The sequence below is a fragment of the Streptomyces tibetensis genome, from assembly GCF_007655005.1.
GTDB lineage: Bacteria > Actinomycetota > Actinomycetes > Streptomycetales > Streptomycetaceae > Streptomyces > Streptomyces tibetensis.
In genome coordinates this window covers 168,696-226,366 of sequence record NZ_SZVW01000008.1, presented here as the reverse complement: position 1 = coordinate 226,366, position 57,671 = coordinate 168,696, and the positions used below count along the sequence as shown (strand labels likewise).

Below are 57,671 nucleotides of genomic sequence, written 5' to 3'. Positions count from 1 at the left end.
GGTCGTTCTTGGCGTCGGACAGTTCGCCGTAGGTCAGGGAGCGGGTGGCGCCGTCCATGCCGCACTGGGTGACGGCGGTGGCCGCCGGGTCGCGGCGTGCCGCGGTGTCGAACAGTCCGCCCAGGGTGGTCGGGGTGATCGGGGCGGGGAGTCGTTCGGCTCCTGCCGCCACATCGTCCACGGGGGTGTCCGGGTGCGCGAGCAGACCGGTCAGGGTCCTGCTGAAGGTGCGCAGGATCGAACGGGCGGTCGTCTCGCGCAGCAGTTCACCGTCGTGGATGAGGTTGAAGCGCGGTCGGCCGTCGTGGGCGCGCTCGACCACGAGCGTGAGGGGGTAGTGCGGGGCGCCCTCGTTGACGAGGTCGGTGATGGTCAGCGTGTCGCCGGGGCGCCGGAGCGAGGTCAGGTCGGTGGCCACGTCGAACACCACGAGCGTGTCGAAGAGGGAGCCGGAGCCGGCCTGGCGGCCGATGCGTGCGAGGGAGACGTGCTGGTGCGGCAGGACCGTGCTCTGGTGGTCGCGTACGGCGGTGAGCAGGTCGGCCGCGGTGGTCGCGGGAGTCCAACGGGCGCGTACGGGAATGGTGTTGATGAACAGGCCCACCATCTCCCCGATGCCGGGCACATCGGCGTCGCGGCCGGAGACCGTGGAGCCGAACACGACGTCCCGGCCCTGGAGGATGCCGCCCAGGGTGACGGCCCAGGCGCTGTGCACGGCGACGCTCAAGGGCACGCCCGCCTCGCGGACGGCGGCGTCGAGGTCACCCTCGGGCTCCATGAGGGTGTCGGCGAACCGGTCGGAGGGCGTGTGCCCCTCGGCGACCAGTGAGGGGCCGGGCAGTTCGGCGAGTTCCTCGCACCAGACGCGGTCACTCTCGTCGGCGTCACGCCCGGCGAGCCGGCGCACGTATTCGGCGAAGCCGCCGAGCGGGTGGACGGTGCCCGGGGCGTGGTACTCGGCGAGCAGCGCGCGGAGCATGGGCGGCACCGACCAGCCGTCGGCGATGATGTGGTGCACGGTCTGCACCAGGACGTTGCGGCCGGAGCCGGTGCGAATGAGCGTGTATCGCATGAGGGGGCCGGCGGCCAGGTCGAAACCGGTGCGGCGGTCCCGTTCGGCGAGGTCGCGTATCTCCTCGGCGGTGATGCCGGGGCGGTCCAGCGTGGTGAAGGGGGCCTCGACGCCGCTGTCCAGGACGGACACCACGCGGCCGTCGGCGAGGGCCGTGAAGCGGGCGGCCAGGTTCGGGAACAGGGTGAGCAGCCGGGTGGCCGCCGTCGCGAGCCGGTCGGCGTCCACCTCGCCGTCCAGCGTGAGCAGTTGCTGCTCGACGTAGGCACCCGCGGAGTCGTCGTCGAAGACCGAGTGGAAGTAGAGGCCTTCCTGGAGCGGGGTCAGCGGCAGGATGTCCCGCAGGCCCGGGCCGTCCAGGGTGTCGACGTCGGCCTGGGTGAGCGGTACGAGGGGGAAGTCGCTGGGCGAGTGGCCGCCCTGGTCGAGTGCGGCGAGTCCGGTCAGGGTCGTGCGGAAGTGGTCGGCGAGTGTCGTGATGTCGGCGTCGGTGAACAGGCCGTCGGGCCAGGAGATGGTGGTGACCAGCTCGTATGCGCCGGACGCGGTGGGTTCGGCGATCGCGTTGAACTCCAGGGCGCGCGGCAGGCGCATCCGCGGGTCGCGCCTCTCGCCCAGCCGGCCGGTGGTGCCCGCGAGTTGCCAGTCGCCGGGGGCGCCGGCGGCGAAGCGGCCGAGGTAGTTGAAGAGCACCTGGGGTGCGGGGGCGTCGAACTCGCTGTGGGTGAGGTAGCGCAGGGCGCCGTAGGAGATGCCGTTGTCCGGCACCCGGGCGAGGTCCTCCTTGACCGCTTTGAGGGCGGCGGTCAGGTACGCGGGAGTGGTGAGGTCGGATGCCGCGCCGGGGTCCACGGTGACCGGGAAGAGGGTGGTGAACCAGCCCACGGTCCGGGACAGGTCCGGCTCGAAGCCGGCGGAGCCCGCCACGAACTGCCCTTCGCGGCCGTGGCCTTCGAGCTCGACGTGGGCGAAGGTCTGGTCCTGGCCGAGGTCGCGGCGGTACCGGGCGAGGGCGACGGCGAGCGCGGTGAGCAGGACGTCGTTGACACCGGCGTGGAACTTCGCGGGGATCTCGCCCAGCAGCGCGGCCGTGACGTCCGGGCCGACCGTGACGGTGCGCAGGCGTTCGCCGGCGACGGTGTCCGTGTCGGAGAGAGCGCGCCGGGCCAGCAGCTGGTCCTCGCCGGGCAGGGGGCGCCGGTAGGAGGAGCTGTCGGCGTCGAACGCGGCGCGTTCCAGCAGCTGGGTCCAGCGCCGGAACGACGCGCCCACCGGGGGGAGTTCGACCGGCTCACCCGAGCTGAACTGCCGCCAGGCGGTGGCCAGGTCCTCCATCAGGATGCGCCAGGAGACGCCGTCGACGACCACGTGGTGGGCGACGAGGACGAGTTGACGCGCCTCGGGGCGCCAGACGGCCCGGAGCATCACGCCGTTGGCCGGGTCCAGTCCGGCCGTGGCGAGGGCGATGCACTCGTCGAGCGGCCGGTCGCTGTGCTGCCGGCCGGGCTCGGCCCGGTCCGCCTCGGGGATGTCGAAGCTCCAGCGGCTGCCGCGCACCAGCTTGGCGCGGAGCATGTCGTGCCGGGCCACGAGCGCGGTGAGGATGGTGTCGAGGGCGTCGGCGGTCAGGCCCGCGGGGGTGTTCAGGACGACCGACTGGACGAAGCCGTCGACGGCGTCCGTGGTCTCGCCGAGCCACTGCACGATGGGCGAGCCGACGACGGTGCCGGTGGCGACGTCGGCGTGGTCCACGGTGGAGAGGTCCTCACGGCTCGCGACCGCGGCCAGCGCGCCCACCGTGCTGTGGGTGAAGATCTGCCGTGCCGTGACGTGCAGACCCTGCTCGCGCAGCGCACTCAGCAGGGAGATCGCGAGGATGCTGTCGCCGCCGAGCTGGAAGAAGTCCTGGTCGACGCCGACCTCTTGGAGCCGCAGCACCTCCGCGACCGCGGCACACACCGCCCGCTCGTCGTCGGTGGTGGGGCGGGCGAGTGCACTCCCCCCGATCGCGGGCTCGGGCAGCGCGTTGCGGTCGAGCTTGCCGTTGGCGGTGAGCGGGAACTCGTCCATGACCACGATGTGGGCGGGCACCATGTACTCGACCATGTGCGCCGCGGCCCACGCCCTGACCTCGTCCGCGCTCAGGTCGACGGCGCCGGCGGCGGGTATGGCGTAGCCGACGAGGTAGGTGCCGCCGGCCGTGTTCTTCTTCGCGACGACGCAGGTGTGCCGGACCCGGGGGTGCTCGGCGAGGCCTGCCTCGACGTCCTCGATCTCCAGTCGCATGCCGCGGATCTTGATCTGGTTGTCGGCGCGGCCGAGGAAGTCCAGCGATCCGTCGGGGGCGAAGCGGGCGAGGTCGCCGGTGCGGTAGAGGCGGGAGCCGTCGTTCGCGAAGGGGTTGGCGACGAAGCGGGAGGCGGTCAGGCCGGGCGCACCCACATAGCCGCGGCCCAGGAGGAAGCCGCCGACGTAGAGTTCACCGCCGACGCCGACCGGGACGGGGCGCAGTTCGTCGTCCAGGACGTAGAGCTGGGTGTTGGGGTTGGCCTTGCCGATGGACGTCGACAGGCGTTCCGCCGCGCCCCGGTAGATGACGTGGGAGACGCCGATGGTGGTCTCGGCGGGGCCGTAGCCGTGGTACATGGGGATGTTGTCGAGCTTGGTGCGGAAGCGCTCGTACAGCTCGGGGGTGAGGACCTCGCCGCCGCACCACACGTGCCGCAGGCTGTCCAGGCGGCCGGAGTCGCCGGCCATCTCCAGCAGCACGTCCAGCATGGACGACACCAGGTAGGTGAAGGTGACGCGCTGTTCGGCGATGACGCTCAGCAGGTGGTGCGGGTCGCGCTCGCCGCCGGGCCGCAGGACGACGAGGCGCCCGCCGGAGACCAGCGGCAGGAAGATCTCGTTGATGGAGATGTCGAAGGACAGTGGCGCCTTGAACAGCGAGGCGTCGTCGTGACCGAAGCCGAGGATCTCGTTCACCTGCCACAGCAGGCGCTCGCTGATCGCCTCGTGCCGGATCATCGCGCCCTTGGGCCGCCCGGTCGAACCGGACGTGAAGATCACGTAGGCCAGCGCGTCACCGAGGACGGTGACATCGGGCCCCTGCGCCGGGTACGAGCCGTACCGCCAGTCGCCGAGATCGACGGCCACGGCGTCCGGTTCGGCCGGGTCGTGCTCGCCGGAGGCGTTGAGCTGGACGACGACCCGGGCGTCCTCGATGACGACGGCCCGGCGCGCGGCGGGCCACTGCGGATCGAGCGGTACGAAGGCGCAGCCGGCCTGGAGCACGGCGAGCAGCCCGACGACCATGTCGGCGGAGCGGGTCAGGGAGATGCCGACGACCTGTTCGGAGCCGAGTCCGCGGGTGACCAGGTGGTTGGCCAACTGGGCCGCGTGTGCGGCTGTTTCACGGTAGGTCAGCGACCGGTGCTCGTCGACGACGGCCACGGCGTCCGGTCGTGCGCTCACCTGCCGGTGGAACATCTCCACGAGGGTGGGGCGGTCCCGGTCGGCCCGGTTGTCGTTCCACTCGGCCAGGACCCGGAGTCTGGCCGCCACGCCGGACGGGCCGATGGTGCCCAGCGGCCGGTCCGGGAAGTCGGCCAGATCGTCCAGCGCGAGCTGTGCGTCCTCGGGGGTGACGCCGTCGGGGACGGTGATGCCGCGGCCGTCCGGGGTGACGTCCCAACCGCCGGGCGTGGTCCCGCCGTTGTCGACCCAGCCGAGGACGTCGGCGAAGAGCGTGCCGGGCGTGAGGTCGATGCCGTCGGGGCTGCCGCCCGTCGCCCAGTACGACAGGCCGATGGCGCAGGCTTCGGTGATGGTCCGGTCCGGGTAGTCGCCGATCCGCCGGCGCACATCGGCCAGACGCGTGGGAGAAAGCAGTACGAGACGAGCGCGCGGTTCCATCATCGAAGACTCAGCGTCCCTTCCAGAATGTGAAGTGAGGCTAACCTAAATAAGGGTTGCCTAACTACCCTCTCGCCAGGCCCGCCACAGTCGTGCGTACCGGCCGCCCAGAGCCACCAGTTCCTCGTGCGTCCCCTGCTCCACGACCCGTCCGGCGTCGAGCACGGCGATCCGGTCCGCAGCCATCGCCTGGGTGAGCCGGTGTGCCACGAACAGCGTGGTACGGCCCGCGCAGGCGGCCATCACGGCTCGCTCCAGCTCGGCCGCGCCCTCGCTGCCGGCCTCCGCGGTCGACTCGTCGAGCACCACCACCGGCGCCCTCCCCAGCACCAGCCGGGCCAGGGCGATCTGGGCGACCTTGGTGACGTCCAGGCGCTCACCACCCTCACCGACCGGGGTGTTCAGCCCGTCGGGCAGCGCGGCGACCCAGCCCTCGGCGCCGACCGTGCGCAACGCCTCCCTCAGCTCCGCGTCGCTCGCCCCCGGCGCGGACAGCCGCAGGTCGTCGGCGAGCGGGCCGGAGAAGACGTGCGTCTCCTGCGTCAGGATGCTGACCAGGGCCCTCGCCCCGGCCTCGTCCAGGTCGGCCAGATCGGTCGTCCCGATGCGCACCGACCCGGCCTGCGGGGTGCCGATGCCGGCGATCAACGCGGCCAGCGTCGTCTTGCCCGCGCCCGTGGCGCCCACCAGGGCGAGCGACCCTCCGGCCGGGATCGACAGGTCCACGTCCCGCAACACCGGCTCCTCGGAGCCCGGGTAACGGAACGTCAGCCCCTCGACCGTCACCGGGTACGCCCCGGCCCGGGCCGCCGTGACGGACTCGTCGCCGACCAGCCGCGCCTCGGCGGACTCCCCCAGCACCCCGACCAGGCGGGTCAGGCTCGCGCCCGACTTCTGCGCCTCGTCGAAGGTGAACATGATGGCGCCCAGCGGGGTGAACAGCCGGTGGAACAGCAGCGGAGCCGCCGACACCTCACCCAGGGTGGCCGCGTCGGCCTCCAGCAGCGCGTACCCGACCAGCAGGATCAGGACCAGACCGATGAACTCGGCGCGGTTCTCCCGGCCGACGAACCGGCCGAAGAACCGGAACACCTCGATACCGAGCTCGCGCACCCGCCAGGACTCGGAGGTGACCTTCTCGCGGAAGGCGCCCTCCAGGCGGTAGGCCCGGACCGTGTCGATGCCGTTCAGGCCGCTGATGAACGCCTGGGCACGGTCGGCCTGGGCCACGCGCTGCTTCCGGTAGAGCGGGGCGGAGCGGGGCAGGTACCAGCGCAGCGCCAGCGCGTACGCGGGCAGCGCGCCCGCACCGGCCAGACCGAGCCGCCAGTCCAGCCCGAACATGCCGACGGTGGCGATGACGACCAGGACGCCCGCCGAGAACACCGTGGGGACGGCCGTGCGGATGCCCTTGGAGATGACGGCCACGTCGTCTCCGACCCGGGAGAGCACGTCCCCCCGGCCGACCTGCTCGATCCGTGCGCTCGGCATGCCGAGCACCGCGCGGACGGCGCCTTCGCGCAGCCGCGCGAGCAGATCCGCGCCCAGCCGTCCGATCAGGTACGTGGAGACCGCGGTGGCCGCCGCGCCGAGCAGCGCGGCGGCACCGATGAGCACCCCGATCGTGATCAGGACCGAACGGTCCTCACCCCCGACGACCCCGTCGACCACCTGGCCGAGCAGGAGCACGGGGAGCACCTGGAGCGCCGCCCCCGCGACCGTGGTGAGCACGGTCGCGGTCGTCAGCCCGGGCATCGCGCGGCAGTGGTCTGCGACCCAGCGGGCGGCCTCGCGTCCGTTCGTCGTGCGCAGGGCCGCCGGGGCGACGCGCGTGTCGGTGGTGCCCACTTCCCTACTCGACCGACTTGACGAGCTCGTCGATCGCGTACGGCATGGACAGCAGGGTGCCCTGGGAGATGGCCGCGCCGACCGCCGGTCCCTCGCTGTCGAGCAGGTAGGACACGTTGCCCTTCTTCACGGCGTCGAGGTTGGCGAACAGCTTGAACTTTTTGAGCGCCTCGGTGTCGGCCTTGTCGTTGATGACGAAGATGTGGTCGACGTCGACGAGGTCGATGCGCTCGGGCGAGAGCGTGGTGTAGAAGTCGCCGCCCGCGACCTTGTCGATCTCGGTCTGGTACGTGTAGCCGATGCCGGTGACGAGCCGGCCGCGCACGTCGGTCGAGGTGAAGGGCGCCACCGAGTCCTTGTACCAGGACAGTGCGACCGCGGTCTCCTTGCCGAGCTCGGGGTGATCCTTCTTGGCCGTGTCGAGCCGGCCCTGGATGTCGTCGACCATCTTCTGGCCCTCGTCGGCCTTGCCGAGGGCCTTGGCGATGTGCAGGGCGTTGTCCTGCCAGGGAGCGCTGAAGGGCTCCTTCTCCCCCTTGGTGCGGGCCACCGTCGGGGCGATCCTGGAGAGCTTGTCGTAGGCGGCCTGGTCGATCTCGGAGTACACCGCGACGATCAGGTCGGGGCGAAGGGCCGCGATCTTCTCGTAGTTGGGGCCGGAGTCGCCGTTCTTCATGACGACCTCGGGCTTGGTGTCGCCCCACTTGTCCTTCACCCAGGGCCACTGGGTGTTGATGTCGGGGCTCTTGCCGGGCGGGTTCGGGTACTGGTCGACCATGCCGACCGGCTTGATGCCGAAGGCCAGGACGGTCTGGTCGTCCGTGTAGCCGACGGTGACGACCCGCCGGGGCGCCTTTTCGACCGTCGTGGATCCGAACGCGTGCTCCACGGTGACCGGGAAGTCACCGGCGGCCGCGGCCTGAGTGCCCTTGTTCTCGCCGTCCGCCGAGTCCGCCGAGCCGGAACCGCATCCCGCGAGGAGACCGACGCCGAGGGCGGCGGCGGACAGTACCGCTGCCAGCCGCCGCCATGGCTTCCCGGGCGTCGTTCGATGGAGGAGCATCCACATCCCCTTGCTTTCGCGCCAGTTCCTGCACCCTCGCCTAAGGGCAGCCAAACCTTACCGCGCGGCAGTGAGGTTAGCCTAGCCTTACTAAGTGTCCTGCGCCGGAAGGTGCCCCGGCCGCACATGGGCCCGCCCGATCGGCACGATGAGCGGCCGGTCGCCGACCGGGTCGTCGATGACCCGGGCGCGCAACCCGAAGGCCTCGTGCAGCAGTTCGGCCGTGACGACGTCACGCGGATGCCCCTGCGCCAGGATCGACCCCTCCCGCATCACCACGAGGTGGTCGCTGTAGCGCGTCGCCAGGTTGAGGTCATGCAGCACCATGACGACGGTGCACCCGGACTCGTGCAGATCGTCGACCAGGTCGAGGACGTCGAGGGCGTGTGCCAGGTCCAGATAGGTCGTCGGCTCGTCCAGCAGCAGCAGATCGGTGCCCTGAGCCAGCGTCATCGAGATCCACACGCGCTGGCGCTGCCCGCCCGACAGCGCGTCGACCGGGCGGTCGGCGAGGTCGGACACCCCGGTCATGGCCAGGGCGCGCTCCACCACGTCGGCGTCGTCGGACGACCACTGCCGCAGCCAGCTCTGGTGCGGGTGACGGCCCCTGGCGACCAGGTCGGCCACCGTCAGCCCCTCCGGCGCGACCGGCGCCTGCGGCAGCAGTCCCAGCTTCTTCGCCACGTCCCGGGTCCGGAGCCTGCCGATGTCCTCGCCGTCCAGGACGACCGTCCCGCCGGCCGGCTTGAGCAGCCGCGACAGCGTGCGCAACAGGGTGGATTTCCCACAGCCGTTGGGGCCGATGATCGTCGTGATCACGCCCGGCGGTATCGCCACGTCGAGCTTGTCGATGACGACCCTGCCGCCATAGCCGACCGTGACACCTCGGGCTGCGAGCCGCGAAGCGCCGCCGACCGCGGCCTCGGTGACGGACTGTGCGACCACGGGTCCCCCCTTGCTCGGGTTCAGCTGACTCTTGTACATCTACCGCAGGTTCGCCCGCACCAGCAGATAGACGAGGAAGGGCCCGCCTATCGCGGCGGTGACCACGCCGACCGGGAGCGAGACCGGCAGCGCCGTGCGCGCGATGAGGTCCGAGCCGGTCAGCAGCAACGCGCCGGTCAGGCCCGAGGCCACCATCGGCGGTGTGGGCCGGCGCGCCAGACGCATCGCCACCTGCGGTGCCACCAGCGCGACGAACGGCACGGGGCCCGCCGCACTCACCGCCACACCGGCCAGCAGCACCGCGCACAGCAGCAGGACCGCCCGCACCCTCCCGTACCGGACGCCCAGACCCGCGGCGACCTCGTCGCCGAAGTGCATCGGCCTGAACTGGAAGGCGACGCAGGAGACCACGGCCAGGAGGACGAGCCCACACCACAGGGCCGTGCGGACCTCGCCCCAGGAGCGGTCCTCCAGCGAGCCGACCAGCCACGCCTGGGCCCGGGCCACGTCCCTGATGTCGGCCGTGACCAGCAGCCAGGTCGTGATCGCCTCCATCACGGCGCTCACCGAGATGCCGATGAGGATGAGCCGGAAACCGTCCACCCCGCGCCGCCAGGCCAGGAAGTACACCAGCAGGCCCGTGCCGAGCCCGCCCCCGAGCGCCGCGGCCGGGAGACCGGCGGAGTTGACGATCGCCGCGGCGGTCCCGCCGGAGACGGTCACCAGGAACACCGCGACGGCGCTGGCGCCCGAGGTGATCCCAAGGACGTCCGGGCTGGCCAGCGGATTGCGCGCGATGGACTGGGTGAGCGCCCCGGACACCCCGAGCGCGATGCCCACGACCAGTCCGGCCAGGGCACGCGGCATCCGCAGGTCCATGATGACGAACTCGTCGACCTGCTCACCCCGCCCGAAGAGCGTGGCGATCACCTGCGGGAGGCCTACGGGGAAGTCCCCGACGCCGATGGACACGCAGAACACCAGGAAGGTCGCCGCCGCGAGCAGCAGCGTGACGCACAGCAGCCAGGGCCGCCAGACGAACGACACCCGGCCGAGCCGTACGCCCGGCGGCAGGGACGGCTTCACCTCGGTCACGTTCATGCTTTCCTGAACTTTCCGCGCCATACGAGCACCGCGAAGAAGGGGGCGCCGAGCAGCGCCACGAGGACGCCGGCGTCCAACTCGCCCGGCCGCACGACCAGTCGGCCGACGATGTCGCACAGCAGCAGCACGACGGCCCCGAGCAGCCCGGCGTACGGCACGAGCCAGCGGTAGTCCGGGCCGGTCAGGTACCGGGCCACGTGGGCGACCATGAGGCCGAGGAAGGCGATGGGGCCGCACGCGGCCGTCGTGGCGCCCGCCAGCAGGGTGATGGCGGTGATGCCGACGGTCCGGCTCAGCGCGATGTTCACGCCCAGGCCCCTGGCCACGTCGTCGCCGAGGTTGAGCAGGTTGAGGGAGGGCAGCGTGGTCAGGGCCAGCACGAGCCCGGCGCCGATGAACGCGGTCACCGGCCAGATGACGTCGAACCCGGAACCGGCGAGGGAGCCGGCGTTCCAGAACCGCAGGGCGTTCAGCGCCGCCTGGTCCGACAGCGCGACGGCGGTGGTCATCGCCGCGAGGAACACCGTGACGCCCTGGCCGGCCAGGGCGAGGGTGAGCGGGTTGCCGGCCCCGCGCCCGATGCTCGCGAGACCGAACACCACGACACCGGCGACGGCAGCGCCGGCGAACGCGAACCAGACGTACTGGAAGGGGTTTCCCAGCCCGAAGACGGAGATCGCCACCACCACCGCGAACGAGGCGCCGGAATTCACGCCCAGCAGGCCGGTGTCGGCGATCGGGTTACGGGTGAACCCCTGGATCAGCGCCCCGCCGACGCCGAGGGCGATGCCCGCGACGACCCCGAGGACCGTGCGGGGCACCCGTACGGTCTCGACGATGAGCCTGATCTCCGTGAGCCGCCGGTCGGGGTCCGGGGCGCCGAACAGTCCGTGCCACACCTCGGCGGGACTCAACGCGCGAGCACCGACGGCCAGCGAGAGGACGGCGGCGATCACGAGGACCGCCAGAAGGGTGCCGAGACCCACGACCCGCCGGCGACGGGCCGCTGTCGGGCCCTTGACCGGGGGGCGCTCCACTGCAGCAGTCGTGCCCATGTCGACGTACGTTATCCCTTGCGCGGTGGGCGAGTTGACCGGACGGCGTCCGTCTAGCGGGCGGCGCTGCCCATACCGTCGGCGACCGTGTGCGTCCGGCCGGCGGTGGGCTCGGCCCTGCGGCCGAGGAGGGAGTCCAGGATCTCGCCCACCCTGATGGCGGTGTTGGAGAGCAGCGACGAGGTGATGCCGTGCGTGTGCTCCGTGCCGCCCTGCAGGTAGATGCCGCAGCGCAGGGCCGGGTCGGCCGCGATGCGCCAGTCGCGCTCGACGCGGACGCGGCCCTCGTCGTCGCGCAGGCAGCGGTCGGCGACCTCCCCGAGCAGGCTGGTGGGGTCGACGGGGCTGTAGCCGGTGGCGAAGACCACGACGTCCGCGTCCAGATCGGTCTCCTCGCCGGTGACCAGGGACGTCACCGTGGCGCGGACGCTCGACGGGGTCTCCTTGACGCCGGTGAGCCGGGAGACGTTGAGGAACCGCAGCCGCTCGGTGCCGAGCACCTTCTCCTGGTACGACTGCCGGTAGAGGTCGTCGATGAGGTCGATGTCCACCACGGAGTAGTTGGTGTTGCCGTGGTAGTCCATCAGCCGGCGCTTGACGTCCTCGGGCGCGGCGAAGTACTCGTCGACGGCCTGCGGGTCGAAGATCCGGTTGGCGAAGCTGCTGTCGTCGGCCGGGCTGTAGCCGTAGCGGGAGAAGACGGCGCAGACCTCGGCCTCGGGGAAGCGGCGGTGCAGGTAGGCGACGTTCTCGGCAGCGCTCTGGCCGGCTCCCACGACGACGAAGCGGGAGGGCGAGGCGCCCTCCAACTCATCGACCCTCGCCAGCAGTTCGGAGTTGTGCCAGACCCGCTCGCCGCGCTCCACGCCCTCGGGCACGAGGGGACGCAGGCCGGTACCGATGACGAGGTTGCGGGCCCGGTGGACCTCGAGGCCGCCGCCGGACCGGACGGTCACCTCCAGGTGGTCCACGACGCCGTCCCGGGTCACGGGCGCGACGCCGACGACCTCGTGGCCGTAGGAGACCATGTCCTCGACCTGGGCCGCGGCCCACTCGAAGTAGTCGTGGAACTCCACGCGCAGCGGGAACAGGTTCTTGTGGTTGATGAAGTCGATCAGCCGGCCCTTGCTCTGCAGGTAGCAGAGGAAGCTGTACTCGCTGGCCGGGTTCCGCAGCGTCACCAGGTCCTTGAGGAAGGAGACCTGCATGGTGGCGTCGTCGATGAGCATGCCGCGGTGCCAGCCGAAGCGGGGTTGCTGCTCGAAGAAGTGAGCGGTGATCGCCTCCTGCCCGCCGACGCGGGTGTTGTGCTCGCGGAGCGCGATCGCCATGGCCACGTTGGACGGCCCGAAGCCGATTCCGATCAGGTCGTGGACCGGTGATGAGTCACCGGGAAGAACCTGCGACATGTCACTCCCATCGTGCGGGGCAGCCGCGCGTGTCAGGTGTGGAGGGAACGGGAGACGGGCATGCCGACGACGCGGCACGCCAGCGAACTTAGGTGAGCCTAAGCTAAACCCGTTGACGTGTCGACAGGGCAAAACGGACGCCACCGGGAGGCATACCTCGACAACTGGCCTGCCTCACGCATCCGTTGCGCACTAAGGTAAGCCTTGCTTTACTTGCATCGGCCAACACCTTGCTCTGAGGAGGAACCCCATGCGGGTCGTCATGTTCGGTTACCAGACCTGGGGGCACCGCACCCTGCAAGCCCTCCTGGAGTCCGAGCACGACGTGGTGCTGGTCGTGACCCACCCCAAGAGCGAGCACGCCTACGAGAAGATCTGGAGCGACTCGGTCGCCGACCTCGCCGAGGAGCACGGCGTCCCGGTGCTGATCCGCAACCGCCCCGACGACGAGGAGCTGTTCGAGCGCCTCAAGGAGGCCGACCCGGACATCATCGTGGCCAACAACTGGCGCACCTGGATCCCCCCGCGCATCTTCGGCCTGCCCCGCCACGGCACGCTGAACGTGCACGACTCGCTGCTGCCGAAGTACGCCGGCTTCTCCCCGCTGATCTGGGCCCTCATCAACGGCGAACCCGAAGTGGGCGTCACGGCGCACATGATGAACGACGAACTCGACGCCGGCGACATCGTCCGGCAGGAGGCGGTGCCGGTCGGCCCGGCGGACACCGCGACCGACCTCTTCCACAAGACCGTCGACCTCATCGCCCCGGTCACCATCGGTGCGCTCGGCCTGATCGCATCCGGGCAGACCGAGTTCACCCGGCAGGACCGCTCCCAGGCGTCCTTCTTCCACAAGCGGGCCGACGAGGACAGCCGCATCGACTGGAGCTGGCCGGCGGAGGACCTGGAGCGCCTGGTGCGCGCCCAGTCGGAGCCGTACCCCAGCGCCTACACCTTCCACCGGGGCAAGCGGCTCGACGTCCTGGCCTCGTTCGTGTCCGAGGGGCGCTACGGCGGCACCCCCGGCCGGATCTTCTACCGCGAGGGCGACGGCGTGGTGATCGTCGCCGGTGCCGACGCCCGCACGGGACGCAACCACGGCCTGGCCATCACGCGCGTACGCACCGAGGACGGCCGGGAGTTGCCCGCGGCCGAGTACTTCACCTCCATGGGTGGCTACCTCACCACCCGCCCCTGACGCGCCGGCCCCGGTACGGTCCCGGGGGCCGGTCCGCAGCGCCGCCGCGCGGACCCGGTCCGCGCGGCGGCGATCGCCGGGAGTGCTGCCCCCGCCCGCCAAGTGCCCTATGTTTGAACCGTGTTCACAGACAAGGCACAGCCGGGCCGCCGTGCACGCATGACGCCGCCCAGCGTGCTGAACCTCAGCGCGTACCTGATGTACGCGACGGGAAAGGCGGCCCGCCGCACCCTGTCGGAGAAGCTCACGGCCAGAGGACTGCGGTTGTGGCACCTGACCGTCCTGACCCTGATCGCCGATCTCGGCCCGCAGCCCAAGGGCGTCCTGGCCTCCCGGCAGGACATGAACGCCAGCGACCTCGCGAGGATCGTGAAGGACCTGGCGGACGCGGGGCAGGTCGAGTGCGTCCGCAGCCCCACCGACCGCCGCCGCGTCGACGTCCGCATCACCCCGCGGGGCAGAGCGGCCCTCGACCACCTGAACGCCGACATCGCCTCCGCGGACGACGACCTGCTGACCCCGCTGAGCGATGCCGAGAGGGAGCAACTGGCCTCCCTGCTGCGGCGCGTGCACACCCACCACGAGGAACAGGGTCCCGCCGCCGGGTCCGGGTGACGGCTCAGGCCCGCCAGCCGTAGCGGCGTTGGGGCCGGCCGGCCGCGCCGTAGCGCAGGGACACCTCCGCACTGCCGGTGCCGTGGAAGTACTCCAGGTAGCGGCGTGCGCTCACCCGGGACACGCCGGTGACCGCGGCGCACTCGGTGGCGGACAGGGTGCCGTCCGCCTCGCGCAGGGCCCGCTCGACGAGTTCGGCGGTCTCCACGCTCATGCCCTTGGGCAGGGTGTGGGCCGGTGCCGGGCCGAACGCGCCGGCCAGGACACGGTCCACGTCCGCCTGGCCGCGGACCACCGTCGTGAGCAGCCTGCCCCGCTGGGCGGCGTAGCGCTCCAGACGCAGGCGCAGATCCTCGAAGTCGAAGGGTTTGAGGAGGTAGTCGACCACGCCGCGGCGGACGGCGCCGCGCACCGTCTCGGCCTCGGTGGCCGCGCTGATGACCATGACGTCGCAGTCGTGCCCGGCGGTCCGCAGCCGGGGGATGACGTCGAGCCCGAACAGGTCGGGGAGGTACAGGTCGAGCAGGATGAGGTCGGGGCGCAGACTCTCGACCGCCTCGATGGCCTGTCCGCCGGTATGGGCCGTGCCGACGACGCGGAACGGCTCGACGCGTTCGACGAACGCGCGGTGGACTCTGGCCACCATGAAGTCGTCGTCGACCACGAGGACGTCGATCGCGTCCGCCTTGTCGCTCGCCTCGGTCATGGGGCCGCTCCTTTTGCCACCGCGCCGGTGAGGTGGCTGACGGTCATGCGTGCGGTGAACACGGCCCCTTCGGGGGTGTTGGACACCGAGATCTCTCCCCCGTGCCGTTCACAGACCAGCTTGGTCAGGGCCAGTCCGATGCCGCGCTCGCCCTCCCGGGCGGCCTTGGTGGTGAAACCGTGGGAGAAGACCTCGCGGGCCAGTTCCGGAGCCACTCCCGGCCCCGAGTCGCGGACCACGATCTCCACGCTGGAGGCGTCCTGCCGCAGCGCCACCTCCACCCAGGCGTCGTCCCGGGCGGTGGCGGCGTCGACGGCGTTGTCCACGAGGTTGCCGACCACGGTCGCCACATCGGCGGCGTCCTCAGGGGCCAGGCGCTCCAGCGCGGTGTCGTCCGAGATCCGCAGGCTGACCTTCCGTTCCGCCGCGAGGGAGGCCTTCGCCATCAGCAGTGCGGCGACCGCGGTGTCCCGGACGCGGCGGCTGAGGGTGACGTCCAGGGACTGGCGGTGCCGGCTCAACGCGGGGATGTAGGCCACGACTTCGTCCTGCTCACCGATCTGGATCAGCCCGGAGATGGTGTGCAGCTGATTGGCGAACTCGTGCGCCTGCGCGCGCAGCAGCTCGGAGGAGCTGCGGAAGGAGCCGATCTCCCGTTCCAGCCGGGCCAGTTCGGTGCGGTCGCGCAGGGTGGTGACCGAGCCGAGCGGCCGGCCGTCCTTGGTGACGGTCATCCGGTTCATCACCAGGACCCGGCCGTGCCGGACGACGACCTCGTCGCGCTCGCCGGCGGCGGTGCCACACAGCACGTCGCGCAGCCGCCCGTCGATGCCGAGGCCCGTAAGGCTCTGGCCGACGCAGTCCTCGGGCAGGTCGAGCAGGCGGCGGCCCATGTCGTTGACGAGGGTGAGCCGGTGCTGCGGGTCCAGGGCGATCACACCCTCGGCGATCCCGTACAGCATCGCCTCCCGGTGCTCGGCGAGCCCGGCGATCTCGCCCGGCTCCAGCCCGAGGGTCTGCCGTTTCACCCGCCGCGCGAGCAGCCAGGAGCCGGCCACGCCCAGTGCGCTGGCGATGCCCAGGTAGGCGAGCAGATAGGAGGAGGCGCCGCTGAGCCGCTGCCACACCGTCGGGTCGGCCTCACCGATCATCACCGTGCCGAGGATCCGGCCCAGGTTCTCCTCACTCGCCCCGAGGACGGGCACCTGGGCGGCCAGCTCGCGGCTGCCGTCCAGGGTCACCTGCCCGGACCAGCCGCGCCCCCGGGCGGTGCCCGGCCCCAGCCGCATCCGCTCCCCGACGACGGTGGGGTTCGTGGAGCTGGCGATCCGACCGGCCGCGTCCGCCACCGTCACCGAGGTCACCCCCGACTGCGCCTGGGTGGCGAGCACCAGCGGGGCGAGCGCCTCCCCCGGCGCGGGACGCGTCAGCTGGCTGCGCACCAGGGGGTTGGCGGCCAGCTGTTCGGCGAGCGCTCCCACCCGGCGCCCTTCGACGCGGTTGAAGGTGGCCTGGGACTGGGCGAGGGAGACCGCGGCGACGGCCAGCAGCACCACCACGACGATGGCGAGCTGGAGCACCAGCATCTCGCCCGCGAGCGAGTGCCGACGAAAGGTGGCGACCACGACGAACTCAATCTGCGATGCCGCCGCGAGCGGGGCGGCTCATGTGCCGAGCCGCACCATCATGACGCCCACCAGCCGAAATCGAAAGAGAGCCGTCACCGCCCGCCCGGCCCTGGGCCGATGCCCCGCAGCTCCCTGATCGTGCCGCCGAGCTTCGCGCGGAAGGACTCCAGCAGCGCCGGCTTCACGCTGACCACCCAGCGCGTCCCGACGAGGTACTTGCCTCCGTAGACGCGCGCCTCCTCAAGCCAGGTCTCCTTGAACTTCTCCTCGGGGAAGGTGGTGATGAGGTAGTCGGCCTTCTTGGTACGGCACAGGCCCTGGCGCAGTTCGTCGGCGTCGATGCGGATCTTCGCCTTGCAGCCGGTCAGCCCGGCGATCACCTCCACCTTGGCCGGTGCGACGACTCCTGCGGCGGGAGCGGCGGTCACACTCGGCGCCGCCTTGCCGCCGCCCGCGCCCCCGGCGTCGTCCCCGCTGCCGCAGGCGGTGACGAGAGGAAGGACGACCAGGACACCGGCCGCAGTGACGGCACGCAGCCGGGGGGCGCGCGAGGGGCTTCGGCGGGTGGATCGTACGGGCGCTTGGCTCTGGTACACGTCGCCTCTCCGGGTGCGGGCTGTCGGCCTGTCTTCAGGAGCACTCGCTGTCCTCAGAAGTGCTCGGGGAGGAGTACGCACAGGTCCGGGCGGGCGTTCACGCCCTACGCCGCCTCCCCCACCGCCTCGCTCCGCGCTCCGTCGGCCGGTCCGCCGAACTGGGTGCGGTAGAGCTCCGCGTACCGCTGCCCCGCCGTCAGGAGTTCCTCGTGCGTGCCCCGTTCCACGATCCGGCCGGCCTCGACGACCAGGATCTGGTCGGCCGCGCGGACGGTGGACAGACGGTGGGCGATCACGACGGCCGTGCGGCCTTCGAGTGCTTCGGCGAGGGCTTCCTGGACGGCGGCCTCGGAGGTGTTGTCGAGGTGGGCGGTGGCCTCGTCGAGGATGACGACGCGCTGGCGGGCCAGCAGCAGCCGGGCGATGGTCATGCGCTGGCGTTCGCCGCCGGACAGGCGGTAGCCGCGCTCGCCGACGACGGTGTCGAGCCCGTCGGGCAGGGACCGTACGAGCTCGTCGAGGCGGGCCCGGCGCAGGGCGTCCCACAGGTCACTCTCAGCGGCCTCGGGCCGGGCGAGCAGCAGGTTGGCGCGGACGGTGTCGTGGAAGAGGTGGCCGTCCTGGGTGACCATGCCCAGGGTCTGCCGCAGCGAGCGCGCCGTGAGGTCGCGGACGTCGACGCCGCCGATGCGCACGGCCCCCTCGTCGGTGTCGTACAGGCGCGGCATCAGCTGCGCGATGGTCGACTTGCCCGCGCCGGAGGAGCCGACGAGCGCCACGGTCTGGCCGGGTTCGGCGCGGAAGGACAGGCCGTGCAGCACCTCGTCACCGCCTCGGCCGTCCAGGGAGGCGACCTCCTCCAGGGAGGCCAGGGAGACCTTGTCGGCGGCCGGGTAGCCGAAGCGGACCTGCTCGAACTCGACCGCCACGGGCCCGTCGGGCACCGGGCGCGCGTCCGGCTTCTCCTCGATGAGGGGCCGGAGGTCGAGCACCTCGAAGACCCGCTCGAAGCTGACCAGGGCGCTCATCACCTCGACGCGCGCCCCCGCGAGCGCCGTCAGCGGCGCGTAAAGCCGGGTCAGGAGCAGCGCGAGCGACACGACCGCGCCGGGTTCCAGGGCGCCGCGCAGGGCGAACCAGCCGCCGAGGCCGTAGACCAGGGCCAACGCGAGCGCCGAGACCAGGGTGAGCGCGGTGATGAAGGCCGCCTGGGCGGTCGCCGTGCGGATCCCGATGTCGGCGACCCGGCGGGCCCGTTCGGCGAACTCCCGCGACTCCTCCTCGGGACGTCCGAAGAGCTTGACCAGGGTGGCGCCGGGGGCGGAGAACCGCTCGGTCATGCGGGTTCCCATCGAGGCGTTCAGCGTCGCCGCCTCCCGCTGCATCCGGGCCATGCGGCTGCCCATGCGCCGGGCCGGGATCACGAACACCGGCAGCAGCACCAGCGCCAGCAGGGTGATCTGCCAGGACAGGGTGAGCATCACGGCGAGCGTGAGCAGCAGCGTGACGAGGTTGCTGACCACTCCGGACAGGGTGTTGCTGAACGCGCGCTGGGCGCCGATGACGTCGTTGTTGAGCCGCGAGACGAGGGCGCCCGTACGTGTGCGTGTGAAGAACGCGACCGGCATGCGCTGCACATGGTCGAAGACGGCCGTCCGCAGATCGAGGATGAGATGCTCCCCGAGCGTCGCGGACAGTCTCCGGCCGAGGATGCCCAGGGCCGCCTCCGCCACCGCGATCAGCGCGATGAGCAGGGCGAGGCGTACGACCCTGCCCTCGTCCCCGTCCGACACGATCGTGTCCACGACCCACCCGGCCAGGACGGGCGTCGCCACGGCCAGCAGGGCGGTACCCACGCCGAGCAGGACAAAGAGGGCAATTCGGCGCCGATGCGGGCGGGCGAACGCGCCGATACGGCGCAAGATGGCCAAGGCGAAGGGGCGGCGCTCCCGTTCGGCGTTCATGACGCTGTACAGCTGTGTCCACGCTGTGGTCTCCATACTCATGACGGAGACCGTAGAACCTCAAGCAATCTTGAGGTCAAGAACCTCGCACATTTCCCCGGCATCCCGCACAATCACCCCGATCCCCCTCTTCCCCGTCCCTTCGCGCAAAGGCCCCGATGACGCTCCCCACCCAGCCGCTTCCCGCGCGCAATCCCCAGTCCCCGCTCCCGCAACCCGCAGTTGGCACGGCCTGGACAGCCTCTACAGACGTGACAGCGGTACAACTCCCCGAACTCCGACCCGGACGACTCCCCCGTCGCGTCCCGGTCCGCCGTCTGCGGCAGATCCTGTGTCTGGTGCCGCTCCTGCTCGTCACCGTGGTCGCGGTGCAGCACCGGTCGGTGCTGGCGGCCGGTTTCGCGCACCTGGGCACCGCCGAGTGGCCCTGGCTGCTGGCCGCCGTCGGCGCGACCTGCCTGACCTGGGTCGCGGCCTCCTGCACCCGGCAGGGCGCGGTCGTCGAACGGCTGCCCCGACGACGGCTGCTGGCCACGCAGTTCGCGGCCGGTGCGGCCAACCACCTGCTGCCGACCGGGCTGGGCGCGAGCGCGGTCAACCTGCGGTTCATGACGGTCTGCGGACTGCCCCTCGCCCGCTCCTCGGCCGCCCTCGGCCTGTACCTGCTGGCCGAGAGCGCCGGCCGGGTCCTGCTGCTGGGCGCCCTGCTCGTCGCGTTCCCCGACGCGCTGCGGCTCGGCACGCTGGTGCCTCAGACGGCGTTCGGTCCGCTGCTGGCCGGCGTCGGGGTGGTGCTGGTGATCGCCGCGACCGTGCTCGTCCTCGTACGGCGGCTGCGCTCGGCCCTGGTGTCCTTCCTGCGGACGGCGCTCGGCGAGGCGCGCTCGGTGCACACCCGGCCCGCCCGGGCGCTCGCGCTGTGGGGCGGGTCCTTCGCCTTCCCGGCGCTGCAGGCGTCGGTCCTGGTGCTGGTGGGGCGGGCGTTGGGGCTGGATGTCCCGGCCGCGCACATGGCGGTGGCCTACCTGGCGGCCACGGTGGCCGTCGCGCTGGTGCCCACACCGGGCGGGATCGGCTCGGTGGAGGCGGCGCTGGTCGTGGCACTGGTCGCGGCGGGGGCCCCGGCCGCGGTGGCCACCGCCGTGGTCCTGGCCTTCCGGGTCATCACCGTCTGGCTGCCGCTGGTGCCGGGCGCGCTGACGCTGGCGGCGCTGGTGCGGCTGAAGGTGATCTGACCGGGGCGGAACCGAACGTGACGGCGCGTCATGTGCAGTAACTCACCCTTCGCTCACCCCCGTCTCCGGTACGGAACCCCGTACGGAATACGGCAGGATGAACGATCGTGCCGACCGCGGGTCAGGGTGGTCGGGCACCTTCGGACACTCCGGAAAACGAGCAGGTGACGACGTGACGAGACTTCACATCCGACCGCCGGTGGCAGGCTTCGCCGCGGTTCCCCGCCCCGGAGGTGACCGATGAACCGGGCGCTCACCGTGGACGACCTGCTGTTCGCCGGCATCGCCCTCGGCTCGGGCCTGCTGGCCGCGTTCGCGCTGCGCATCATGTTGCGCTGGCTGGGAGGACACGCCGACCGCACCCGCTGGAGCGGGGACGACGTCATCGTGCACGCGCTGCGGGCCGTGGTGCCCTGGGCCGCGGTCGTGGGCGGCGTCGCGGGCGCGGCGGCGGTGCTGCCGCTGACCCGGACGGTGCAGCACACCACCAACCAGGTGCTCACCGTCCTGCTGATCTTCGTCGCGACGGTGTCGGTGGCCCGGGTGGTGACCGGACTGGTGCGTACCGTCACCCAATCCCGCTCCGGGGTCGCCGGATCGGCCACGATCTTCGTCAACATCACCCGGATCCTGGTCCTGGCGATCGGCTTCCTGGTGGTGCTCCAGACGCTGGGCATCTCCATAGCCCCGCTGCTCACCGCCCTCGGTGTCGGCGGTCTGGCGGTCGCGCTGGCGCTGCAGGACACCCTCGCGAACCTCTTCGCGGGCATCCACATCCTCGCCTCCAAGACCGTCCAGCCCGGTGACTACATCCGGCTCAGCAGCGGTGAGGAGGGCTACGTCGAGGACATCAACTGGCGCCAGACGACGATCCGCAACCTGTCGAACAACCTCGTCGTGATCCCCAACGGCCAGCTCGCCAAGGCGAACATGACCAACTTCATGCGCCCGGAGGAACAGCTGACCGTCCTGGTCCAGGTCGGGGTGGCCTACGACAGCGATCTGGAGCACGTGGAGCGGGTGACCAACGAGATCATCGCGGAGACGATGGCCGAGGTCGAGGGCGCCGTGGCGGACCACGAGCCGATCATCCGGTTCCACACCTTCGGCGACTCCCGCATCGGCTTCACCGTCATCCTGGGCGTCGGCGAGTTCAGCGACCAGTACCGGATCAAGCACGAGTTCATCAAGCGCCTGCACAAGCGCTACCGCGCGGAGGGCATCCGCATCCCCGCCCCGGCGCGCACGGTGGCGCTCCAGCAGGGCGGGGTCGTCATCCCGCAGCAGCGGACCGTCGAGATCGAGCCGGGCGGACTGAGCACCGCCCGGCTCGACTAGGGGCGCGCGGGCTCGGCCGAGGCGCCCGGGCTCGGCCGAGGCGCCCGGGCTCGGCCGAGGCGCCCGGGTTCGTTACAGCGTCGCGGAGTTCTCGTGGTGGTGGCTGTCCCTCCGGTCGCGCGGCGCCGAGAGGGACGCCTTCACCGGCGTGACGGTCCAGTCCGGGTGCCCCGGCATCCGCGGCGTCTTGGTGCCGTACAGCCAGTCCCGCAGGAAGCCGCCGAGGTCCTGACCGGAGACCTCCGAGGCGACGGCGATGTAGTCCTCGGTGGAGGCGGTGGAGTCGCGGTACCGCTCGAGGAACGTGCGCTCCAGGGCCGTGAAGGCCGCCTCGCCGACCTGCTGCCGCAGCGCGTAGAGCACGAGCACGCCGCCCACGTAGCGCTGGCCGTCGAACAGGTTGGCCGCGTTGGGCGCCGCCACCGGCCCGGAGTCGCGACGCCACTGGTCGCCCAGGGCGTAGGTGTACTTCATGCGCGCTTCCAGCGTGGTCATGCCAAGCGAATCGGCCCAGCCGCGCTCGTAGCGGTAAAGCAGGCCGTAGAAGTCGGCGTGGCCCTCGTTCAGCCACAGGTCGGCCCAGGTGGCGGGGGTGACGCTGTTGCCGAAGTAGGAGTGGACCAGCTCGTGCATCATGTGCGAGCCGATCTTGCTCTCCTCCTGGAGGAGGTAGTTCGGCTTGTAGAGCGTGAGCGTCTGGGTCTCCAGGCCGGTGAAGTCAAAGGCGTCCGAGGCGTCGTTGTTGCAGGGCAGCAGGCCGTACGTCTCGAAGGGGTACGCGCCGAGCCGCTGCTCGACCCATGACACCAGGGCCGGTGTGAGCGCCAGGGCCGGTTCCAGGGCGGCGGCCCGGGCGACGGGGACGACGTCGCGCAGCGGCAGGCCGTGCGGGCCCTGCCGGTCCTTGATCACATAGTCGCCGACGGTGATCTGCACCACCTCGGTGGCGATCGGCGACCGGGAGCGGTAGGTATAGGCGGTCCGGTCGCCGGACAGCTGCTCGGTGCGCACCAGCCGGCCGCTGGCGACGCCCCGCAGCCCGGCGGGCACGGTGAGCCGGAAGGTGAAGTCGGCCTTGTCGGAGGGGTGGTCGTTGCAGGGGAAGACGGTGTGTGCCAGGTCCGGCTGGCCGCACACCGCGAACCCGTCCGGGGTGGCCACCCAGCCGCCGGCGGGCGGCGGGGTCCGGCGCGGGTCGGCGCCGTAGGCCACGCACACCGTGGCCCGGGCCTTCGCCGCGAGCGGACGGGCGGGGGTGATCCGCAGCTTCTCGGCCACCTGCTCGAAGGCGGCCGGGCGGCCGTCGACCCGCACGGAGCGTATGTCCAGGCCGCGCGCGTCCAGGGAGAAGCGGCTCAGGGCCTGGGTGGTGCAGAGGGTCAGAGTCGTGGTGGCCTCGACGAGCTTGGTCGTGGCGTCGTAGGCGAAGTCGAGGTGGTAGGCCGAGACGCGGTATCCGCCGTTGCCGAGGGCGGGGTAGACGGAGTCGCCGAGGGTCTCGGCGCCGGGGGTGGCGCCGGTGCCCGGGGCCGCCTGGGCCGGGATCCCCGTGGTCAGTGCCGCCGCCGTGCCGAGAAGGGCAACCGCCGGGGCCGTCACTCTGGTGCGATATCTCATGGTCCGCTTTCGCTCGGACGGCCGGGTGGTCAGATCCGGCCGTGGCTTGGAGTGAGTGATCTCTCTCCCAGACACGGGAACGGGGCGATCGGTTGCACGAAACTGGTCGTGGACCCCTGTCGAGCCGAGGCCGGTCACGAGATATCTTGATGTCGAGCAATGTTGCAGACGTGGAGCGGAGCACCCGGTGACTGACTCGACCATCATCTATACGCACACTGACGAGGCCCCCGCACTGGCGACGTATTCCTTCCTGCCGGTGGTCCGGGCGTACGCCTCGCAGGCGGGTGTCGCTGTGGAGACCCGCGACATCTCGCTGGCCGGGCGCATCATCGCCGTGTTCCCGGAGTACCTGACCGAGGACCAGCGCATCCCGGACGCCCTCGCGGAGCTCGGTGAGCTGGCCAAGACGCCCGCCGCCAACATCATCAAGCTGCCGAACATCTCGGCGTCCATCCCGCAGCTCAAGGCCGCCGTGGCCGAGCTGCAGGGCCAGGGCTACGCGCTGCCGGACTACCCGGACGACCCGAAGACCGACGAGGAGCGCGAGATCCGCGCCCGCTACGACAAGATCAAGGGTTCCGCCGTGAACCCGGTCCTGCGTGAGGGCAACTCCGACCGGCGCGCCCCCGCCTCGGTCAAGAACTACGCCAAGTCCCACCCGCACCGCATGGGCGCCTGGACCGCCGAGTCCAAGACCAACGTGGCGACCATGGGCCAGAACGACTTCCGCTCCACCGAGAAGTCCGTCGTGATCGCCGAGGACGGCGCGCTGCGCATCGAGCTGGTCGGCGACGACGGCACCACCACGGTGCTGCGCGAGTCGGTACCCGTACTCGCCGGCGAGGTCGTCGACGCCTCCGTGATGCGCGTCGCCGCGCTGCGCGAGTTCCTGACCGCGCAGGTCGCCGAGGCCAAGGCCCAGGGCGTGCTGTTCTCGGTGCACCTGAAGGCGACGATGATGAAGGTCTCCGACCCGATCGTCTTCGGCCACGTGGTGCGCGCCTTCTTCCCGAAGACGTTCGCCCAGTTCGGCGACAAGCTCGCCGCGGCCGGCCTCACCCCGAACGACGGCCTGGGCGGCATCTGGAAGGGCCTGGACGCCCTGCCGGAGGGCGCCGAGATCAAGGCCTCCTTCGACGCCGAGCTCGCCGAGGGTCCGGAGCTGGCGATGGTCGACTCCGACAAGGGGATCACCAACCTGCACGTGCCGTCGGACGTCATCATCGACGCCTCGATGCCGGCCATGATCCGCACCTCCGGCCACATGTGGGGCCCGGACGGGCAGGAGCACGACGCCCTCGCGGTCATCCCGGACTCCTCCTACGCGGGCGTCTACCAGGCCGTGATCGAGGACTGCCGGGCCAACGGCGCCTTCGACCCGTCCACCATGGGCACGGTGCCGAACGTCGGCCTCATGGCGCAGAAGGCCGAGGAGTACGGCAGCCACGACAAGACGTTCGAGATCGCCACCACGGGCACCGTCCGCCTGGTCGACGGCAACGGCACCGCGCTGATCGAGCAGGCCGTCTCGGCCGGTGACATCTTCCGCGCCTGCCAGACCAAGGACGCGCCGATCAAGGACTGGGTGAAGCTGGCCGTCACCCGCGCCCGCGCCACCGGCGACCCGGCGGTCTTCTGGCTGGACGAGACCCGCGCGCACGACGCCAACCTGATCGCGAAGGTCAACACCTACCTCGCCGAGCACGACACCGAGGGCCTGGACATCCGGATCCTCAACCCGGTCGAGGCGACGAAGCTGTCGGTGGAGCGCATCCGCCGCGGCGAGAACACGATCTCGGTCACCGGCAACGTCCTGCGCGACTACCTGACCGACCTGTTCCCGATCCTGGAGCTGGGCACCAGCGCCAAGATGCTGTCGGTCGTCCCGCTGATGGCGGGCGGCGGCCTGTTCGAGACGGGTGCGGGCGGCTCGGCGCCGAAGCACGTGCAGCAGCTGGTCAAGGAGAACTACCTGCGCTGGGACTCGCTGGGTGAGTTCTTCGCCCTGGTGCCGTCCTTCGAGCAGCTGGCGAAGGTGGCGGGCAACGCCCGTGCCCAGATCCTGGCCGACACGCTCGACCGCGCGACGGCGACCTTCCTCGAGGAGGACAAGTCCCCGACCCGCCGGGTCGGCGGCATCGACAACCGCGGCAGCCACTTCTACCTGTCCCTGTACTGGGCGCAGGAGCTGGCCCGGCAGAGTGACGACGCGGACCTGGCGAAGGCCTTCGCCCCGCTCGCCGAGACGCTCGCCGCGAACGAGCAGAAGATCGTCGACGAGCTGGTCGGCGCCCAGGGCAAGCCGGTCGACATCGGCGGCTACTACCAGCCCGACCCGGCGAAGGCCGCTCAGGCCATGCGGCCGTCCGCCACGTGGAACGAGGCCCTGGCGTCCCTGAGCTGACGCCCCGGGCCCGATGGGCCACCCCCTCCGCCCCGGCCGGCACGACGCCCGGCCGGGGCGGAGCCATGTGCGGTCCTCACCCCGGCCTCGTGTGGCACCTTGATCTCTTCGGACACCGCTGGAACAACGCCCCCTGGAGCCGCCTCGTGATCGACGCCTCGGACTCCTTCGAGCTGCTGCCGGGTGACGGGCCCTCGCCCGTGATCCTCCATGTGCCGCACTCCGCGCGGGAGATACCGGACGCCGTGCGTGCGGGGATCCTGCTCGGCGACGAGGAGACGGCGCGGGAGCTGGACCTCATCACGGACGCGCACACGGACCGGATCGCCGAGGTGGCGGCCGGGCTGGCGGGCGTCACACCGTGGCGGTTCGTCAATCGGCTGTCGCGGCTGGTCGTCGATCCGGAGCGGTTTCCGGACGAGCGGGAGGAGATGCTCGCCGTCGGGATGGGGGCGGTCTACACGCGGACCACGCACGGCGACGCGCTGCGGCCCGAGGGCGTCGATGCCGGGCCGCTCGTCGAACGGTACTTCCTGCCCTACGCGCGGGCGATGACCGAGGCCGTGGCGGACCGGCTGGAGTCCACCGGGCGGGCCGTGATCATCGACGTGCACTCCTACCCGAGCCGGAGGCTGCCGTACGAACTGCACGGGGAGGGTTCGCGCCCGCCGGTCTGCCTCGGCACCGACTCCTTCCACACGCCTCCCGCGCTGCTGGACGCGGCCCGGGAGGCGTTCGGGGAGACGCAGCTCGACACCCCGTTCGGCGGGGCCTACGTCCCGCTGGAGTTCTACGCGAAGCGGCCCGAGGTGAGCGCGCTCATGGTGGAGATCCGGCGGGACACGTACATGGCCGAGCCGGGCGGTCCCGCCGGACCCGGCCTGGAGCGGCTCGCCGCCGCACTGGCCGGGCTGGTCGACGCCGTGTCCCGCTGAACAGGCTCACACCGGGCGGCTACGCCCGCAGCCACTCCGTCACCACCACGTCCCCGCCGGTGCGCAGCCGCAGGGCGAACGGGCCGGACAGCGGCACGTCCGCGGTGAAGCGGCCCAGGTCGTCGGAGGTGAGCGGGGAGCCGGGCCGTGGCCCGCCGAGGATCTCGATCCGGGCCGACCGGGGCGGCAGCACCTGTCCAAGGAGTCCCTGCGCGGTCACCTCGACGTCGACGGTCACCTCGCCCGCCTGGAAGGTCAGCATCCGGGGTACGTCGGTGACACCCCGGACCGGCAGGGCATCGACGAGCGAGTCGAAGGTCAGCTCGGCCACACGCGCCTCCAGGTCGTGCAACGCGTAGGCGTCGAGGGCGATCTGCTGGAGCTCCGCCGGTACCGCGTCGAGGACGGCCGCGGCCCGCCGCAGCTCCTCCTCCAGGAGTTCGTCGTCGAACTCCCGGTCGTCGAAGTCCTCTTCACCGAAGAGGTCGTCGTCGTGTCGGTCGCTCACATCGCCCCCCGTGCCTCGAGTCGGGCCCGCAGACGCCGCAGACAGCGCTGGCGCAGCGGTCCGATGCTGCCCACCGCGATCCCCAGCGCGGCGGACACGTCGTGGTAGCTGGGCGGCGGCGTGGCCATCAGCACGCGCAGCAACTGCCTGCACCGCTCGCCCAGTTCCTCGAACTCCTGCCACAGCCGCCGCACGCGTTCGCTCTGCGCGGCGGCCTCCTCGGAGTCGAGCAGCGACTGTTCCGGCGTACCGTCCTCACTGGCCCGGTCCAGCAGCCGCGGATCGTCCGTCAGGGTCAGTCGCTGCGCACTGCGGATGACCTTCAGACACTCGTGGCGCGTGGTGCTCGCCAGCCACGCGCCCGCCTTGCCGGGCTCACGGATCCGCCCGAGGTGCTGAGCGAAGCGGAACCAGGCCGTCTGGTACACCTCGTGGGCGTCGGCGTCGGAGAGCCGGTGAGCCCGGACGACGGACCACACCAGGGGGCTCAGCCCCTCCACGAGCGCCTTCCAGGCCGCCGCGTCGCCGTCGGCGGCCGCCTGGACGAGCGCGCCGGCATCAGTACGGTCCACGGCAGCCCCACCCCTCGTGTACGGCAGGTCATCGTACGCCGTGGAGGGGGCGGCCCCGGCCGTCACAGCCCGGGGCCGAGGCGCACGACCGGGACCGCGCGCCAGGTGGGGGGGCGAAGCGCCGGGACGTGCGCGCCCCGTACTTCCGCGAACTCCACGTTCGAGGCGAGGAGTTGCTGCCGGGCCGCGCGTGGGTCGGTCTCCTTGTGCGCCGTCATGTGGGCGGCCACCAGGCCCGCGGTGACGGGGGTGGCGAAGGAGGTGCCGCTCCACTGCGCGTACCCCTCGAACATCACCTGGTCCGGCTTGGCGGCGTGAGTCTCGTCGCTCAGCGCACCGCTGTGACGGGGGTGCCGGCAGGTGCAGCCGTAGGAGAAGCCGTAGCGGCAGGCGTTGTACGTGGAGTGCTGGTACACGTACGGAACGGGCGCGTCGAAGCCGGTGAGGGCGCTGATGAGGCGCTCTCCGGGGGCGTAGACCTTCACCCAGGGTCCGTGGTTGGTGAAGCAGGCGCCGAACTCGCCGTCGCTGCGCAGGGCGCCGACCGACAGTACGGAGTCCTCCCACCCGGGCAGATCGGCGTAGGCGGCGGGCCAGAAGGGCGCGGCGCCGGCGTTGTTGCCGGCGGCGGCGACCAGCAGGGTGCGCTGCTCGCGCAGTTCCCGCATGAAGTTCTCGACGCCGAGCAGTCCGTCGGTGCGGCCGTTGGCGGTGCCGGCGGAGAGGCTGAGGACGTCGGGCCAGCCGCTCGCGTCGACGGCCTCGAAGAGCTTCTCGCCGAACTCGGACTCCAGGACGGCGCCTGCGTCGTTGAGGGTGCCGCGCACGGTGATGTCGGTGTTGGGCGCGACGGCCGCGACGAGGCCGGCGATGAACGTGCCGTGGCCGACGTACTGCCGCAGGATCCCCTGGTCGTCGCACTCCTGGAGCTGGGCGTCGCCGCCGGTGTGGGCGAGCAGGCCGCAGGAGCGGTAGTCGTGCACGAGGCCGGTGTCGACGACGAGGACACCGACGGCGGTGTCCGGGTCGTGGGGGGTGTCCGCGGCGGCCGGGTTCGGGGGCTCGCTGAGCGGGGCGGGGACGGGTTCGTCGCCGGGGCAGGCGTTGACCGCGATGTGCACCACGTGGTTGCGGGCGACCATCCGGTGCCCGGCCCGGGACTCGTGCTCCCGTACGGAGCGCAGGGCGTGGGCGACGGTGCGGTCGGCGTCCCGGCCGCCCTCGCCCGGGTCGCCGACGCGGATACGGGTGATGCCGCTGCGGTTGGTCCGCGAGCCCGCGCGGCGGACCTGCTCCTGGTCGAGGTCGGGTGCCGCCGTGAAGTGCGCCCGCACCGTGTCCTCGACGATCCGGGCCTCCTCGCCGTCGCGGACGAGGACCACGCCCTTCTCGTACATGAACTCCGCCGAGTCGTCCGGGCCCATCGCCAGGGGGACGTCCGGCATCGAGCGCTGGATATGGTCGAACTGCTCGTGGAATCGCTGAGGTGCCATGGCGGGTCCTCCCGTTGGTGCGACGGCATCGGCCGGTGCAGCTGAGCGGTCGTCAAAGAGAGCCGCCGGGCCGCCGCTTGATACAGCTCCACACCTGTGTGGGGCGCTGCCGGACCACTACCATCCGAGGAGTGACAGCGGGAAGCGACGCGGTGACGGAACTGCTGCCGATGGTGTTCGCCGACCCGGGCGAGGCTCTCGCGAGGGCCCGGGCCCTGCTCGACGCCGACGCCTCCCCGCTGGACGCCTCCGTGGCCCACCAGGTGATCGGCATCTGGCAGCGGGACTTCGGCGACCTGCGGCTCGCGCTGCACCATCTGCGGCGGGCCCGGGCGTACGCCGCGCGCGCCGACTCGGCCGACCGGGAGGCGGACGTGCTGGCCACACTGGGCGTGGCGCTGGTGCACGCGGGCCGCACCCGGGAGGGCCTGGCCGCGTTCGAGCGGGGCGCGGCGCGGGGCGGCGGGCACACCAGGGCGCGGGTGCTGTACCGGCGGGCGTATGTCTGGTGGGTGCTCGGCCACCATCGCGAGGCGCTGGAGGACGTCCGCCGGGCGGTGCCCGTGCTGCGGCAGGCGGACGACGTGATCTGGACGGCGCGGGCGCTGACCCTGCGGGCCACCGTGCACCTTGCGCTGGGGTCGGTGGAGCGGGCCGAGGCGGACTTCACCGCGGCGGAGGCGCTGTGGGACACCACCGGCCAGGAGCACGACAAGGCGGACGCGGTGGAGAGCCGGGGCCTGGCCGCGTTCCGGTCGGGGGACGTGCCGGCGGCACTGCGGCTGCTGGACGAGGCGGAGGAACGCTACGCGCGGCTCGGCACGCCGACGTTCATGCTGAACATCCGGCGCTGCGAGGTGCTGATGGCGGCCGGTCTCGCACCGGAGGCGCTGGCCGAGGCGGACGCGGCGACCGGGAGGCTGGAGGGGATCGGAGGGCAGTCCACCCGCAAGGCGGAGCTGCTGCTGGCCGCCGCGCGGGCCGCCCGGTCGGCGGGCGACCCACACACGGCGATCGCCCGCGCCGCCCTCGCGGTACGGCTGTTCGCGGGGCAGCGGCGCTCCTGGTGGGAGGCGCACGCCCGGCTGGTGCTGATCGAGGCGCGGTACGCGGCCGGGCGCGGCTCGGGGCGGCTGGTCGCCGACGCCGCCGCGGTGGCCGGGACGCTGGCGTCCTTCGGCGCCCCGGCCGCGCCGGAGGCATCGCTGCTCGCGGGCCGGATCGCGCTGGATCTGGGCTGGACCGCGGACGCTGAACGGCACTTGGCCGTGGCCGCGCGCAGCCGCCGCAGCGGTCCGCCGCTGGCGCGGGTGACGGGCTGGGCGGCGCAGGCGCTGCGGGCGCAGCTCGCCGGATCTGCCCGGGGCGTGCTGCAGGCCTGCCGTCGGGGCCTGGACGTGCTGGACGACCACCGGATGACGCTGGGCGCCTCGGAGCTGCGGGCCCGGGCCACCGAACAGGGCGCGGAACTGGCGGCGCTGGCGCAGCGGGCCAGTCTGGTCTCCGGCGGGCCGCGGCGGCTGCTGGTGTGGAGCGAGCGCTGGCGGGCCACCGTGCTGTCCACCCCGCCTACCCGGCCGCCCGCCGACCCGGAACTGCTCAGCGGCATGACCGCCTTCCGCGAGATCGCCTCGCGTGCGGAGGCCGCCCGGATGGAGGGCCGGCCGGTTGTGGCGCTGGAGCGCGAACAACGGCGCCTGGAGCGGGAGATCCGCTCCCGGACCCTGCACATGCGGGGCGAGGCCCCCGGCGGCGAAGACCGGTTCGACGTCCGCCGGCTGGTGGAGGAGCTGGGTGACGAGGCCCTGATGGTGGAGCTCGCCGTGCTGGACGGACGGGTGCAGGTGCTGCTGTGCGGACGGGGGCGGGTGCGCCGGTTCGAGGCCGGTCTGCTCGCCCACGCGGAGAGCGAGGCCGAGCATGTGCAGGCCGGGCTGCGGCGGCTGGCCCACCCCGGGGCGGAGGCCCGGCTCCCGGTGGTGGAGGCGGCGGGCCGGCGGCTGGAGGAGCTGCTTCTGGGGCCGGCCGTGGCACAGTTGGGCGGCGGCCCGGTGGTGATCGTGCCGCCGGGACGGCTGCACCGGGTGCCGTGGGCGCTGCTGCCGTCCCTGCGGGAGCGGGTGCTCAGCGTGTCGCCTTCGGCGGGCAGTTGGCTGCGGGCCCGGCAGACCGCGCCGCCGCCGGACGGCCGTCATGTGCTGGTGCGCGGCCCGGGTCTGGCGACGGGCGGTGCGGAGGTGCCCGAGCTGGCGGGCCGGTACGGCTGTGCGACGGTCCTGGAGGAGGGCGAGGCGCGGGTGCCGCGGGTGCTGGAGGAGCTGGACGGGGCCGCGCTGGCGCACATCGCGGCGCACGGCACGTTCCGTGCGGACAGTCCGCTGTTCTCGTCCCTGCGGATGGCCGACGGGCCGATCGTCGTGCACGACTTCGAGCGGCTGGACCGCAGCCCTTACCGGATCATCCTGTCCTGCTGCGACACCGCCCGCCTCGCCTCCGTCGGCGCGGACGAACTGCTGGGCCTGGTCACGGCGTTGCTGCCGCTCGGCACGGCCGGGGTGGTGGCGTGCAGCGCGCCCGTGAACGACGCCGCGGTGGTGCCGCTGATGCTCGCGCTGCACAAGGGCCTCGACGACGGTCTGTCCCTGGCGGAGGCGCTGCGCGACGCCCGGGCCACCCTGCCGGGTGACGCGCTGCACCAGGCCACGGGGTGGGCGTTCTCGGCGTTCGGGGCGGCCTGACCCGTCCCCTGTTCGGGTCAGGCCGCCGGTCCGGGTGCGGCATCAGGCCGGTTGGGCCTCCGGTGTCCGGGCCGGCCACGGCAGGGCGCCGCGGTCGCTCGTGCCGAGCCGGGCGTAGGCGCTGTACAGGTGGTTGCCGACGGTGCGGACGGACAGGGTGAGGCGTTCGGCGATCTGCCGGTTGGTCAGACCGGCCGCGGCGAGGGTGACGATCTGCCGCTGCCGGGCGGTGAGCTCGCCGAGGACCAGCCCGGACAGTGCGGAGGTGCGGGCGCCCTGGCACCGCCGGGCCAGCGCGACGGCCCGGGTGCGGGAGTGCCGGGCGGCGCGCGGATCGCGGTGGGCGCGCACGGCCTGGGCGTACGCCTCGGCGGCGAACAGCAGGAAGCCTCGCCGCTCCAGTTCCGCGGCCGCCTCGTCCAGATCCGGGCCGTCGGCGCGGGTGAGCGCGTCGGCGTGCCGGGCGAAGACGCCACCGAGCCGGTCGATGACCTTCTCGGGGGCGCCGAGGCGGACGGCGTCGTAGGGGTCGGTGAGGGCCTGTGGGTCCAGGTCCGGGCCGGCGGGACTTCCCGTCGTCGCCTCGGCTCGGTCGAGTTCCGCCCGGCAGGACGCGTCTCCGGGATGACCTCGCAGTCCTTCCCGCGCCCAGGCCGCCGCCTCCCTCACTTCCCCGCGCAGGCGTGCGAACCGGGCGCGCACCGCGGCGTACCCGCCCGGCAGCGGCCCGCCCTCGGCCACCAGCCACTCCCCCACCGGGGTGGCCGTCGCCCGTACGTCGGCCTGCTCGATCCGGTGGGCCAGGGCGGCCGCCTCGGCGTCGAGGGCCGCTGCGTACACGTCCGGCGTCCGGGCCAGCCGGCGTGCCCGCAGCCGGCCCGCCGCGGCCCGGAGCACCGGCCCGTACAGGGGATGGGCGAGACGGACGGCACCTTCGTCGTCGACCTCGATCAGGCCGTCGGACTCCAGCACTTCGAGGTCCCCGAGGTCCAGCCCGCCCAGCCCGCCCAGCTCGTCCAGGTCGGGCGGCAAGGGCTCGGCGAAGGCGAGGCGGTCGAGGATGTCGCGTTCGAGCGGGCCGGTCCTGCCGAGGACGGGGGCGGTGCGTTCACGGACGGCCGGGGTCAGCGGAACCGGGCCCCGCCACGCCCGTTCGCCGGTGTCCGGGACGGGGGTCAGCAGCCCGCGCACCGACCCCAGCAGGTCACGCAGCAGCCGCAGGTCGCCCTGGCACAGGCGGCGCAGCCGGTTCGCGGTGAGCGCGTCGAGGGGACCGGCACCGGCCGTGAGCAGGGCGGCGGTCTCCTCCTCCGGCAGCGGCTCCAGCGCGAGGCGCGGCAGGAGTTCCCCGGTCCACAGCCGGGAGATCGCGCCGGGTACCGGGAAGCCGTCCGTGGCCACGACCAGCAGCCGGGTGCGCCCGTGCACGGCGAGCTGATGGACCAGGGCGGCGGAGGCGTCGTCGAGGAGGTGTGCGTCGTCCACGAGCAGCGTGCGGACACCGGACAGCACCTGGACAGCGCGGTGCAGCGTGACCGAGTCGGGCAGCAGGTGGGCGAACGGCGCGAAGGGGATGCTCCGGCTCTCGGGCGTACCGGCCGCCCGGGCGCAGTCGGTGCCGCGGATCGCCTCGGTGACGAGGCGGGTCTTGCCGCCGCCCGCCGGGCCCGTCACCACGATGCCGTGCCGGAAGCTGGTCAAGGACCGGCGGACCAGCTCCAGTTCGTCCTCCCGCCCGGTGAACGCCCAGGGCAGCTCCAGCGTCGTCGCGTCCCTCTCGTAAGTCATCACACAGACATGAGCGCGGCTACTCACCTTTGATACAGGGCGACTTGAGTAGCCCCCGACTCAGGCGCCGGGGACGGGCCGCAGGGCAGGCTGTGGCCCATGACCGCACGCTACTGCTCGCCGGCTCAGGCGCCGGCGCCCGCCCTCGCACCGGGGCCGGCGGCCGAGCGCGCTCGCGAGCGGGCGGCGGATGTGGCTGAACGGCACCGTCCAGCACTACTGGTTCTTCGACGGTGACTCCGACGCGTCCGTCATCCCCGTGCCGGGGAGGGGGATGACGGACGGGGCGGTCATGCGGTCCGCGTACGCCTCCACTCCGCCCGGGGTTGCGGCGGGACGGCGGTGATGTGCTGGTGACGGCACGGATCCGCCGCGCGGGCACCTGAACCACAGTCCGGCGCCGGGGGAGCGGTCGAGGACGTCGCCCATGGGGGTGGGTGACGTCCTCGACCACGCCATGTGCCCGGGGGGGACCGGCTCGTGCGTGCCGGGGACGGCCGACCGGCGCGTGCGCCGCCATCCGCTCGTTCACGCCGATGTCCGGCCGGGGCCGGGGGCGCACGCTCCAGGAGAGTGACGCCGTTCCGGGTCCCGCCGAGGGCGGCGGGGCGGACGCGGGGCGCACCGGCCGAGGCGCCGTGGATCCACCCCAGGGGTGAAGAGCGTTCAGCGGCGGTCGTCACCGGGCATCGTGCAGGGGAACGGCCGGCAATGGTGTTACGCCGTCCGAGTGCTCACATCTACGCTTGGTTGCTCTCGCGGTTGCACGTCCGTATCGATAAGCGCACGAGGTGCCTACGGCCCGACTACGCTCGCGGCGTGACACCGGGGGATGGGGGGCAGGTGGAGAAGTCTCGACGCGACCGTGGCCGGCGGCGGAAGCTGCCGGCGGTTCCGGCCGTTCTGCTCGGAGCGCTGGGCGCACTGATTGTGGGGACGTCGATCGGTCTGGCGACGGACCCGACGCGCCTCGTCGGCACCACCGGGTACGTCGTCGCCACCGGGCTGCTGCTGGCCGTGGGGCTGTACGGCAGCACGTACGGCATCGATCTCGCGGATCTGCGTCGTGACCTGCGGGGCGTGGTGGCGGCCGTGACGCTGGGGGTCGTGCTCAAGGCGGCGATGATCTCGGGCGTGATGGTCTGGGCCTTCGACCGCCCCGAGTACCTGGTCCTCGGCATCGTCGTCGCGCAGATCGACCCGCTGTCGGTGACCGCGCTCAGCAAGGACGGGCACATGTCACAGCGCGCCCGCTCCCTGCTCACGGCATGGGCCTCCTTCGACGACCCGATGACGGTGCTGCTGACGCTGTACGTCGCCGGGTACGCCTACACGGCCGCCGGGCACAGTGGCGCCCCCTCGGTGGTGGGCGGCGGGGCCCAGGGTTACGCCCTCGGGCTGGCGCTCAACGCGCTGCTGCTGGGCGGTGCCCTGCTGGCGTGGTGGGCGGGCGGCAGGGTGTGGCCGGCCCGGGAGGCCGAGCGGCAGCTCGTGCGCCCCCGGCGCCCGGCGACTCCGCTCGCCGTCCTCCTCGTCATGGTCATGCTGGTGCTCGCCGCCGCGAACATGCTCATGCTGGCCGTGGCGGTGGCCGGACTGTTCCTGCGGACGCAGGCGTTCGCCCGCCCTCTCGCGCGGGCGGTGACCAGTGCCTTCCTGCTCGCCACCGCCCTGCTGGGCCTGTTCGTCGCCCAAGGGGTGTCGATCAGGCCCGGGCTGTTGCTGGGGAGTTCGGCGTTCCTCGCGCAGGCGGTGGTGGCCGTGCTGCTGATGCCGCTCTTCGTCCGCGGCCTGTCGGGAAGGGACCGGGTCCTGCTGGGAATCGGCCAGCAGAACGGGCTGACGGCCGTGCTGCTCGCCCTCACTCTGGAACGCGACTTCCCGAAGACGGTCGGCATCGTCGCCCCGGCCGTGGTGACGGTGAATCTGCTGCACTACGGGGCGCAGATCGCGTTCGGCTGCTGGTCGCGTCATCGGGCCGGAAAGAGCCGGCAACCCGCGGCCGGGCAGCAGCGTCTCCCCCGGCATCCGGCGCCCGGCGACGGCACGCCGGGCGGGGCACCGGCCACGGCCGACGGACTGCGGTCCTCCGCATAGCCGAAGGGTGTGCGGCGTCCCGAACGGGTCGCGGCCAGGGGAACGGGGAGGCCGGATGGGTGAGCGGGGAGTGAGCGGCGGGGGACGTCCCCGCCGCGGCGGACGCCTCCGCGGCTTCCCCAGTCGCTACGGCTTCCTGAGCCGCTACGGCTTCCCGACCCGCTACGGCTTCCTGAGCCGCTACGGCTTCCCGAGTCGCTACGGCGTCCTGCGCCCCCTCCGCGGCTTCCCGACCCGCTACGGCGTCCCGCGCCCCCTCCGCGGTCGCGCCCTCCACCGCGACCCGCACCTGTCCCCCGCCCCGAGCCGGAAGCCCGCTCCGCACTGGAAGCCTCCTCCGCACTGGAAGCCTGTCGTGCTCGGTGCCCTGCTGCTCCTGTCCGTCACCGCCGGGCAGGCCGTCGGGGACGACGGCAGGAGTGATGTCCGTCTGGTGTACTGCCTGGCCGACGAGCACCGGGACGAGCTCCGGGACGCCGCGCTACAACTGGATGTGGTGCGGCGCCCCTTGGGACCGGCCGGCGGTGCGGACGCCGTCCGGGTGCCCGGCCCCCAGGGCGGCGTGATGTCGCTCGACGACTGGGCCGACAAGCACCGGGGCGACTTCGAGCGGGTCTGCGACGCGGTCCTGGCCGCGGCGGGTGATCCGCCGGGGGCGTCCGCGGACAAGGGCGGCTCCGGCGGCCTGGGCGGTTTTCTCGACGGGGTGTACCTGCTGGCGGCCGGCGCGGCCCTGACGCTGGTCGGACAGATGACGGAACGGATCTCGGCTGAGCGGCGCACGCGCGACCGGCAACTGGCGGCGGCCGTGCAGGAATTCCGGAGGATCGCATGGCTGTATCTCACGGCGTACGAACAGGATCCCGAGACGGACCACGCCGAGGCGTTACGGGCCCGGGAGGCGCTCTCCCAACTCCTCGTCCAGGTGCCCGGCCCGGCCCCGCGCCGCGAGGCGGCCCGGCGGCTGGCCGATTCCCTTCCCCTGACGAACAGACTGCCGGGCAGCAGGGAAGGGCAACCCCTGCTGCCGCGCCAGAGAAAGAGCGAGGCGGACGCCGTGCGCACGACCCTGGACCTGCAGACCCGCGAGGTGGCGGATCTGCGACGCCCGGCGCCCCTGTGGTGGCTGCCCGGAGCACGCGGCAGCGACCGTCCCACCAGCGCCGGAGGACCGCACGCATGACCAGCTCCGACTGGGCCAACCCCTACGGAGTGCGCAAACCGTACGGAGCGAACGGCGCGGACCACGGTGACCACGGGGGCAAGGCCCGCGCGGCGCTCAGCGCCGACCATCCCCTCGTGCCGTGGAAGCAGCCGGACCACCTGCACCAGTGGGTGGACGTGGATCACTCACGCGAGGAGCTGGACCGCTTCGGCACCAGCTGGCCCCCTCTCGGCGAACTCCTCGACGGGAGCTCGGGACACGGCCGTGTGGTGATCGTCAGCGGACCTCCCGGCATGGGCAAGACCAGTCTCATCCACCGGTGCATCCACGAGGTGCGGCAGCGGGTGGCAGCGGCGGCGGCCTGGGCGGGCGACCCGCTCCCCGTCTGCGTGCCGACCGCGGGTCTGGCGAACGACGGCCGTCGCATCAGCGTCGACCCGGACGGGGCATTCGCCCCGACCAGTCTGATCAACGCCCGCATACGGCGGGAAATCGCGAAGAGTCTGCGACTGCACGACTTCCCCGAATCCCGCGTGCAGTCGATCGTCGCGGAAGAAGATCCGTTCCAGGCCTACAGCGACATGAGCGAACTGCTGGTGCAACACAACGCACTGCTCCTGGCGGTGATCCCGCACATACGGTGGAACGACGCCGCTCTCCGGGCGAGGTTTTTGAGTACCTGCCTGAGCAATGCGCACACCCGGATCGTACTGTTCGTCGAAGTGAGCCACGGTGCGGCGGAGACGGCGAGGGAAGTGGCCGCCACGCTGAGCGACTCCGCGGCGGTCACCCATCTCGCGCTGCGCGAACTGAACTCCGAGGACATCTGGCGGTTCAGCCACAGCGCCCGGGCGTCGGACGACGGCCCGAACGGCCTGGTCAAGCCGGACAGAAGCTCCCTGATGGCGGCACACTCCGAATGGCGACCGTCCGACGTCCGCGAACTGCGGACGGTGTTCCACTCGGCGGCGGACGCGCTGCGGAGCGCGCCGTACCCCTGGCCGATCGACGCCGACGCCCTCAGACCCCACTGGGAGCGGCGGCGTGCCGGCCGCGACGCCCTGCTCCGTGCTCCCATCCCGCCCCGCTCCGGCGGCTGACGCCCACCCCCGACCGCGCCCTCACAGGACCCGCAAGGAGTGCCATCGTGGCCGCAAGCAGCGCAGACACCTGGTACAGCAACCCCTTTCCCCTGGTGCCGGTCGTGCGGCTCGGCCCGTCGGCGGACCTCGGTGAGGCCCCGGTCGAGGCCGCGGACTCGGGCAACGCCCATGTCCCGACCCAGATCCTGGGGGAGCTCCAAGGCCTGGTGCGTGACTACCTCCGGGACCGGCCCCGGGGCGGCCGGCGCGGTCGGGCGATCGCCGTGGTGGGCGAGTTCGGCCTCGGCAAGTCCCATGCGGCCCGGGAGGTCTGCAACGCGCTGGCCCGCCCGGACGGCCCGGCCCTGTGGATCGTCGACGAGCCGGCGCAGGACTTCGGCCGGATGTACCGCGACCGGCTTCGGGGCCCCGCGGACAGCCCGGAGGGGCGTGCCGCGTTCGAGGAACTCGTCAGGGACTACTACGCCTATGTGACGGCGGTGCGGGTCGGCGAGCAGAGTTCCGATCCGCGCCCCGGCCGGCCGGACGACATCCCGCTGGGCGACATCGCCCTCGACGACATCGCCACCGGGCTGCGCGACCGGGTCCTCGACCCGGACAAGGTGGTCTCCGCCCTGCGCTACGACCCCGAGGTGATGCACGCCGATCTGCGCGTCACCCTCGGCGAGGTGACGGAGCACCGGCGGTTCGCCACCGCGCTCGCCCTGCTCCAGGACCCCCGGTTCACGTCGATGGTGTGGGCGTGGCTGAGCGGCGACGAGCCCGCGCAGCAGTTGCGGGAACGCGGCATCAGGGACGCGGTCTCGGGCATCGACCCGGTCTTCGACGCGCTGGCCGTCCAGGGCTTCCTGCACGGCCGGGTGGGCAAACCGTACGTCCTGCTGATCGACTCGCTGGAGAAGGTCCTGGACTGGCCGGAGCATTCCCGGCGTACGTTCGTGGACGCCTTCGAGCGGCTGGTCAATGTGTACGTGAGCCGGGGCGGTCTGCTGGTGTTCTGCACCTCGCCACGCGGGCTCAACGCGTTCCGGCCGAGCCTGCACGAGCGGGTCGTGCAGCTGTGGCCGACCCGGTTCGGCGCGGAGCTCACCGCGCGGCTGGTCGCCGAGTACGTCGGTTCGGGCACCCGGCCGGAGGTGACCGAGGGGCCGGACGCGATCGAGCGGTGGCCCGCGCCGTTCGGTTCCGAGTCGGTCGGGATCCTCCAGGAGCTCACCGGCGGGGTGCCCCGGGAGATCCTCAAGACCTGCCACCACGCCTGGCAGCTGAGCGAGGACGGCGGCGGCGCGGTCCGCGAGGTGAGTGCCGCGACGGTGCTGCGGGCCGTGCGGGAGCTGCACGACAACGTCTCCGAGGACCAGGTGGTGTCCACGATCCACGACGCGCTGGCCGAGGGCCAGTGGCGCATCGCGTCGCACGACCCGGTCCCGGCGCGGGGCTCCGACGCCGACGGGCCGTTGGCGGTGGCGTACTGGCTGGAGCCCGTCCCGAACGCCTACATCGCGATCGTCGTCACCCCGTCGGTGCTCGTCGCCGACGACGAGGAACGCATCACCGCCCGGGTCCGGGCACTGCGCGGCGCCCTGCACCCTGCGCAGGCCGAGGTGCTGCTCGTGGTCAACGGCCATGTGTCGCGGACCATGCGGGACCGGCTGGCGCGCTCGCTGGGCTCACAGCCCCTGGTGTACCGTCCGGGCGACTTCACGCAAGCCGTGAACCAGGCCCTGGACCGGCTGCGCGCCCGTCTCACCCAGCTGCGCCAGGAGGCCGATCTCGCCGAGCTGACCACCGAGTTGCGCAGCGCCCTCGGTGAGCACGGTGCCCAACTGGGGCAGCTGCGGCGGACGGTGAGCGACCTGGCCCGGCGTGATCTGGTCGCTGCGGCGCCCGGCCCGGCGCGTTCGGCGCTGCCGGAGCCCGTCGAGGGGCGGTTCGAGGAGGTGTTCGCGCTGCTGGACGCGTCCGTGGAGCGGCTGGCCGGGCGCCCGTCGGGCAGTGCCGCGGCCGGTGGTCCGGCCCTGCGGGCGGGGCCGTCCGATCTGGCGACGCTGGGCTGCGCCACATTGGTGCGGCAGTTGACGGAGACGTTCCGTACGGGGGCCGACACCTGGTTCCGCGCTGTCTCGGCCGGCGTGCCGAGTGAGGAGCAGTGGGCGCGGCTGCGCGAGGTCTGCCGGGAGTACGAGACAGCGGTCGAGGTGCTGCCCGTGCAGGCCCTCGGCGAGGGGGGCCCGGTGCACCGGCCGACCGTCGCGCGGACGGTGGAGGCACTCGCCGACGAGGTGTGGGGCGCCCTGGTCAGTGCCGTGCGGTCCGCATGACCCCGCCCACGGCGTCCGCGAGCCGGTGCAGCCGGTTCTCGGCGTGGGCGACCTGCCGCTGGTCCAGCGTCACCCCGAGGACGTAGTCCCGCGGCGACAGCCAGATCACGTACACGGCGCCCTCCTGGACGTCCAGGACGAGGCGGTCGGCGGGTGGCGGCACCACCAGCCGCAACGCGTCGGTCAGCCGGGCGAGATGGCCGCGCAGGCTCTGGGCGAGGTCGCGGTAGGAGGTGCGGCGAGAGCGCACGCTGGTCTCCAGGAAGCGCGGGCCTAGCTCGGGACTCTCGAAGACGTCGCCCGCGCAGACGAGCTTCCAGTCCCGGTAGTAGGCGGCGTACTGCAAATCCAGGGTGTTGACGTGCGCGCCCCACAGGGCCCGCAGCCGCATCTCGGAGGGGCCGTCGTGCTCGGCCGCCGCCGTCCCGAAGTCGATCCGCAGCCGCCCCTTGTCCTCCGGCAGGGGTTCCAGGGTGTCCGTGAGGCCGCCGGGCAGCTCGTCGGGCAGGTGGTGCACCTGGGTGCGGATGGCGGAGACGAGGGTGTTCATCGCCTCGTCGACGGCGGGCATCCCGCCCTCCGTGTCGGTGTGCGCGGACAGGTACTCCCCCGTCTTGACGCGGCCGCCCCACAGTCCGCCGTGCGCGTTGGCCACCACGACACGCATCAGCTGACCCGTGCCCAGCGGCCGCATGAGCGCGCCCAGGTCCTGTGTGCACAGCAGCAGCCGGCTGCCGGGCAGCGCCTCGTTGGCGATGTCCTCGCCGCCCACGGTGACCAGGCTGCTCAGCGGCGGGCAGTCGCCCCGGCGCACCACGAAGTCGATGATTCCGTTGCTGTAGTGGGACACCGACCTGAGGGCGGGGACACCTGCGAAGGCTCCTTGGCACAGCGCTGTTATTCGGCCGTGGCCCTCCGGGGACCAGTGGGACTCCGTGAAGAGCTCGGTCTCCTGCTGCGGGGCTGTCGCCACCTGCGCTCACCTTCCGTCGGGGAACCGCCCGGGCGAGGGCGCCGGGTCCTGGGGGTTTTTCTGAGGGATCTCCTTCTTCCACGGAGGTCCAGCTGAGCCCCTAGATGCCGGGCAGTTCCAGATCGATGTCGAAGTCCCTGGCCGGTGCGGTGGGGCCGGTGGCCCGGGAGGTGAGCCAGGCGCGGTGCGCCCCCACGCGCCGCCCGTCGGGGCGATGCCCCATGTCCAGGTCCCGCAAACGGCGCAGGGCGCTCTCGACGAGCCGGGTCGCCTCCCCGGGCCGCCCGGCCGCCGCGAGGGTGACCGCGAGGGAGTTCTCCGCGGCGGACACCCAGGCGTGGCTGTCGCCGAGCCGGTCGGACAGGAGGTTCAGCGCGGCCCGGCCGATGGCCTCCGCGTCCTCCACGGCACCGGAGGCCCGCAGGTACACCGCGTGCCGGACCCCGGCCAGGGCAGCGTAGGGGTGCCAGGCGCCGAGGGTGCTCTCCAGGGCCCTGCCGCACAGTCGGGCCTCGTGTTCGGCCTCGTCGTGCTTGCCGAGTGCGTGCAGGTCGGCGGCGAGGCTGAAGCGGCAGCGCAGAGTGTCCAGATGGTCGGCGCCGAACCGGCCGGTGGATTCGGCGAGCACCCGCCGGTCCCGTTCGAGGGCCTTCTCGTAGCCGTAGACCCTCTCGTGGGAGCGGGCGGAGTTGTAGGTGATGCGTCGTTCGCTGACGGCCAGGCCGAGTTCGATGTTCAGCCGGGTGCCGGTGGCGATGTCGCCGTGCCGGTGCAGCCACTGCCGCAGCAGGTCCTGGGACTCCGCGTCGCGCCCCAGGGTCCGGTAGACCCAGGCGAGCAGGTCGGCGGACCGCCAGACGGCCGGGTCGTCCTCGCCGCCGACGGACTGGCGGTAGCGGAACCGGGCGAGGAGCCGGGCCAGGGCGTCGGGGGCCCGTCCGCTCAGGGCCTCCGTGAAGGCCAGGTTGTGCTCGGCCTGCACGGTCGCGGCGTGCTGGGGCCCGAGCAGCAGCGTCAGGCCCTCCAGGACCGGCCGGGCCTGGAACAGCGCGTCGGAGAACCTGCCGAGGGAGCGCAGATTGGCGCCGTAGGAGTCGGCGGACAACAGGGTTCGCGGGTGCAGGGGGCCGAGCAGCCGGCGGTGGCCGCGCAGGGCCTGCTCGGACAGCCGGCGGGCCGGTTCGTAGGCACCGGTGAGGCGGTGGGCGCGGGCGGTGAAGTTGAGCAGGCGCAGATACTCCGGTGACGGGTCGTCGTCGTCCACCGGGGCCCAGGACGCCTGCGCGCGCTCGGAGATGTCGAGCAGGCGGGCGAGGTCGGCGGTCTCGCCGCGCTGACTGAGGGCGTTGAGGTGGCGCAGCAGGGAGCGCCGGACACGGGGGCGGTAATCCTCCCACAGGCGCAGGGAGTACACCTCGCGGGCCCAGTCGGCGCTCAGGCCGCGGTTCTCGTCCGGGGTGTACTCGGCGAGGGTGCCGCGCAGCACCTGCTCGATGTGGGCGCGCTCGGCCGGTTCCATGCCGTCGCGCAGGGCGTCCCGTACCGCGTGGTGCTGGCCGAGGGGCTGGTCGGGCCGGTCGAAGTCGACCTCCAGGAGCCCGACCCGGGACAGGGCCCACAGGGCGACGCTCACCATGTGTTCGTCGGGCATCCGCGTGTCGGCGGGGATCCGGCGGACCGGCGCACCGTCCGCGCTGTCGTCGCGGGCGAGTTCGGAGAGGATGCGCCGCGAGCGCAGCAGCTCCAGGCCCATGCCCCGGCCCGTGAGCAGGGAGGCGGCGTTCAGCAGCCAGCCCAGGGCGTCGCTCGTCCGGCTCTCGGCGCGCCAGGCGGCGGCGCCCGGGGTGTGCAGCACGGTCTGCCGCGCCACCCGCACCATGACCGACACCGGCGGGGCGGTGCCCTCCTGTTCGAGGAGCGCCTGCTGGGCGGTGCGGTACTCGGCCAGGAGGTACGCGACGGCGGCCCTGGCCGCGGCCTGGTCGCCCATGCTGTCGTCGCGCCGGTGGGCCGCGGCGCGTTCGGCGAGGCAGAGGGCGGCGATGCGCAGGGCGAGCGGGACGAAGCCGAGGACCTGGCCGACCCGCTGGGCCTGCTCCTCGTCGATCTCGGCGAGCCGTTCGCCGAGGACGGCCCGGCATTCGCCCGGTGACATGGGTGGCAGTGCGAAGGCCGCCATGCCGGGCGTGGCCGGGGCGCTGCGGCTGGTGATCAGCACGTGCCCGCGCGTGTGCGGGGTGGGCAGCAACTCCCGCAGCCCGTCGGGGGAATCGGCCCCGTCGTAGACGAGCAACCAGCTCTGTGTGTCGGTGCGGGAGAGGTGCTCGAACAGGGCCGGGGAGGCGCCGTCGCCGGTCGTGACCAGGTCGAGCCGGCCGGCGAGCCGGGTCAGCCCGCGGCGGGCGCGCGGGATCTCCCAGGAACGCACCCACCACACGACGTCGTAGGCGGAGCCGAAGCGGTGGCACAGTTCCCGGACGATCTCGCTCTTGCCCCAGCCGCTCGCGGCGTGCACGACCAGCGGGGTGCGGTCCCGGCCCGCCGCGTGCAGTTCCTCCAGGAGACCGCCGAGAACGTCGTCCCGGCCGACGAAGCCGCTGTAGCGGGGGGCCACGTTGGTGACGGCGGGCAGCCGGGGGAAACGGGCTCCGGGCGTGCCGTCCGTCGAGGGCGGTGCGCCGAGGCCGAGCCCGGCGTACAGCCGCCGCACGGCCTCGTCCTCGTCGGTGCCGCGCAGGTCGATGCGCTCGTGGTGGGCGGCGCCCGGGTCGGGGAAGGGCTCGTCGGCCAGGACGATCCGGACGTCGGGGTGGGACAGCGCGGCGAGCTGGGCGAGGGCGGCGTGGTCCATGTCCGCCGGGGAGAGGAAAAGCAGCGCGGTGCCGGGGGCCGGCCGGTCACCGGAGTAGGCGTCCAAGGCGCGCAGTTCGGTGCGGATGCCGCCGCGCCGGAACTGGTCCTCCAGCCAGGCCGCCCAGGGCGCGTGGCGCTGGGAGTGGACGAGGGTGACGCGGCTCAGCGGCAGCGGACGCCGGTTGCGGAGCCAGTCGGCGAGCCGCTCGTAGTAGGGGCGCAGCCCGGTCACCGAGCCTTCCGGCTCGCTCTCGACCGCGAGTTGCCGGGTGTCCAGGTAGAGCGGGTGGTACGGGATCTCCAGGAAGGCGACCTCGGAGGTGCGGGAGGCCCTCGAGAGGGGGCCGAACTTGCGGCGCACCCGTTCCCGGGCGCCGCGCAGCCGGTCGTGCGACTCGACGTTGCTCTTCAGGCCCAGGGCCAGCAGCCGCACGGGCCGCCCGGACCGGCCGCCGCTCATCTGCTCGGCCAGGGCCGCGGCCCCGTCGATGGACCAGGCGGTCATGGCGAAGCAGAGCACGAGGGAGTCGGCCAGGGAGCCGAGCCTGCCCTCGGCCGGTGCGCCGATCGCGTCGGGCAGCGGGGCTTCGACGAGGACGTGGTCGTAGGCGAGGGCCCGGGGGTCCGAGGTGAGGGCGAGGAGGGAGGCGGCGTCCCGGCGGGCGGCGGAGTGGATGCGCCCGGGTTCGGGTGCGGGCAGCGGGTCGCCGCCCGGCGTGCCGGTCGCCCGGCCGTCCACGATCAGGACGCTGCGGTTGCCGGCGGCCAGCAGGTCCGCGACGTTGTGCACGGTCGTGCTGACGCCGAGGTTCTCCGCTGTGGAGCAGAAGAGGGCGAACCGTCCCGAGCGGTCGGCTGTGTGGATGTCGGGCATGGCCACTCCGCTTCGGACGGCAGGTGCTGGACGGTGGGGCACGACAGTCAGGGACGGTCAGTATAGGACGGGTTGCCCCTGATCAGACGGTTTCGCGCGAGGGCCGCGTCGGCGCGGGGGCCGGTCATTGGCTCTCGTTGTGGCCGGTGACGAAGGGTTCGTCCGGGTCGCCGCCGGTGCGCAGCCGGCGCAGGGTCTCGCCCAGCGCGGAGGGCGGCAGCGCGGCGAGGTCGTCGAGCGGCACGCCGGTGAGGTCCAGCACGACGGACTCCAGTGCGCCCTCGTCCCGCTCGGCACCCGCTTCCTCGAGCTCTGCCATGGCCCATCCTCCGCGGTGCCCGACGGACCGCCGTCGTGGCGGCTCTCCACGCCCGGCGCCTGCGTGTCCCGGGACTCGGTGTCCAGTGTTGACGTCCCCACGGGGTGCCGCGGGAAAACGGCGACTTTCGGGCGGTGGCGGCCCGGACGACGGATTCTCGATGTTGACGGTCTGTCACCGGCCCCGAATACTGTGCCCAATGGCGTGGACCGGCCGGGCGGGCACGGGCCGGTCGGCATGCGAACCGGGGGGTGCGTATGAATCGGCTGCGCCATGCGGAGCCGCCGTGGCCGGCCGCGGCCGACGTCGTGGCCAGGGAGGCGGCCGGCTGGGTGCCCGCGCCGTTGCACTCCTTCGTCCTGAAGGTGCACAGCCGCTGTGACCTGGCCTGCCAGTACTGCTACATGTACCGTGCGCAGGACCGGAGTTGGCGCGAGCAACCGCGCACCATGGCGCCGGAGACGGTGGACCGCACGGCCGGGCGCATCGCCGAGCACCTCGCGGCGCACGGGTTGCGCGAGGCCGGTGTGGTGCTGCACGGGGGTGAGCCGCTGCTGGCGGGTGAGGCCGCTCTGGGGCGCGCGGCCTCGGTCCTGCGTGCCGCGGCCGGTCCCGGCGTGACGCTGCACCTCGTGCTGCAGACCAACGGTGCACGGCTGACCGAGCGCTGGCTCGACCTGTGCGCCGAGCACGGCATCCGGGTCTCGGTGAGCCTGGACGGGGACCGCGCGGCACACGACCGGCACCGCCGTGGCGCGGACGGGCGCGGCAGCCACGCCCGGGTCGCCGAGGCCGTGCGCCGGCTGTCCGACGGGCCCCATCGCGAGCTGTTCGCGGGCCTGCTGTGCACCATCGACCTGCGCAACGATCCGGTGCGCTGCTACGAGCACCTGCTGACGTACCGCCCGCCCGCCGTGGACTTCCTGCTGCCGCAGGGCAATTGGCACACTCCCCCACCCGGGCTGCGCCCGGGCACGCCGTACGCGGACTGGCTGTGGCGGGTGTTCGAGCGCTGGTACGGGGCGGGACAGCGGGAGACCCGGGTGCGGCTGCTCGAGGACATGATGGCGCTGCTGCTCGGCGGAGCCCCGGAGACCGAGGCGCTGGGCGTGGCCCCGGTGCGGTACGCGGTGGTCGAGACGGACGGTTCGCTCGCCCAGGACGACACGCTGCGCACCGCGTACCACGGCGCCGCCCGGACGGGCCTGCACGTACGGCGCGACTCCTTCGACGCGCTGCTGCGCCATCCGGGCGTGGCGGCCCGGCAGTGGGGCGTCGACGGCCTGTCCGCGCAGTGCCGTGGCTGCCGGCTGCGGCGGGTGTGCGGGGGCGGGCACTACGCCCACCGCTACCGTGCGGCCACCGGGTTCGCGAACCCCAGTGTCTACTGCGCGGACCTGGCCGCTCTGATCACGCGGGTCAGGGGGCGGCTGGCCGCGGACCTGGACCGGTTGCGCACCGCCGCGGCGGAAGCGGCATGAGGGGGCCCGTGCCGCTTCGTGTGCCCGGCAGGCTCTTCACCGCGCTCGCGACGGGCGGCGGCGGGGCCGACGCCCTGCGCCTGCTGGCCCGCGCCGAGCACAGCCGACGACTGGCCTGCGCACTGGCGGTGACGCGGGCCGCCGGTGAGGCCGGCGGGGGCGTGGCCGACGCGGCCGCGCGGGCATGGGAACTGCTCGCAGCCGCCCATCGGGCCGATCCCGAGGCCGTGGCCGCGGTGCTGTCCCATCCCTCGGCGGGCACCGCCCTGACAGGCCTGCTGGCCCGGCTGGACCGGTTCGTCGAGGCCGGGACCGGCGTCGCGTGCGCGCCACCGGTCCACTGGTTCAGTGCCCTGGCCGCGGCGGCCGCGGTCCGCGCGGGCGTGCCCGGACGGGTGCGGTGGCCGCTGACGACGGACCAGGTGTTCCTGCCCTCGCTCGGCGGGGCGCGCTTCCCGGGCGCCCGGCCCGGTGACCTGGCCGAGGTGGTGGTCGACGCCGGGGGCGCGGCCCGGATCGGGGTGGCGGGGCTCGGTTCACCGCCCGGCCCGGTCGAGGTTCCTCAGGTCCCGTCCGGGCCGTCCGGCCGGTGGCGGGCGGCGCACCGGCTCGTGGTGCCGGACACCGGCGCGCCGCTGCTGCTGGACGACGCCGACCCGCTGCGCTTCCCCGGCGTCCCGGAACGGCCGCTGGGGCTGCCCCCGGGCGACCTGCGCTGGTGGGAGGCCACGGCACGGGAGGCCTGCCGTCTGCTGCGGGACCACCACCCGGGGACGTACGCCGAACTCGTCGCCGTTCCGCGCACGCTGGTCCCGGTCGACCGCCCGGGCAGCTTCAGCGGCAGCAGCGCGGAGGCGTTCGGCGCCATGGCACTGTCCCGGCCACGCTCCGCTCGGGGTCTTGCGCTGTCCATGACCCACGAGATGCAGCACGGCAAGTTCGCCGCGGTACTGCACCTGTTCGACCTCTTCGAGAAGAACGGCGAGGAGCTCTACTACGCGCCCTGGCGCCCCGATCCACGCCCCCTGCTCGGCCTCTTCCACGGGGCGTACGCACACCTGGGCGTGGCGGAGTTCTGGAACCGGCGCCGGGACGTGGAGCAGGACCCCGAGGAACTCGCCCTGGCGGATGCCCGGTTCGCCCGCTGGCGGACGGGCGCCCGGGAGGCCACGGAGGTCCTGCTGGCCTCCGGCCGCCTCACCGCCCTCGGGCAGCACTTCGCGCAGACGATGCTGGGCACGCTCGACGCCCTGTGCCGGCTCCCGGTCCCGGCCGAGGCCCGCCGCCGCGGCATGGCCCTGGCCGCCGAGCACCGCGCGGAGTGGGTCCGCAGGAACGGGGTGCCGGAGGCGCAGCTGATCTGACCTCCGGGCCCGTCCCCCTTGACGCGCCTGCGAACGCAAACGGGTGGGTGGCATGTGCCACCCACCCGTTTACGTCGGCGTGCCCGCAGGACCTTTAGGACTGCGGACGGCTGCCGTGGTTCGCGCCGTTCTTGCGGCGGGCCTTCTTCTTGCGACGTCGCTTCGAGGACATCGAACCTCCTCTTTCCGGCTTTCGGTCACCATCCACCGGATTGCCGCGTCCGGTGATTACAGAGCCACTTTCCAGCCGACGCGAACGCAAACACATACGAGGCGAGTGCACGCGGGTGGCCTATGTCACGGCGGCCGGAGCGGCTGCACTCTCCGCGCACCTGCACATGGAAATGCGCGAGGGCTGTTTTCGGGTGCCTCCCGAAAACAGCCCTGCCTGCGACTCATACGAGTCGGGACGACAGGATTTGAACCTGCGACCCCTTGACCCCCAGTCAAGTGCGCTACCAAGCTGCGCCACGTCCCGATGCGTCTCGCGCGGGTGAAACCACGTGATCACGCAGGTCAACCCTACCGCATGGGGACCCGTGCCCCGACCCGCTCCCCGGCCCGTTCCCCGATTCGTTCCCCGGCCCACTCCCCGACCTGTTCCCCGGCCCGCTCACCGATTCGCCCTCCGGCCCGTGCCGCCGGCCGGTCCGGGCGCCGGGTCCACCCCGCGAGACCCACCGTCGAGACGGCGACGGCGAGAACGGCCCACCAGGGGAGTCCCGCCTTGGTGGCAAGGCCCGCGAAGGCCGAGAAGGCCAGGAGGGACGTGATCACGCCTCCGGCCAGTTCGGCTCGCCGGGCCGATCGTCGCCGCGCCTCGTCCACGTCCTGCTCCCCCTTCGCCCGCACGCTCGCACGCCCCGACCATCGCAACTGCGGGGCATATGCCGCAAACAATACGCGAATCGGCGGGAACTCCCGACCAGGGCATAGGGGTTGAGACGGACAGCGGGGGCCGGGCGGTGCGGTACCGTCCGGCGTCCAGTGGTGAACCCCCGAAGGGCGCGAGCCCGGGCGACGAAGTGTCCGCCCGACCCGGCCGACACCCCACACACTGTCGTGGCCGTTCCCCCGCTGATCAGGGCTACGGTCTCCGCATGACGCACAGCTTCGTACTGCACATCCCCGACACCGAGCTCGAACCCGAGCCCCTCGCGCCCGAGCAGATCGTCTCCGGGACGCCCGAGGTGACCGGCAAGGTGGTCTGGGAGTCGGAGGACGGCCGCCAGGTGCGGGGCGTCTGGCAGATCACGCCCGGCATGGTCACCGACACCGAGGCGGACGAACTGTTCGTCGTCATCAGCGGGTCGGCGACGATCGAGGTCGAGGACGGGCCGACGCTCAGGGTCGGGCCGGGCGACATGGCCGTACTGCGCGAGGGCGACCGTACGACGTGGACGGTGCACGAGACCCTGCGCAAGGCGTACGCGATCAACCTCTGAGCCAGGGCCGCGATCAGGGCGCCGGCGCCGTCGTCCCCCGGATCTCCAGGGTCGGCGTGGCGAGTTGGATCCGGCCCTCGCCGCCCACGCCCTCGAAGCGCTCCAGGAGGCAGTGGGCCGCGCGGCGGCCGACGTCGTGGCTCGTGTTGTCGACCGTCGTCAGCCACACGTGCCGCAGGCGGGCGATGCTCGTGTTGTCGTAGCCGGCGACGGACAGGTCGTGCGGCACGCGCAGGCCCAGCTCCCCGGCCGCCGAGAGGGCGCCGATGGCGGCGATGTCGTTGACGGCGAAGACGGCCGTGGGCCGGTCGGGGCGGCTGAGCAGCCGGACGGTCGCGCGGTAGCCGCCTTCCTCGGTCATGTCGCTCGGCTCGACCACCACCCGGTCCGCAAGGCCGTGCCGGCGCATCGTCGCCTCGAAACTCCGGCGCCGCAGCCCGCCGACCGCGCCGTATCCCGCGATGTGCGCGATGCGGCGGTGCCCGAGGCCGATCAGGTGCTCGGTGACCAGCCGGGCGCCCCGCTCGTCGTCTCCCGCCACGACGTCGACGCCCGGCGGCGCCGGTTCGCGGGAGCCGGCCATGACGACCGGGATCCGGCCGGCCACGTCGCCGAGGGCCGCCGGGTCGGGCAGCGTGCCCACCACGACCAGGCCGTCGACGCGCAAATCCAGCAGCGGGTCGGCCGGATCCTGGCCGGTACGGCGGTTGAGACGGGCGTCGGCCAGCATCATGCGCAGGCCGTTGGCGTGCAGCAGGGAGTTGAGGCCGTCGAGGAGGTCCACGAACCAGGGGTTGCGCAGGTCGTTCAGGAGGACGCCGACCGTGCGCGTGCGCCGCTCGCTGAGGCTGCGGGCGGCTGCGTTGGGCCGGTAGCCGAGCTCCTGGGCGGCCCGGAGCACGGCGTCCCGCTTCTCGGGGCGGACCTGGTCCGAGCCGCGCAGCACGAGGGAGACCAGCGACTTGGAGACACCGGCCCGCTCGGCCACGTCCCGGATCGTCGGCGGTCTCATGGGATGGACCGTTCCATGAAGCGGCGCGGCTTGTCAAAGGGTTGACACCGTCGGCGAACCCCGCTCAGGGTGGCCTGGACAGGTACTGGAACGGTCCAAAGAGGGGCTCTCATGGTGGACACGCTCGGCGTCGCCGTCATCGGATTCGGCTGGATGGGGCGGGTTCACGCCCAGGCGTACGCGCGCGTGCGGCACCACTATCCGCAGCTGCCCCTCGTCCCGCAGCTGGTCACGGTCGCGGAGGAGGTACCGGGCCGGGCGGAGGAGGCCGCCGCGCAGTTCGGGTTCGCCTCGACGACCCGGGACTGGCGCGAGGTGGCGGCCGATCCCCGGGTGCGGGCGGTCAGCATCACCGCACCCAACTTCCTGCACCGCGAGATCGGCGTCGCCATGGCCGAGGCGGGCAAGCACATCTGGATCGAGAAGCCGGTGGGTCTGACCGCCGAGGACGCCGGTGCGGTGGCGGACGCGGTCGCCGAGGCCGGTGTGCAGGGCACGGTGGGCTTCAACTACCGCAATGCGCCCGCCGTCGAAACGGCCCGCGAGCTGATCGCCGCCGGGGAGATCGGCGCGGTCACGCACGTGCGCATCCGGCTGTTCAGCGACTACGCGGCACACCCCGAAGGCGCGCTGACGTGGCGCTACGAGCGGGAGCGGGGCGGCAGCGGGGTGCTGGGCGACCTGGCGTCGCACGGCGTGGACCTGGCCCGGCATCTGCTCGGCGACATCACCTCCCTGACGGCCGACACGGCGATCTTCCTCCCGGAGCGGGCCCGCCCGTCGGGCGCCACGGCCGGACACAGCCGCGCCTCGGGCGGTGAAGTCGGCCCGGTCGAGAACGAGGACTACGTCAGCTGTCTGCTGCGCTTCGCCTCCGGGGCGCGCGGTGTCCTGGAGGCCTGCCGGGTCTCGGTCGGCGAGCAGAACAACTACGGCTTCGAGGTGCACGGCACGAAGGGCGCGGTGTTCTGGGACTTCCGCCGCATGAACGAGCTGGGGGTCAGCCGCGGTACGACGTACCAGGACCAGTCCGTCACCACGGTGTATGCCGGCCCCGGCGACGGGGAGTTCGCGGCCTTCCAGCCGGGCGCGGCGAACGCCATGGGCTACGACGATCTGAAGGTCGTCGAGGCGTACCGCTTCCTGCGGTCGGTGGCCGAAGGCACCCCGTACGGGGCGACGCTCACGGACGCCGTGCACAGCGCGGCCGCGCTGGACGCCATGGCGCGCTCGGCGCAGAGCGGGAGCTGGGCGGAGGTGGCCGGGCGGGCCTGACACCCGGCCACCGGCCCTGGCTCGGACTCCCCGCAGCCCGCCCCGCCCAGGCTCGGACTCCCCGCAGCCCGCCCCGCCCAGGCTCGGAGTCCCCGCAGCCCGCCCCCGGCCCGGGCTCGGGCCCGCACGTCCCGTCCCGGGCCTGACTCCCGTCCTCAGCCCGGGCTCTGAAGTCTTCGGCCCAAGTGGACCTTCACCGGGACGAGGACGAGCCACAGCCACATGATCCTGGGGCCCGCCACCAGGGCCAGCGGGATGGTGGCGAGGAAGACCACGACCGACGTGGCGCTGTCGATCAGGTAGAGCGTGGTCGCCGCCTCGGAGGGCGTGTCGTGGCGCAGCCAGGGGCGCTTCGCCAGGACGGCGGCCACCCCCAGATGACAGGCACCGAGCGCGGCGACGGCGCCCGAGTACACGGCGACGGACACCGGCTGAGCCCCGTACTCGGCGAGCAGCCGGGTCGGGAACGGCACGAGGGCGGCGACGCCGAGGCCGACCATCGAGATGCCGATCACCTGGCCGTCGACCTCCCGGACGCCCCGGAAGATCCGCCGGTGGTCGCGCCAGAAGCTCCCCAGCACCGCGACGCTCAGCGCATAGGCCCCGAGGTCCGGGAGCAGCTCGCGCAGGGCCCTGTGGTACGCGGCGGGATCGAGCTCCCGGGGCACGGAGAGGTCCAGGACGAGCAGGGTGATGGCGATGGCGAACACGCCGTCGACCAGGGTCACCAGCCGCTCGGGGCCGCCGTCCGGGCGCGAGGTCCACATGGGCCCGACGGTAGGGGCGGGGCCGGGTCCCCTCCCGTACCCACGCCCGGCGTCGCCCACGGATCACACGGCCGCCTGCGGTGGCATGTTGTACGGCGTCACCACCTGGATCGCCGAGGGCAGGGTCGGTCCCGCCGGGGGCAGCGCGTCGTGGGCGCGCATGACGGTGTGGCAGGCCTCGCGTACGTCCTGGCGGAGGTCGTGGTGCAGCACGGCGGACAGGCGGTGTTCGCGCAGCAGGCGCGTGTTGTCGTGGTCGAGGTCGTGCGCGACGAACACCGCGCAGTCGCGGCCGAGGTCGTCGAAGGCCCGCAGCGTGGCGATGTTGCCGCCGCCGATCGAGTACACCGCGCGGATGTCCGGGTCGCGTTCCAGGGCGGCCCGGACGAGGTCGTACTGGGTGGTGTCCAGCCCCTGTCCCTCGGCGATCTCGACCAGTGTGCGCTCGGGGTGCCGGGCGCGCATGGCACTGCGGAAGCCCATCTCGCGTTCCTCCTCGTTGCGGAAGAAGCCGCTGCTGAGGCTGGTGAGGATGTTGCCCGGGCGCTCCCCCAGCCACTGGCCCATCAGGTACGCGGCCGTCGCGCCGGCCGCCCGGTCGTCTATGCCGACGTAGGCGAGGCGGGCGCTGGCGGGCAGGTCGGTCACCAGGGTCACGACCGGGATGCCGGCGGCTTCGAGCCGGCCGACCGCGGCGGTCACCTCGGGGACGTCCGGGGCCTTGAGGATCACGCCCTGCGAGCCGCGCCGGGCGATCCGGTCCAGGGTCCGCACCAGCTCCGCGGCCGGGCCGGTCTCGCGGAAGTGGAAGCGGGAGCGCAGCACCGCCGGGCGCAGGGACGGCAGCTCGGCCTCCAGGGCGGCACGGATCGCCGTGGTGAAGCGCTCGGGCGCCTGCATCACCATGTCGACCATGAACGTCCGGCCGACGAGCCGCACCTGTGTGCGCTGCCGGTCGAGGTCGGCGATGGCCTGGCGGACCTCCCGTGCGGTGCTCTCGCGCACTCCGCCCCTGCCGTTCAGCACCCGGTCGACGGTCGCCTCGCTCAGGCCCGCCTGACGGGCGATCTCCCGGATCGGGAACGGGTGTCCCATACGCCGGCTCCTTGAGGGGTTTTTGATGGCTCACTGCTGGTTGTTCGAGGGGTTTGTACTGACAAGAATGACAGGGCTGCGTCGCTCCGTGACCCCGAAGGGACGACGATGTCCTTCACTTCCGTACACCGCCGCGCCTGGCTGTCCGAGCAGGAGTGCGATCTCGACGCGTTCCGCGACCTGGTCGAACAGGCGACGGACCCCGCCGACTACCCGCACGCCTCCGCGATCGAGCACAACGTGCCCGTCTACGACTGCGGGCTGCTGGAAGGCGACCGGGTGGTCCAGGCCGAGCTGGTGCGGGCGCTCGCCGACGGGCCCGGCATCGTGGTCTTCCGCGGCGCCTTTCCCGACCCCCGGATCGTGGACCGGGTCACCGACGTGTTCGAGGCGTTGATCGCCGAGCAGCGCGCCTCGGGCGCGGCGGCCGGGGACCACTTCGCCGCACCGGGGGCCAACGACCGGGTGTGGAACGCGCTGGAGAAGGCGGCCCTGTACGACCCGGAGGCGTTCGCCGACTACTACGCCAACGACGTCCTGGCCCTGGTGGCCGGCGCCTGGCTCGGCCCCGGCTACCAGGTGACCTCCCAGCTCAACGTGGTCAACCCGGGTGGCGCCGCCCAGACCGTGCACCGCGACTACCACCTGGGCTTCCTGTCGAACGAGGTCGCCGCCGCCTATCCGGCGCACGTGCACCGCCTCTCCCCCATGCTGACGCTGCAGGGCGCGGTCGCGCACTGCGACATGCCGGTGGAGTCCGGGCCGACGATGTACCTGCCGCACTCGCAGAAGTACGAACCGGGGTATCTCGCCTGGCGGCTCCCGGAGTTCCGGGCGTACTTCGAGGCACACCACGTGCAGCTGCCGCTCGCGAAGGGCGACGCCGTGTTCTTCAACCCGGCCCTCTTCCACGCGGCCGGCACCAACCGGTCCGCGGACATCCGGCGCATGGCCAACCTGCTCCAGGTGTCGTCCGCGTTCGGGCGTGCGATGGAGACGGTGGACCGGGAGGCGGTGGCCAACGCGGTGTATCCGGTGCTCCTCGCACGCAAGGCCGCAGGCGCCGACCCGGCGTGGCTGGACCAGGTGATCGCGGCGAGCGCAGAGGGCTACCCCTTCCCCACCAACCTCGACAGCGACCCGCCGGTCGACGGGCTCGCCCCGCCCTCGCAGGCGGATCTGATGCGGCGGGCACTGCGCGAGGAATGGACTCCAAAGGCGCTCCGTGCGGAGCTGCGGGCCGGTGCCGAACGGCGAGAGAGCTGAGGAATTCGATGGGACTTCTCGACGACAAGGTCGTCCTGGTCAACGGCGGCAGCCAGGGGGTCGGCGCGGCCATCGCGCGGGCCGCGGTCCGCGAGGGGGCGGTCGTGGCCGTCACCGGACGGCGCCCGGAGCCCGGCGAGGCGCTGGTGAAGGAGCTGACCGCCGCCGGCGGCAAGGCCCTGTACGTCCGGGCCGACCTGTCGGACGCCGAGCAGGCCAAGGCCTCCGTGGCCCGGGTCGTTCAGACCTACGGCCGCGTGGACTGCCTGGTGAACTCCGCCGGTCTGACGTCCCGGGGGACGCTCCTGGACACCACGCCCGAGCTGTTCGACCAGCACATCGGGATCAACCTCAAGGGCCCCTTCTTCGCGATGCAGGCGGTGGTGGCGGACATGGTGGGGCGTGAGGCACCCGGCACGATCGTCAACATCATCACGTCATCGGCGCACGGCGGGCAGCCGTTCCTCGCGCCGTACGTGGCCGCGAAGGCCGGGCTGATCGGGCTGACCCGCAACGCCGCGCACGCCCACCGCTGGGACCGGGTCCGGATCAACGGCCTGAACATCGGCTGGACCGCGACCGAGGGCGAGGACGCCACACAGAAGGCCTTCCACGGGGCGGGGGACGACTGGCGCGAGGAGGCCGCCGCGAAGCTGCCGATGGGCAAGCTGGGGCAGCCGGACGAGATCGCCGACTTCGTGGTCTTCCTGCTGTCGGACCGGTCCGGGGTGGTCACAGGGTCGGTCATCGATTGGGACCAGAACGTTTTGGGGGGACTCGACTGAGGATCTGCCGCGCGTTGTCGTCCGGTCGTGCGCGGCGCCATCGTGGCTCGCCGCGCAGTTCCCCGCGCCCCTGAGGGCGCACCCGCACCCTGCATCAAGGAGCACCACCTCATGCGTATCGGAATCCTCGGCCTCGGCCGTATCGGCGCCTTCCACGCCGAGACCCTCTCCGGACTCGACGCCGTCGACTCCCTCGTCCTGACCGACCCGTTCGCGGACGCCGCCAAGGCCGCCGCCGAGCGGTTCGGAGCCGATGTCGTGGACTCGCCGGAGGCCCTGCTGGCCTCCGGTGTGGACGGCATCGTCGTCGCCGCCGCGACGGACGCCCACCCGGCGCTGATCCTGGCCGGGGTCGAGGCGGGTGTCCCCGTCTTCTGCGAGAAGCCCGTCGCCAGGACCATGGCCGAGGGGGTCGAGGTGCTCAAGGCCGTGGCGGGCCGTGACGTGCCCATCCAGATCGGCTACAACCGGCGTTTCGACACCGGGTTCGTCAACGCCCGCGCCGCCGTGCAGAGCGGTGGGCTCGGAAAGCTGCACACCGTCCGCTCGACGACGCTGGACCCGGCGCCCCCGCCGGCCGCGTACATCGCCGCCTCCGGCGGCATCTTCCGCGACTGCTCGGTGCACGACTTCGACATCATCCGCTGGGTGACGGGCCGCGAGGTGCGCGAGGTGTACGCCGTCGGCGGCAACCGGGGCGCCGAGTACATCAAGGAGGCCGGTGACGCCGACACCACCGGCGCGATCCTCACCCTCGACGACGGCACGATCGCGGTCGTGTCCAACTCCCGCCACAACGCCCGCGGTTACGACGTCCGCATGGAGATCCACGGCTTCGAGGACTCCATCGCGGTCGGCCTGGAGGACAAGCTGCCGCTGCGCTCGGTCGAGCCCGGGGTGACCTTCCCGGCGGGCACCCCGCACGACTTCTTCATGGACCGCTTCACCGAGGCCTACCGCGCCGAACTGACCGCGTTCACCGAGGTCGTGGCAGGCACGCGACCGTCGCCCTGCACCATCGAGGACGCCCTGGAGGCGGGCTGGATCGCCGACGCGTGCACGCTGTCGCTGCACGAGCACCGTCCGGTGACCATCGAGGAGGTACGGGCGGTCTGACGTACCGCGGCGGGGCGGGGCCCGGCTCCCGTCCCGCCATCACCCAGACAGGCCAAGGATGAGGGCGGTCAGTCGGTCCGGAGCGGTCACCGTCCGCGGGGCGCGTAGGGCCGGGCTCTCGGGACGGACGGGTCCGCGGGAGCGCGACGGTTCACGCACCGCGCCAGACGTTGGCGAACGCCGCGTCCTCGACGGCCCGTCGCCGGCGCACGGCGTCCAGCTCCGTCACGGCGCCGACCACTGCGGCGAACACGGTCTGGGCGACGCCGTGGGGCACGGCGAGTTCCTCGGGCACGTCGTCGCACGCTCCGACGGCGGCCGCGAGGGTGGTGAGCACCGGCTCGTCGCTCGCCCGACGGTCCCTGGCGCGCTGCCGGGCAGGAGAGTCGACCGGCGTCGGCCCGGCGGTGCCGCGGAAGGGGATCCAGGAGACGCGAGGCCGCGCGATCAGTCCCTCCTCGGTCAGGACGGTCAGGTACCGCTCGGCCAGTCCGCGGCCCCTGCGCCACAGCCAGTCGTCGACCGTCTCGTACGGCTTGTCACGCACGAGCCCGGCCGCGGCCTGTTCGAGCAGAGGGTCGTCGAGGGGTGGCGTGAGGCGGGGCACGATG

At 72.7% G+C, this 57,671-nt stretch carries 44 protein-coding genes and 1 tRNA gene (2 of these 45 cut by a window edge); 19 read left to right on the top strand and 26 right to left on the bottom strand.

All coding sequences use genetic code 11. The annotated features are described in order from the left end of the window. The 7 genes from FDO69_RS15980 to FDO69_RS15950 form a co-directional block, all read right to left on the bottom strand. Positions 1-4,990: the beginning of a non-ribosomal peptide synthetase gene (locus FDO69_RS15980; RefSeq protein ID WP_104780489.1), read on the bottom strand. 5,945 nt of this gene lie to the left of the window's left edge; only the first 4,990 of its 10,935 coding nucleotides appear in the window; its start codon is at positions 4,988-4,990; its stop codon lies off the left edge, out of view. A gap of 57 nt (positions 4,991-5,047) precedes the next feature. Next, positions 5,048-6,835: an ABC transporter ATP-binding protein gene (locus FDO69_RS15975; RefSeq protein WP_104780488.1), complete on the bottom strand. Its 1,788-nt coding sequence runs from the start codon at positions 6,833-6,835 to the stop codon at positions 5,048-5,050. Positions 6,836-6,839: 4 nt separating this feature from the next. Next, complete coding sequence (locus FDO69_RS15970; protein ID WP_104780571.1) at positions 6,840-7,898, bottom strand: iron-siderophore ABC transporter substrate-binding protein; 1,059 nt, start codon at positions 7,896-7,898, stop codon at positions 6,840-6,842. Between the two features lie 90 nt (positions 7,899-7,988). Next, complete coding sequence (locus FDO69_RS15965) at positions 7,989-8,843, bottom strand: ABC transporter ATP-binding protein (RefSeq protein WP_104780570.1); 855 nt, start codon at positions 8,841-8,843, stop codon at positions 7,989-7,991. A gap of 39 nt (positions 8,844-8,882) precedes the next feature. Continuing rightward, positions 8,883-9,944 carry a FecCD family ABC transporter permease gene (locus tag FDO69_RS15960; protein ID WP_104780487.1) on the bottom strand — a complete coding sequence of 354 codons (1,062 nt, stop codon included), beginning with the start codon at positions 9,942-9,944 and terminating at the stop codon, positions 8,883-8,885. After that, positions 9,941-11,002: a FecCD family ABC transporter permease gene (locus FDO69_RS15955; protein ID WP_104780486.1), complete on the bottom strand. Its 1,062-nt coding sequence runs from the start codon at positions 11,000-11,002 to the stop codon at positions 9,941-9,943. The genes FDO69_RS15960 and FDO69_RS15955 overlap by 4 nt, the downstream gene beginning before the upstream one ends. Positions 11,003-11,055: 53 nt before the next feature. After that, complete coding sequence (locus FDO69_RS15950; RefSeq protein WP_104780485.1) at positions 11,056-12,411, bottom strand: lysine N(6)-hydroxylase/L-ornithine N(5)-oxygenase family protein; 1,356 nt, start codon at positions 12,409-12,411, stop codon at positions 11,056-11,058. Between the two features lie 250 nt (positions 12,412-12,661). On the opposite strand from FDO69_RS15950, the gene FDO69_RS15945 reads away from it, so the two are divergent. Then, on the top strand, positions 12,662-13,609 hold the full coding sequence (locus FDO69_RS15945) for a methionyl-tRNA formyltransferase (protein WP_104780484.1): 948 nt from the start codon (positions 12,662-12,664) through the stop codon (positions 13,607-13,609). 120 nt (positions 13,610-13,729) lie between these two features. Beyond that, positions 13,730-14,224 (top strand): MarR family winged helix-turn-helix transcriptional regulator, encoded by a 495-nt coding sequence (locus tag FDO69_RS15940; RefSeq protein WP_234387952.1) that lies wholly within the window; start codon positions 13,730-13,732, stop codon positions 14,222-14,224. A 4-nt stretch (positions 14,225-14,228) separates the two neighbouring features. Here the strand turns inward: FDO69_RS15940 and FDO69_RS15935 are convergent, their stop codons facing one another. The 4 genes from FDO69_RS15935 to FDO69_RS15920 all read right to left on the bottom strand — a co-directional run bounded on the left by FDO69_RS15935 (position 14,229) and on the right by FDO69_RS15920 (position 19,154). Next, a complete protein-coding gene (locus tag FDO69_RS15935) occupies positions 14,229-14,930 on the bottom strand; it encodes a response regulator (RefSeq protein ID WP_104780482.1) in 702 nt (233 codons plus the stop codon). Next, positions 14,927-16,555, bottom strand: coding sequence for a sensor histidine kinase (locus FDO69_RS15930; protein WP_104780481.1), 1,629 nt, complete (start codon positions 16,553-16,555; stop codon positions 14,927-14,929). The genes FDO69_RS15935 and FDO69_RS15930 overlap by 4 nt, the downstream gene beginning before the upstream one ends. Before the next feature lie 95 nt (positions 16,556-16,650). Next, positions 16,651-17,154, bottom strand: a complete 504-nt coding sequence (locus tag FDO69_RS15925) for a hypothetical protein (RefSeq protein ID WP_420878508.1) — start codon at positions 17,152-17,154, stop codon at positions 16,651-16,653. 104 nt (positions 17,155-17,258) lie between these two features. Then, the gene (locus FDO69_RS15920) at positions 17,259-19,154 is read right to left on the bottom strand and encodes an ABC transporter ATP-binding protein (RefSeq protein WP_104780480.1); all 1,896 of its coding nucleotides are present in this window, start codon (positions 19,152-19,154) and stop codon (positions 17,259-17,261) included. Between the two features lie 215 nt (positions 19,155-19,369). Between FDO69_RS15920 and FDO69_RS15915 the strand changes: the two genes are divergently transcribed. Both FDO69_RS15915 and FDO69_RS15910 read left to right on the top strand, forming a co-directional pair. Then, complete coding sequence (locus FDO69_RS15915; protein WP_167526607.1) at positions 19,370-20,353, top strand: lysylphosphatidylglycerol synthase transmembrane domain-containing protein; 984 nt, start codon at positions 19,370-19,372, stop codon at positions 20,351-20,353. A gap of 240 nt (positions 20,354-20,593) precedes the next feature. Continuing rightward, complete coding sequence (locus FDO69_RS15910; RefSeq protein ID WP_167526606.1) at positions 20,594-21,691, top strand: mechanosensitive ion channel family protein; 1,098 nt, start codon at positions 20,594-20,596, stop codon at positions 21,689-21,691. Positions 21,692-21,763: 72 nt separating this feature from the next. Here the strand turns inward: FDO69_RS15910 and FDO69_RS15905 are convergent, their stop codons facing one another. Further along, the gene (locus tag FDO69_RS15905) at positions 21,764-23,308 is read right to left on the bottom strand and encodes a M1 family metallopeptidase (RefSeq protein ID WP_104780479.1); all 1,545 of its coding nucleotides are present in this window, start codon (positions 23,306-23,308) and stop codon (positions 21,764-21,766) included. A gap of 187 nt (positions 23,309-23,495) precedes the next feature. On the opposite strand from FDO69_RS15905, the gene FDO69_RS15900 reads away from it, so the two are divergent. Both FDO69_RS15900 and FDO69_RS15895 read left to right on the top strand, forming a co-directional pair. After that, positions 23,496-25,715, top strand: coding sequence for an NADP-dependent isocitrate dehydrogenase (locus FDO69_RS15900; RefSeq protein WP_104780478.1), 2,220 nt, complete (start codon positions 23,496-23,498; stop codon positions 25,713-25,715). 146 nt (positions 25,716-25,861) lie between these two features. Further along, a complete protein-coding gene (locus tag FDO69_RS15895; protein ID WP_104780566.1) occupies positions 25,862-26,650 on the top strand; it encodes an N-formylglutamate amidohydrolase in 789 nt (262 codons plus the stop codon). A 19-nt stretch (positions 26,651-26,669) separates the two neighbouring features. Here FDO69_RS15895 and FDO69_RS15890 read toward each other — a convergent pair whose 3' ends face one another. From FDO69_RS15890 to FDO69_RS15880, 3 genes are all read right to left on the bottom strand, one after another. Then, complete coding sequence (locus FDO69_RS15890) at positions 26,670-27,158, bottom strand: hypothetical protein (RefSeq protein ID WP_104780477.1); 489 nt, start codon at positions 27,156-27,158, stop codon at positions 26,670-26,672. Further along, positions 27,155-27,730, bottom strand: coding sequence for an RNA polymerase sigma factor (locus tag FDO69_RS15885; protein ID WP_104780476.1), 576 nt, complete (start codon positions 27,728-27,730; stop codon positions 27,155-27,157). Before FDO69_RS15885 ends, FDO69_RS15890 begins: the two co-directional genes overlap by 4 nt. Before the next feature lie 62 nt (positions 27,731-27,792). After that, the gene (locus FDO69_RS15880) at positions 27,793-29,223 is read right to left on the bottom strand and encodes a S8/S53 family peptidase (protein WP_104780475.1); all 1,431 of its coding nucleotides are present in this window, start codon (positions 29,221-29,223) and stop codon (positions 27,793-27,795) included. A 131-nt stretch (positions 29,224-29,354) separates the two neighbouring features. Here FDO69_RS15880 and FDO69_RS15875 point away from each other — a divergent pair, with 131 nt between their 5' ends. Then, positions 29,355-31,961: a CHAT domain-containing protein gene (locus tag FDO69_RS15875; protein ID WP_104780474.1), complete on the top strand. Its 2,607-nt coding sequence runs from the start codon at positions 29,355-29,357 to the stop codon at positions 31,959-31,961. Positions 31,962-32,003: 42 nt separating this feature from the next. On the opposite strand, the gene FDO69_RS15870 is transcribed toward FDO69_RS15875, so the two are convergent. Continuing rightward, complete coding sequence (locus FDO69_RS15870) at positions 32,004-33,749, bottom strand: LuxR family transcriptional regulator AbsR2 (protein ID WP_104780473.1); 1,746 nt, start codon at positions 33,747-33,749, stop codon at positions 32,004-32,006. Positions 33,750-33,939: 190 nt separating this feature from the next. Here FDO69_RS15870 and FDO69_RS41170 point away from each other — a divergent pair, with 190 nt between their 5' ends. From FDO69_RS41170 to FDO69_RS15850, 5 genes are all read left to right on the top strand, one after another. Continuing rightward, positions 33,940-34,095 carry a hypothetical protein gene (locus FDO69_RS41170; protein WP_167526596.1) on the top strand — a complete coding sequence of 52 codons (156 nt, stop codon included), beginning with the start codon at positions 33,940-33,942 and terminating at the stop codon, positions 34,093-34,095. Between the two features lie 497 nt (positions 34,096-34,592). Beyond that, positions 34,593-35,846: a cation:proton antiporter gene (locus FDO69_RS15865; protein WP_104780472.1), complete on the top strand. Its 1,254-nt coding sequence runs from the start codon at positions 34,593-34,595 to the stop codon at positions 35,844-35,846. Between the two features lie 55 nt (positions 35,847-35,901). After that, positions 35,902-37,029: a hypothetical protein gene (locus FDO69_RS15860; protein WP_104780471.1), complete on the top strand. Its 1,128-nt coding sequence runs from the start codon at positions 35,902-35,904 to the stop codon at positions 37,027-37,029. Next, complete coding sequence (locus FDO69_RS15855) at positions 37,026-38,111, top strand: ATP-binding protein (RefSeq protein ID WP_104780470.1); 1,086 nt, start codon at positions 37,026-37,028, stop codon at positions 38,109-38,111. Before FDO69_RS15860 ends, FDO69_RS15855 begins: the two co-directional genes overlap by 4 nt. Before the next feature lie 47 nt (positions 38,112-38,158). Continuing rightward, positions 38,159-40,435, top strand: a complete 2,277-nt coding sequence (locus tag FDO69_RS15850) for a hypothetical protein (protein WP_104780469.1) — start codon at positions 38,159-38,161, stop codon at positions 40,433-40,435. On the opposite strand, the gene FDO69_RS15845 is transcribed toward FDO69_RS15850, so the two are convergent. From FDO69_RS15845 to fxsA, 3 genes are all read right to left on the bottom strand, one after another. Continuing rightward, entirely contained in the window at positions 40,413-41,285 is an 873-nt protein-coding gene (locus FDO69_RS15845) for a hypothetical protein (protein WP_234387951.1), read from the bottom strand. The genes FDO69_RS15850 and FDO69_RS15845 overlap by 23 nt on opposite strands. Positions 41,286-41,508: 223 nt before the next feature. Next, complete coding sequence (gene fxsT / locus FDO69_RS15840) at positions 41,509-45,135, bottom strand: FxSxx-COOH system tetratricopeptide repeat protein (RefSeq protein ID WP_104780467.1); 3,627 nt, start codon at positions 45,133-45,135, stop codon at positions 41,509-41,511. A 124-nt stretch (positions 45,136-45,259) separates the two neighbouring features. Then, a complete protein-coding gene (fxsA, locus tag FDO69_RS15835) occupies positions 45,260-45,454 on the bottom strand; it encodes an FxSxx-COOH cyclophane-containing RiPP peptide (protein WP_104780466.1) in 195 nt (64 codons plus the stop codon). 257 nt (positions 45,455-45,711) lie between these two features. Between fxsA and FDO69_RS15830 the strand changes: the two genes are divergently transcribed. Together FDO69_RS15830 and FDO69_RS15825 are read left to right on the top strand one after the other, a co-directional pair. Beyond that, a complete protein-coding gene (locus tag FDO69_RS15830; RefSeq protein ID WP_104780465.1) occupies positions 45,712-46,935 on the top strand; it encodes an FxsB family cyclophane-forming radical SAM/SPASM peptide maturase in 1,224 nt (407 codons plus the stop codon). An 8-nt stretch (positions 46,936-46,943) separates the two neighbouring features. Continuing rightward, the gene (locus FDO69_RS15825) at positions 46,944-48,299 is read left to right on the top strand and encodes an HEXXH motif domain-containing protein (RefSeq protein WP_234387950.1); all 1,356 of its coding nucleotides are present in this window, start codon (positions 46,944-46,946) and stop codon (positions 48,297-48,299) included. A gap of 94 nt (positions 48,300-48,393) precedes the next feature. Here the strand turns inward: FDO69_RS15825 and FDO69_RS43040 are convergent, their stop codons facing one another. The 3 genes from FDO69_RS43040 to FDO69_RS15815 all read right to left on the bottom strand — a co-directional run bounded on the left by FDO69_RS43040 (position 48,394) and on the right by FDO69_RS15815 (position 49,151). Beyond that, on the bottom strand, positions 48,394-48,471 hold the full coding sequence (locus FDO69_RS43040) for a 50S ribosomal protein bL37 (RefSeq protein WP_370443954.1): 78 nt from the start codon (positions 48,469-48,471) through the stop codon (positions 48,394-48,396). A 232-nt stretch (positions 48,472-48,703) separates the two neighbouring features. Next, positions 48,704-48,777 (bottom strand) — tRNA-Pro (locus FDO69_RS15820). A 44-nt stretch (positions 48,778-48,821) separates the two neighbouring features. Then, the gene (locus tag FDO69_RS15815) at positions 48,822-49,151 is read right to left on the bottom strand and encodes a hypothetical protein (RefSeq protein ID WP_167526604.1); all 330 of its coding nucleotides are present in this window, start codon (positions 49,149-49,151) and stop codon (positions 48,822-48,824) included. 248 nt (positions 49,152-49,399) lie between these two features. Between FDO69_RS15815 and FDO69_RS15810 the strand changes: the two genes are divergently transcribed. Continuing rightward, entirely contained in the window at positions 49,400-49,744 is a 345-nt protein-coding gene (locus FDO69_RS15810; protein WP_104780462.1) for a cupin domain-containing protein, read from the top strand. A gap of 13 nt (positions 49,745-49,757) precedes the next feature. Here FDO69_RS15810 and FDO69_RS15805 read toward each other — a convergent pair whose 3' ends face one another. Continuing rightward, the gene (locus FDO69_RS15805) at positions 49,758-50,756 is read right to left on the bottom strand and encodes a LacI family DNA-binding transcriptional regulator (protein ID WP_104780461.1); all 999 of its coding nucleotides are present in this window, start codon (positions 50,754-50,756) and stop codon (positions 49,758-49,760) included. Between the two features lie 111 nt (positions 50,757-50,867). Here FDO69_RS15805 and FDO69_RS15800 point away from each other — a divergent pair, with 111 nt between their 5' ends. Then, on the top strand, positions 50,868-52,031 hold the full coding sequence (locus FDO69_RS15800; RefSeq protein ID WP_104780460.1) for a Gfo/Idh/MocA family protein: 1,164 nt from the start codon (positions 50,868-50,870) through the stop codon (positions 52,029-52,031). 155 nt (positions 52,032-52,186) lie between these two features. On the opposite strand, the gene FDO69_RS15795 is transcribed toward FDO69_RS15800, so the two are convergent. Together FDO69_RS15795 and FDO69_RS15790 are read right to left on the bottom strand one after the other, a co-directional pair. Continuing rightward, positions 52,187-52,798, bottom strand: coding sequence for a TMEM175 family protein (locus tag FDO69_RS15795; protein ID WP_104780459.1), 612 nt, complete (start codon positions 52,796-52,798; stop codon positions 52,187-52,189). A gap of 63 nt (positions 52,799-52,861) precedes the next feature. Next, positions 52,862-53,893 (bottom strand): LacI family DNA-binding transcriptional regulator, encoded by a 1,032-nt coding sequence (locus tag FDO69_RS15790; RefSeq protein WP_104780458.1) that lies wholly within the window; start codon positions 53,891-53,893, stop codon positions 52,862-52,864. 108 nt (positions 53,894-54,001) lie between these two features. Between FDO69_RS15790 and FDO69_RS15785 the strand changes: the two genes are divergently transcribed. The 3 genes from FDO69_RS15785 to FDO69_RS15775 all read left to right on the top strand — a co-directional run bounded on the left by FDO69_RS15785 (position 54,002) and on the right by FDO69_RS15775 (position 57,060). After that, positions 54,002-55,159, top strand: coding sequence for a phytanoyl-CoA dioxygenase family protein (locus FDO69_RS15785; protein ID WP_104780457.1), 1,158 nt, complete (start codon positions 54,002-54,004; stop codon positions 55,157-55,159). 8 nt (positions 55,160-55,167) lie between these two features. After that, the gene (locus FDO69_RS15780; protein ID WP_104780456.1) at positions 55,168-55,944 is read left to right on the top strand and encodes an SDR family oxidoreductase; all 777 of its coding nucleotides are present in this window, start codon (positions 55,168-55,170) and stop codon (positions 55,942-55,944) included. 111 nt (positions 55,945-56,055) lie between these two features. Next, complete coding sequence (locus tag FDO69_RS15775) at positions 56,056-57,060, top strand: Gfo/Idh/MocA family protein (RefSeq protein ID WP_104780455.1); 1,005 nt, start codon at positions 56,056-56,058, stop codon at positions 57,058-57,060. 151 nt (positions 57,061-57,211) lie between these two features. Here the strand turns inward: FDO69_RS15775 and FDO69_RS15770 are convergent, their stop codons facing one another. Then, positions 57,212-57,671 carry the 3' portion of a GOLPH3/VPS74 family protein gene (locus FDO69_RS15770; protein WP_104780454.1) on the bottom strand. It continues 146 nt past the right edge of the window, so only the last 460 of its 606 coding nucleotides appear in the window; its start codon lies off the right edge, out of view — the gene reads right to left on this strand; it ends in the stop codon at positions 57,212-57,214.

Bases quoted from the DNA above. Each gene is read 5' to 3' on its own strand.
- FDO69_RS15855 (WP_104780470.1), top strand. From the start codon at position 37,026: ATGACCAGCTCCGACTGGGCCAACCCCTACGGAGTGCGCAAACCGTAC.
- fxsA (WP_104780466.1), bottom strand. From the start codon at position 45,454: ATGGCAGAGCTCGAGGAAGCGGGTGCCGAGCGGGACGAGGGCGCACTG.
- FDO69_RS15805 (WP_104780461.1), bottom strand. From the start codon at position 50,756: ATGAGACCGCCGACGATCCGGGACGTGGCCGAGCGGGCCGGTGTCTCC.
- FDO69_RS15910 (WP_167526606.1), top strand. From the start codon at position 20,594: ATGAACCGGGCGCTCACCGTGGACGACCTGCTGTTCGCCGGCATCGCC.
- FDO69_RS43040 (WP_370443954.1), bottom strand. From the start codon at position 48,471: ATGTCCTCGAAGCGACGTCGCAAGAAGAAGGCCCGCCGCAAGAACGGC.
- FDO69_RS15905 (WP_104780479.1), bottom strand. From the start codon at position 23,308: ATGAGATATCGCACCAGAGTGACGGCCCCGGCGGTTGCCCTTCTCGGC.
- FDO69_RS15970 (WP_104780571.1), bottom strand. From the start codon at position 7,898: ATGCTCCTCCATCGAACGACGCCCGGGAAGCCATGGCGGCGGCTGGCA.
- FDO69_RS15955 (WP_104780486.1), bottom strand. From the start codon at position 11,002: ATGGGCACGACTGCTGCAGTGGAGCGCCCCCCGGTCAAGGGCCCGACA.
- FDO69_RS41170 (WP_167526596.1), top strand. From the start codon at position 33,940: ATGTGGCTGAACGGCACCGTCCAGCACTACTGGTTCTTCGACGGTGAC.
- FDO69_RS15800 (WP_104780460.1), top strand. From the start codon at position 50,868: ATGGTGGACACGCTCGGCGTCGCCGTCATCGGATTCGGCTGGATGGGG.
- FDO69_RS15870 (WP_104780473.1), bottom strand. From the start codon at position 33,749: ATGACTTACGAGAGGGACGCGACGACGCTGGAGCTGCCCTGGGCGTTC.
- FDO69_RS15945 (WP_104780484.1), top strand. From the start codon at position 12,662: ATGCGGGTCGTCATGTTCGGTTACCAGACCTGGGGGCACCGCACCCTG.
- FDO69_RS15775 (WP_104780455.1), top strand. From the start codon at position 56,056: ATGCGTATCGGAATCCTCGGCCTCGGCCGTATCGGCGCCTTCCACGCC.
- FDO69_RS15810 (WP_104780462.1), top strand. From the start codon at position 49,400: ATGACGCACAGCTTCGTACTGCACATCCCCGACACCGAGCTCGAACCC.
- FDO69_RS15935 (WP_104780482.1), bottom strand. From the start codon at position 14,930: ATGACCGAGGCGAGCGACAAGGCGGACGCGATCGACGTCCTCGTGGTC.
- FDO69_RS15830 (WP_104780465.1), top strand. From the start codon at position 45,712: ATGAATCGGCTGCGCCATGCGGAGCCGCCGTGGCCGGCCGCGGCCGAC.
- FDO69_RS15790 (WP_104780458.1), bottom strand. From the start codon at position 53,893: ATGGGACACCCGTTCCCGATCCGGGAGATCGCCCGTCAGGCGGGCCTG.
- FDO69_RS15950 (WP_104780485.1), bottom strand. From the start codon at position 12,411: ATGTCGCAGGTTCTTCCCGGTGACTCATCACCGGTCCACGACCTGATC.
- FDO69_RS15795 (WP_104780459.1), bottom strand. From the start codon at position 52,798: ATGTGGACCTCGCGCCCGGACGGCGGCCCCGAGCGGCTGGTGACCCTG.
- FDO69_RS15860 (WP_104780471.1), top strand. From the start codon at position 35,902: ATGGGTGAGCGGGGAGTGAGCGGCGGGGGACGTCCCCGCCGCGGCGGA.
- FDO69_RS15920 (WP_104780480.1), bottom strand. From the start codon at position 19,154: ATGGAGACCACAGCGTGGACACAGCTGTACAGCGTCATGAACGCCGAA.
- FDO69_RS15785 (WP_104780457.1), top strand. From the start codon at position 54,002: ATGTCCTTCACTTCCGTACACCGCCGCGCCTGGCTGTCCGAGCAGGAG.
- FDO69_RS15960 (WP_104780487.1), bottom strand. From the start codon at position 9,944: ATGAACGTGACCGAGGTGAAGCCGTCCCTGCCGCCGGGCGTACGGCTC.
- FDO69_RS15880 (WP_104780475.1), bottom strand. From the start codon at position 29,223: ATGGCACCTCAGCGATTCCACGAGCAGTTCGACCATATCCAGCGCTCG.
- FDO69_RS15780 (WP_104780456.1), top strand. From the start codon at position 55,168: ATGGGACTTCTCGACGACAAGGTCGTCCTGGTCAACGGCGGCAGCCAG.
- fxsT (WP_104780467.1), bottom strand. From the start codon at position 45,135: ATGCCCGACATCCACACAGCCGACCGCTCGGGACGGTTCGCCCTCTTC.